The following is a 53,204-nucleotide window of genomic DNA, read 5'->3' as shown; positions in this document are numbered from 1 at the left end:
CGGACCGGTTGGATTATTCGAGTAGGAAGCTACAGAAAAGTGCTTACCAAAAAGTGGGTGAGCAGGGTCTGTAATTTGAATCCACATATTTGGTATTTCATCGACGGGGGGATTAAGATGATCATTCGTTGTAATCCACACGCCACTCCTCGATGATGTTCCGAGCATCCCTGAGCGATGAGAACCAGTACATATTCAGGCATTCGTCTCGCAGTCGACCGTTAAAGCTCTCTATGAAAGCATTTTCATTTTTGTCTCCGGGGCTTGCGTAATGCAGCCGGACCCCATTATCAGCAGCCCATTTCGTCAAAGCCTTGCTCGTAAATTCCGGCCCCTGATCCACACCAATCTCGTCAGGCAAGCCTCTTTCAGCTTTAACCTATCGAGACACGGGCGACAGGCAAAGCTAGCCAGATTACTGAAGCAGCGGAAAAAATTGGGCTAAATGAAAAGGGACAGATTGATGAAATTGCGGAGACTGTGAAGAACGGTAACCCATGTAAGATCGCAGCAAGCTTTCCAAGGAAGTCGATTGATCTGCTCTTCTCATTGATCGAAGATATAGCATACGCGGCCCCCTGTTCTCCCGGATCAGAAGACAAAATGCTCCTGGATATACTTGACACAGCAGCCCAGGAAGGCATTTCGGGAAAAACTCTGGGCCGAGTTCAAACCCGTGTTAACATTCGGAATGGTTCTGCGAGCAATGTGGGCAGTGGCCTTGAATATGCTCTGAAGAATCATGGTGGCACCGGGCCGGCTTCCAAATCGCAGTTCACGGTAAGTAGAGAAAAGGTCACAGAAATTCTTGGCAGAAAAGATATGGTTGCAACACCCGTGAAAAAGTCATCAGACTCCGGTAACTATATTCGCCAGTTTGATGCCGGTGAGACCATAGGTAAGTTGCCCGTTAACAAGGGTGGGACTGAGACCTCGGTAATAACCGTTATTACAGACGAAGCAGGAAACCTTGTAAACACTTTCCCAGGTACTCTTGGACGCGGAGCACAACTTCAATGATCACAGTCGTATTGGAAGAAGGCAATTCACAGGTTCTAAGAACGACGTCTTTGGAGGGCAATGAAAGAGTCCTCTTGGGTGCTGACTTGGGAATTTTAAGCCGCCTGGATGAATTCTCATACGACGTATTTTGTGAAGGCGACATGGGCGCAGTGATTGAAGGGGTCCAGAAGGCAAAGCTGTTGACCTCTGATGCGAAGATGCTAAGTCACTTGGAAGAAATAATCAGGCTGGCTATTCACTGCAAAAATGTAAAAGGCGCTACACTTACTTTCACCCCTTTTTAAGTTGTTTAGCAGGCCTGGGTACCAATGATTTCGGGAGGAATCACTGGTACCTTTATTCTTGCAACAATCCTAGCCAAGCGGAAGCCCAAAATCCTGTTATCATGAATTCCCATCTAAAATTTGAGGAGTACTCGATGAAAACATCTCTTGTTATACTTGTGACTATTTTTTTTGTCTCAAATTGCTCTAGCGAAAAGTCGTCAAAGCCTGCTCCATCCGACCAACCCGAACCTAATATAGCAGAAGTCGGGACCCCTGTTCCAAGCGCTTCTCCGACACCTTTGCCTACTCCGACTCCCAAGGCTTCGCCTGTGCCCAACGATTCAGGTAATGTGACGCCTGCAAAGACAAAGTCTACTTTCTCCCTCTTCACGCTGACTGCTCAAGAATCCAACCGTGTTAGAAGTGCAGGAAAGATCGTTTCTGTATCAATAAATCCCGTAAAGGTGACAAGTCTAACTGCGTTGATCCCGTCGCTGATGACTGTTTACTGCAGTAATGAAGTTATCGCCCAGACGAAGGTTGAACTACAGGAAAAAGATCGTGAGAACGAGCCCGCATATCGACCAAGCGTTCTAATACCGGCTGATGCAGCCTGTAATACTGAAATGCAGGTTAAGTTGGATGTTTTCGGATTTGAAGTTGAGCTTGGCGATGTAATTGTTGCGGATGCCGTATTCGTTGGAAAAGCGTCTCTAGTTCAGTGACGAATTCCACTGTCCTACTGCGCTTTCTGAAATAGATATGCAGGATGCTCCTGCCTTCAGAATAAAACACTCGAAATCCTGGAAAGGGTGGGACCCCACTTTCACAGGCAGGAACGCGGCGGCAATATCCCCCTAGTAGTGACCCTGTCGAGACCATGCAGCGGGTAGTCGCACGGCGCTGGATGGGTTGTGAAGGCAGGGGGCATGTAGCCGAGCCGATCGCTAGTCTATGATGTTAGGAATCTTGAGCCAGAAATTCAAACGCGAATTTAGCGCTCTCCTGATCGTAGCTGAAGGTACAGAGTTTTTCAGATGAGCCTGTACAGAGTTCAGTGAGAATATATCGAGAGCCAGCACTCCAATATCCTAATCTGCCTATCTTTCGACCCGTTTCATATTCGACGAGATCATAGGGACCGTAGGAACTTGCGTCAACTTTAACAAGCTTGAAGGCTTTGAAATCTGATCTTGAGATATGCTCATAGGCGTCTTTCTGAGCAAGCTTCCCTTTAACCGCAAGTCCGACCATGTCCAGAGTTGATGCGCCCTCAAGATTATAAAGTTCAATGCTGCCTTTCGGCATGATGAGACTGAGCCTTCGCCAAAGACTGTCGTCGAACGTATATTTACCGGTCACCACGAAGGTCTCAGATTGAGGTGCTATGTCCGATTGTTGGCTTCTGGCTCCTTCACCGCAGCAGATTGTGAGACAACCTATAAAGGGGATCGCCGATAACTTCATGGAGACTCCTCAAGTTACTAGTGTATACGGGATAGAATAAACGTTTTCATGTCATCTGAAAAAACAGTTCGTAATGCAACAGGTTCAGGACAAATTTTCAAAATAAAATGACTTTTTGATTAAAAGTACGAGGCAAGATGCCGTCGATTGGACTTCTGAAGTTATGAGGCTTGGAATGCAGATTTTCGTCTCGACGCAAACCAACCAGTGAGCGAACGTCTTCAACATGCGAGTCCCGCCGCTTCCAAAAGCTTTTGGGAGTGGAGAGTCGCCCTGGCCGGCAAAGAATTCTTAACCACCAGAGTGCGAGCTGACACTGTTCCCCAAGATCGGGCATTAAACCCGCAGCCGGTCCTTCGGATTTGATGCAGGCGCCCCGTTACTGCAATGCGGACAAGGTGCCCCGACGCTACGTGCACGCAAGCGGTGGAATGCACGCAATTTGGCTTCAGACTCCAGCGTTGACATAGCTCGAGTGGTGTACTAAGACACGCTTCACACTTAGTATAGCGGAAACCACTCAATGAAAGCCTGGACTATGAAAATCAATACGTTCCTGCTCCCAGTTTTCCTCATCCTCGCCGCTTGTGGCCGTGGGGAAAATCAAGACCAGACAACTGAACAGTCAACCCTTCTGGGCACAGACGACAGCTGTAGCAACTTTACCCGCCCCGCCGATGGACACTACTATCATTGCGCCTCATACCCTATGCACGACACCAAGGGTCAATCCACTGGCTTTCGCTCCACCCTTTTCCAAATTTCAAGCGCCTTCACGCCGGAGCAGCAAAAGAAAATTGCCCGGGCCTTGGACATCGCCATGTGGCATGTGGGAGAGCACTTTATTCACCGCTATGTGGAAAAACAAGCGAGTTCTGACTTCATGAACTGCGTTGCCCGCAAGAACCCTGGTGAACTTATACCCGTCGATGCACCAGCGGCCATTCGTGGTAAGAATGCCACTTTTTATGCTGAGTATGCGATGGGTGGCATTACCATACTGCAAAACTTTCATGATTTCAGGAAGGTCCCTGCGAAGATTAGTGTCCTCAATGTTCCTCTTCCTACTTTGGCTCAAACTCCCGTAGGAAAAGATTATTCAGCCGCAGGCGCAAGTCAGAATATGGATATCCAGATCAATATCCAGGCCTTCATTCAGGGAGTGAATGGTCAGACATGGAGTGACCGCGGCGTGGCTGGGGCTATTTTCCATGAATGGCTGCACCGTATTGGCTTCCAGCATCTGGCTGGCCAGGGCGCGAATGTGTTTATTAATGTAGCCGGTGCATGCGTAGAGTTCGAAAACCGCTAAGAATGCCAAGGGGCTGAAGTCTTCTTCAGCCTTTTTCCTCCTGATGGGAGCCTTAAAGACTGAAGGCCAGGTCAAAGGTTTCCTTGATTTGCTGCCAATCGACTATGGTCACAAAATCGCCTTTGCAGTTACCTCTTGATCTGGGAACGATGTGCACAAATTTTTCGCCCTCAGGCCCTCCCCTTACACGAACACCGACGTAATTATAATCCGAAGCGCAGTCCTCTCTGGTCTCAACAGTGATTCTTTTGATCTCCAGCAGCGCGGCCTTGGCAAGCGACAGGCCATGTTCCGTGATAACTTTACGTGTCTTCTGGATGGTGGCCGGACAGCCTACATTTTCTTCCTTCTCCAGGAATCCATCCTGCACCCGGTAAACGACGTCTGAGACGGGGTAATCCTTGAACAGCTCCCCCTGCCCGTTCCTGCATGAACTGCCGCCAATATTAAAACCGCTGACCAATTCCAGCGTCACACCGCTTCGAATTTCCAGATTAGGTACCTCGAGGATCGCTTCCGTCTGAGTCTGAATACCGGCTTCGGCCGTGGGAGATTGCAATTCGCGACCATCCTGTTTGGACGAACATCCGGCCGCCAGTTGCAGGATGAGGTAAACCAGAGCTGAAGTCGGGATGAGCCGTCGCATAAAGGATCCTCCAGCGGTGAAACTTTATCCAATGCAAAACTCAAACCAGCAGGATCTGTTGAGATATTGCTGACTTGAACCAGATCTCATCAGCAAATTAGCGACACTGTCATGGTTAATGACAGGTCTGCTTCATGCCAAATCCGGGAAATTCCAGTCAAGAATTTGATCATGCATTTCAACGCCGAACAACTGAATCATAAGTAAGTAGGTAGCGACTGCGTATCGCAATGCGGACGGGGTCCCGAGCACCCCCACACAGCCATCGATAATTTTCCGCACTCGGGACACGCAGCGGCAATCTTCATTTGTTCCAGGATAGCAAAAACCTGTGCTTCAAATTCGGGTTCATGTGATTTCCTTTTGACGAAGGTTATAGTTGACCGTCCCAATCAATCATCTTTAGGCGTATTGAGCCGGGGGCGTGGAATCCACAGAGAATGTCAGTTTGTGGCAAGGATAGCATGAAGTGGAAAAGGTGGCAGCTGACGGCCACCTCGCTATATCCTCCCCGTCTGGGGGAGCAGAACGCTGAGCCAAATTGCAAAGCGCGATGTCGCTGAGTTCCAAGGGAAGCTGGTTGCCGAGTCAAGATTGTCCCCAAAGACGATCAACCTGATATTGGGTCTTGCCCGAAAGATATTCAAATGTGCAGTGCTCTGGGAGTATCTCAGAATCAGCCCCGCGGATGGAATATCTGATATAAAAATCCGGGAACAGGACTATGACTTCTGGCTTTTCGAGGAAAGAGACAAGTTTCTTGACGAGGTCAGAGTAAAAGATCCCGACCTTTTCGAGATCATCGCTTTTGCGGTATTCACTGGTTTCAGGCGCGGTGAAGTTCAAGCACTCCAAAGAGACTGCTTGGACTTTGACAGGAAATTTATCGTAGCAAAGCGGAGCTATTGTTCGATAACCAGGAAAGTCAACGAGTACACCAAGGGGAAGAAGATACGACGCGTGCCTATGAATGATGTCGTCTTCAACATTCTAGAGAAGAGAATGGATCTTCCCGGGTGGCATCAAGTATTCCCAGGCGACTATGACCACATCGTAGAGCGTTGGTTCAAACCAGCCCAAAAAGCGGCCTTCATAGAACCGATATCATTCCATGATCTGAGACACACTTTCGGATCCCATCTCGCTATGTTGGGAGTCAGTGTGTTTGATATTCAAAAGTTAATGGGACACTCGGACATCCGTACAACTATGCGTTACATGCACCTTGCACCAGATCATTTGACAGGAGTTACACAGGTTCTAATACCGGAGACTGGCGGATTCAAAAAAATTCAATATGCTGAGGAAGCCGTAGAAACCGCGAGGAAAAGGGAGTTGTTCACTCAAAGTTCACTGCAAAAACTAGCCATCAGAAAATGGCACTGATTTTCAGAGATTAGATGGTCGGGGCGACTGGATTCGAACCAGCGACCACACGCCCCCCAGACGTGTGCGCTACCAGACTGCGCTACGCCCCGATACCTTGGGAGACTCAGTTTTTACTGTAGTTTCACGAGGCGATCAACGGGGAATTGCAAGGGTTGTAAGAAAATCGGGATCGCGTGGCGCAGTTTGTCTGTCAAAAGTATATCTCACGCCTCGGAATCATAATCTTAACCGACTCCTTTGTTAGCCGTGGCAGCATGGTAGCGAGCTGCCAGCCGGGGACAGAAGTGACATATTGACAGAGACGAGAGGGGACGGCCAGGCGTCATCGACTATGACGCGGCAAGCATGAATTGGCTACTGGGCACGGTCATGCCCTCGCGATGACCTGGACCTATGAGCGATTGCCCTCCGGCCGAAAATCTAAAATGAATTCCTCGCTTTGACCGATGATTTGCGTATGTTGATCTGGTCCCTGAGGAAACCCAATATTAATAGAACAATGATCCTGCCTCCGAGGCTCATCATCGTAAGGGCTTGGGCCTGCAATAAAGGTAAAGATATCTCCTTCTGAACTCGGCTTTTCATTTTTCAAAAAGGTTCCAAAGCACGAAATGCTTGGTAAAGCACCTAATCCAAGATTTTTGATCTCAGCTCGAACAATATAAGTTTGATCACTCATTTCTGAATAATCGAGAACTTTCAGAATTATTTCCTGATTGGCCTCCAAGGCTGTTGGCTCAACCGGGTAAGTAACTTCACTCCTTGTGTTTCTCCCGATGAGGAGCCGCGAATCCTGAATCTCCCAATCGAACGGGTTTTCATTAAGATGATCTACGCTGAACTTTCTCTGTTTGTAGACCCAATAGCGGCTCCATCCCTGAATCGTATTTGCTTCGCAGTCTGGAGATGCGTACTGAATCCCAATTCTACTGATGACTTTATCCTCGACCAGGAATCCCCATCTTGTTGCGGAGTCATATTTCACATCCGGATTTTCTGCGAGGGGATTGCAGTCGTCTTCAAGATAAAACTGACCCCTGCTTGCTTCCCTGTCAACACCCTGGTTTGGTTCCCTGGAGCGTCTCTTGCTATCGCCGCAAGCGGTAAGGAGTGTTGATGAGACTGCAGTGGAGACAAGGATGTGAAAGACCTTGGACATGATTCAACTCGAAAATATAGATTTGAAACAAGGAGGCACAACGTAGGATTCATACACAGGAACATTAGCGGCGTATAATAAGCGGCAAGCTTTTCAGTCCATCACAAAAAGAGCCCTAGCCTTAATGCATTCATAAGTATCGCCACCAACCCCATAGGGTGCAGCCACTGGGCCAGGGCTAGCGCTACCTGCAGAGAAAACCTTAACGATGGAAAATGCTTTAAACCATTTGGCTCTCGAGACCATCTGTCGAAGGGATATCAACCATAGCCAACTATCTGGAACCTTTGACTCAAGCTGAGTTAGTCGAGGCTCTGATTTCATCATTCGTCCTCCAGGGTGTGACTCACATTCACACCAAAAGACACAAAATCAAGTGGGATATTGCGTGTAAAAAAAAACGCAAGGGCTACTAAAACCCTTATCTTTTCACGCTGGAGGTTAAGAGGTCAGACCTTCAACTACAGCTTCAGGCTGCGTATGAGCAAGGGAAACCTTGCTCCTCTCCGAACATCACTCCGGCTGATGACACACAGCTTCCACATTATAACCATCCGGATCCAACACAAAAGCCCCATAATAATTCGGATGATACTGCGGCCGCAAACCGGGCCCCCCATTATCCCGCCCACCGGCAGCCATGGCAGCTTGATAGAAAGCATCCACCTGCTGGCGTGACTTCGCTCGAATGGCCACATGCACACGCGCCTGCACGGGACCCACGCTCAACCAAAAATCCGGATGTGGCTTTTCACCGAAGCCGGCGATATCGGGACTGCCACTTCCCTTGCTGGGAAACTCCATCATCAGTTCATAATTCAAAGCCGCCAAAGCTTTGACATAGAAATCCCGGCTTTTGGCGAAATTGCTTACGGTCACACCAATATGATCGATCATCACAAGCTCCTTTGGTCACAGTCAGCATGAAGTTCAACTTTACCCATTATGATCAAGCGTTCCGCTCCATCCCCTTCAATCTATCCATCACTCCAGGCCCTGTAAACCCTTTGGTCAGAAATTTGGCGGCCTGCCCAGCGCCGGGAAGCCTTATTAAGATGGACATAGGAGAATCACGCCAATCAGGAAGGTTGTGCCATGCGCTTCGCAACCGTAGCTTTACTCTTGAGCCTGACGGCTTGGACCGGATCTGGTTTCAGTCAGACTGAGACCGGCACCCACACCATTGATTCTGATTCCATTTTCCCTGCAACACCTTTGGTGAAAGCGCAGTCGGAGTTCTGGATCAAGATCTTTCGCCGTTATAAAAGCTCCTCAATCGTCATCCACGATCCCGAATATGTGGACGTCATCATTGATGTGGTCGATTACGACAATTTTAAAAAGACCCACAATAACGGTCGTGCGTTCAGTCGCAATGAGAAACGTGAAATTCTCAACCGCTATGTCGAGCGTTATCAGATCGCCATCAACAGGCTGCAAAAAATCGGTAAAAAAGCCCTCGAATATGGCCCCATGGAGCAGCGCGTTCTGCAGGTCTATAGCAAACGCAAGGAAACCCTATCTCGACTCTTCACCGAGGAAATCTATCTGCGCACCCAGCAGGGTCTTGCTGATGAATTCTCCCGGGCGGCCGAGCGGGCCAATTCCTATCTTCCTTATATGGAGCGGATCTTCCGCAATCGCGGCCTGCCGCATGAGCTGACCCGCATCGCTTTCGTCGAATCGATGTTTAACCGGGAAGCCCTCTCCAAAGTTGGAGCCTCAGGCGTCTGGCAGTTTATGCCCGACACGGCCCGGATTTATATGACGGTCAACAGCTATATCGATGAGCGGCGCTCACCTCTGAAAGCATCCTATGGTGCTGCCATGCTCCTCGAGCAAAACAACAAACTCTTGAAAGCCTGGCCGCTGGCCATCACGGCCTATAATCACGGCGCCGGCGGCATGCAAAAAGCCGTTCGAACCGTGGGATCACGCGACCTTGATGATATCATACGCCGCTATGAGGCCGGCAGCTTCGGTTTTGCCAGCCGCAATTTCTATAGCGAGTTCCTGGCCGCAAGGCAGGTTTATAAGGACCTCTATCAGAAGCAGGCGGTCACTCATAAAAATCCCATGAAGATTGATCACATTCGCCTGGATAAGCCAGTCTCGGTGCATCAGCTCGTGACGCATACGCCGCTGAAGCAGGAACAGCTGAAAGAATATAATCAATGCATTTTGCCCAAGGCTTTCGCCAACAAGCATCAACCGCTGCCGGCTGGCTTTGAAATCATTGTCCCACAGGAACTCTCGGATCAGGTTCGCCGTTCCCTCAAACAAATTCGCAACCCCACTGTGGCCCGGGGAGGGAAATAATATGAAACATATATCCCTCGTACTCATCCTTGGTTTTCTTGGGTTGGGAGCCTCCAGTCCAGGTCCCAAACGCGGTGATACCTCGGAAAACGTCCTGGACAGGCTTGAACGCAAGCTCATGGAGCAGGAAGCGGCGACGCTTCGCATTACAGCCCCACCGGTCTCGAGCAGCAAAAGCCGCAAGGGACCCGTTCAGCGTTTTGATATGCCAGCCAGTGTCATGGCTGCCCCATTGCCTCACGAAGCCGGCTTTGATTCCATTGCCAAGGATCTGCGCGAGCTGGAGCAGGATGCTGATGAACTTTCGGGCCAGGTGGAAAAGCTCAAGGCTGATTTCCTGACCATGGCCGACAAGGGTAATTTTGTTGAAATCAAACTCGTGATTGAAGACCCCAACGCCATGGTCGTGCGTTCCATGGGTCTGACGATCAATAAGCATCCTGTCTATGAAACCCAGGATCGTGAAGGCCAGTGGCTGCCCGCGCCTGAAGTCCTCCTTTATGCGGGACCTTTGGAACCAGGAACTCACGAGCTGAACCTGAAAGGTCGTATTGTGCGGCGTTATGAAAATAACGTTCCGCTCGATCAAAACCTCTATCACGCTTATGACCAGAATATTCAAGTGATCGTCCCAGCGGGAGCCTTCCGTCAGGGATATCGATTGAAACTCGCGAAACCTGAAAAGCAGAATATCCATGCCCAGGCTGTTTTGGAAAACTATCAGATCCCATAAGGAGCGCACCTTGCCGCTTCTGGATTTTAGACTCGGTCTGACGGGTCTATTGGCATTTTCATCGATGCTGACAGCTGCCGAAATACGCGACGATCTCCCCCAGTCCATCAAGCAGCTGCAGGAACGGATGGAAGCCTTGCGGACTTCCGACGACAAGGAAACGATCGGTGTGGTGCTTCATGCAGTGGATCAGGCCTTCGCTCTGGCCGAACAAAACCTCAAGGATCGTGAATACATTGCTGTTATACGCAACCTTAATTATGTCCTGAATCAGGCCCCTCAATTACCCCAGGAACGCTATCTGCGAGCTCATTATATGCTGGGCTCCGCTTATGAAGAATTGCAACAAATCAGTCGGGCCGGCAAGGCCTGGCTTCGCTATTTGAGCAGCTATACCACGCAAAAGGGTGATGATACGCTGCGGCTTCTGGAAGTCATCCGTCGGGTGCTTCTCGTTCAGGAAAAGCTGGCTGAGAGTCAGCGCGCCCAACTCCAAAGATTGCTGGCGGATATTACAGCTCTACAAATGGCACCTGAAGTGCGGGCGGAAATACATCTGCTCGCCGCCATCTCCGCCATTCATAATCGCAATTATCGTCTGGCAGATAGCTGGCTGGAAAAAGTGCGCGCCACCAAATCCTCGGAGCGGCTCTGGGCGGAAGCCTCCTTTTACGCGGGACTGAGCGCCATGCAGCAGGGCAAGGAACAGGACGCGGAAAAAATCTGGCTCGACGTGGCCGGCATCGGCGATGATTCCCTCATTATGATTCGTGATCTGGCGTCGCTCAATCTCGGGCGTCTGTATGCGGCGCGAAAAATGCCGAAAAATGCCATTCAATGGTATTCCAAGGTAAAATTTCCAGGCTTGACCACACGCCTCGCTGCTTTTGAGGTCACGCTGCTACTGGCTCAAAACGGTCAATTCACGGAAGCGACCCAGTTCGCCCAAAGCTATATCAGCAACTATCCCAATACCAAGGAAGCCTTCGAATTAAAGGAAAAGCTCCCCCTCTTTCTCTATCAGGCCGGACATCTCGATCTCGCTGAAGGCAAAATGAGAGACCGCGATAGGGCACTGACAGAGCTCAAGGACTGGCTCGAGGCCACCACCCGCGGGCGTTTGTCCATGACTGGACCCGATTTGCAGGATGTGGACGAGCATATCGAAGTTTTTGCCATGAGCTCGCCAACCGTTGATCGCAGTCGCAGTCTCTTTCAAAAACTCGAAAGTCAGGCAAGGCTTTTGCAGGAACATCGCAATGAATTGCGCAGCATGATGCTGACGTTGGGTCGCGTTTTGGATCCTGACCTGCGCCCACGTGTGGTCAATCAAAATCGACAATTGAATCAGCTGATCGATGAGTGGTCTCGATTGGGTGAGCGTCTCGTGGCAGGTGAACGTGATCTTTATGGCAACCAGCTGACCGCCTCCGAACAGGTCACACTCGACCGGTCTCAGGCTCGTCGGCTCAAGTTGCAGGACATTACCAAGGAATGGCGGCGCAAGCCCACCAGCATTTGGCAGGAAATCAGCAGCACCTCCTTACGCCTGGGTGAACTGGCCCGTCGACTCGAGAGACATCAGGCCTCACTGAGTCCGATCCTGCTCAAGGGTCACACCAGCAATCATGCGAAGCTGCAGGAATACGGAATCACAGCCCGGGATCTCACCAACCAGATCGGTTCCCTGCAGGCGCGGACCCACGCCGCGGTGGAGATACACCGCAAGAATATGCTGTCCCAACAGCTGCAGGATTCACCCTATCAACTCACCCGTAAGCGTCTCTTGCTGAATGCTCAGGAGTTTTTGGATGCCGAGGCCATCTTCTCTCGCCGTCGGGATCAGTTCAACCATCCGATGAAAAAGCATGCGCAGGAAGACTATCAGCAAATCTGGAATGGATTCCGGGCCGTCGCCGGTCAAGTCCTGACTTATATTCATCAGCAGGAAAAATTGGAAAAAGCCTGGCTGGATTCCCAGATCAGAACGTTTGATCGACTCAATCAAAAACTTTCAGAACTGCGCGGTCGCGAGCTGGAATTGGAACGGCGCCTGGGTGGGTTGACCGGACAGGCCTGGCCCACCGTGATGGATCATCTGAGCTTTCATATCAATGAACAGCAGGCTCGGGCCAAAAAATGGATGGCCGATCTGCAGTGGCAGCGTTCCATGAATCAGGCCCAGAAGCGGGCTGAACAAACCAAAGAGCAGGAACGCAAGGAAACAGATCTCCAGGAAAGCCTGAAAGATCTGGAACTGGAGGGTGCATTGCATGAATAAGACTCGGTTTCTGACCCTGTGCACGGGTCTTTTGTTATCCCAGGTGCTGCACGCCGGCAATCTCCGTCCTGAAGTTCCTGATCCTGAATCAGTGCAGGCCTATAGCCAGTTTTGGCGCTCATTTGACGACTATGAAAACCATCGCCGCAACAGCGAGCAGAGCCAGAAGATGGGAGCCTGGGATCAAATCCGCCAGGAGTTTTCCTATCAGGACAGCACGGCCCGCGATCGCGAGATCGATCTCCTGCAGGAAGCGGCAGCCCGTTATAAGCAGCATCTCGAGAATCATGCACAGGCCAGCAACGTCCCTTACGTAAAGCTGAATCTGGCCCAGATTCATGCAAATATCGCCAGTCTTCGGGACGAGCAAAGCCCCAGGTCAGGTCATGAAAATCGCAAAATTGCTTTGACCATCCTGGCAGAAGTGAACAAGGACTATCCTGCCTTCGCTCTGCAGGAAGAATCGCAGTACCTGCGTGCCACTCTTCTCGAAGGCCTCGGACAGAATGAAACCGCCTTTGGTATCTGGCAGTCCCTGGCAGCCAAAGCCCGCAACTCCCTGTTCGGTGTGCATGCCTCTCTTGCTGTGGGTGATCACCACTTTGCCAAAGAAAAGCCCCTTGAGGCTCTCAAGGCTTATCGCAAGGGCCAGGCCGTGCTGCAAAGTCTGGACGTGAAAGACAAGGATATCGAACTGCTGCGCTTTCAGTATCGCATTGCCTGGGCAGCCTATCGCTCCGCGGAATTGGAGCAATGTATTGCCACGGCTGTGGAGCTTCTGGAGCCTGGTCATGAGTTTCGTAACCTGCGTGTGAAGCAGAAAGTCGAAAGCGATGCCGTTGAACTGGCTGGTGACGCTCTTTTTGAAAAGGACGACATGCCAGCGATCCGTTCCACACTGCAGAACAAGCTGATTCGCGGTCACGCGGCGGCCATTGGCCTGCGTATTATGAACCGGCAGATGGGTCTGGAAAACAAGGAAAAACTGCTCGAAATCGGCCCTTTCCTGGTCGATAATTATCCCAAGGCCAAGGAAATGCCCGAGATCCTGATGCTGCTCGCCAACGTATATAAGGAGCAGAAGCAAACGGATAAGCATCTCGCCACTCTCGAACGCCTGTCTCTCCTTTTGCCAGGCAACAGTCTTTGGCGCAATCATCAGCAGTCGGAACCTCAGGTGATCCAGGGCATGGAAGAAAAATCCCTGGCTGCCACCCAGTTGCTGGCGGCTCAGTCCTATGAACAGGGCATGGTCCAGGGCTCACCAGCCAGCTTTAAGACCGCTCTGACCTATTACGACAACCTCATTCGCAGCAAACCCCAGCATGCGGAAGCCGAAACGTGGAAACTGCGACGGGCCCACTGTCTTTATTTCTCAGACCAATGGGTCGAGGCTGATCAAGCCTATCAGACCTTTAAAAACGACCGTCAGGTGACGCCCGCGAATCTGGAAGTTGCCTCCTATCAGCAGATTCTGGCTCGCGAAAAAATCTGGCGTCAATCGCTGCAAAAAACTGCCAGCAACCGCGGCACACCGGGCAAGGATCCACTGGTGATCGAAAAGCTGCGCAAGCTGGAGCAGGGCATCGATGACTTTGCGGATCGATTTCCTGGTCGTCCTTTGACTGTAGACCTCCTCCTCCTGGCTGCTTCAGCCAATCGTGATTTGAACAATTATGGCGAAGCCGAAAAATACTGGAGCCGTTCCCTTCTTTCCGAGCCCTCACCAGGGCAGCGAACGCTGGCCATTCGTGGACTGGTTCAGGGCCGCATTAAAAACGGCACCCCCCAGGATATCGTGGCCATCACCCGCAATTATTTGAAACTGGAAAACTGGGGCGAACTCGGACAAGGTTTTGGTGGGGAATTAAAAGGCGTTTTGTCCGCAGCCGCCAAGGACGCGGGCGATAGTCTGAACAAAAAAGGTGAAGTCAACGAAGCCGGGCGCCTGCTCCTGAGCCTTGCTGAGGAATTCCCTGACCTTCCGGATTATGACAGCATCTATCGCGATGGCGCCTACTATTTAGCGATCGGCGGCGCCTGGGGTGAAGCGCAGAAGGCCAGTGAACAGTATCTGGCTAAAAATGATCGGCCCCGCACCGCTGATATGCTTTATCTGAAAGCCCGTTCCCAGGAATATCAGATGCGCTTTCGTGAGGCCGCGAATTCTCACCTCGCCCTGGTCGAACGCTATCCCCGCTATGCACGCAGCTCCCATAGCATTCAACGGGCCGAAGGTCTGGCCGTGGCCGAGGATGAATATAAAACAGCGGGTCGTGCCGCGATGCTGGCTGTTCAGTATCAAAAAAACCTGGACTCACGCTATGCCGCTTACGTTCGGGCATCGGGCCATTATAAGCAAACACAAGCCTGGGATCAGGCTCTGTATGCTTTGCACGAAGCCCAGAAGATCTCCAGGCAGCCCGGCACTAAAATGAAAACCAAAATGGAAATAGCCCGTCTGATGCTCGCTAAAGGCGACCGCGACCAGGCTACGAATCTTTATCGGCAGCTGGCCCAGGAAACGGCCCGGCGTCAGGAAAACATCGATAAGTCCCTCTTTCAATCCATAGCCGGTGAGGCCAACTTTCAGCTGGCGGAATTCGAGCGGCAAAACTTTGAAGCCATGGCTGCGGGCAATGACACGGGCATCAACGAAGACAAGCTCGTGGAAAAAGGACTCCGTTTGGAACGCAGCCTTGATTATTATGCCAAAGCCATCGCCACACAGGATCCAGAATGGGCCACGCGCGCCCGCTACGGAGCCGGACAAACGGCTGAAAAAATGAGTCATAGCATTCGCAATGCCCTGGCGCTTCGGGATCGACCGAACGACGGAGATTCGCGTTCCCTACAGGATCAAGCGCAGCGTTGGCAAAGCCTGGCTCAGGAATTTTTCAGTCAAAATCTTTTGGCTCGCAACAAGGAGCCGCATCGTTACAAGGATAGCGTCTGGATTGAAAAATCGGCCATGAAACTCTCGGGCATGGCTCCGGGCGGTCCTAAAACAGAACCAAAAACTGAGGTTCCTGCTTCGGTGGGAACATCCACGCCCTATATGTGGAGTCACTGATGCGCGTTATACCTGGACTTGTGCTGACCCTGACTGTGATCAGCTGCACGACAGAAGGCGACAACAATACTCTGGACGTGAATCTGCCGCCTTCGTCGGCCACAACCCTGGCCATGAAGCAAAAGCCCGATAATCTGGACCCTCAGCAGATTTTCGATTGGCAGCGATTCTATAAGCCAGCTCCCAGTGCTCAGGACCAAAAGGCTATCGCCACAGCTATTCAGGCCGCGCCGCAGGGCACTGTGGAAGAGAGGCTTCGGCAGGCCCGCAATGTCATGGCCCTGGGTCGTCGACAGGAAGCACGCCGCCTCTATGAGAATATTTTGCGTGATGATGCGGATCAAATTGATGCCCAGTTGGAATTGGCTCATCTTTATCTGGCCGAAAATAATGTTGAACGGGCCTTCGATTATCTGACGTCCATTCGCAAGATCCTCAGCAAAATGGAAAAGCCCCCCCTGGATCAAACCTTTCGCTATCGATATGCCTTGGCCCTGACCTATATCCAAAGCCAGAATCGAAAGAAGGGTCATGAAATCCTGACGGAACTCATGGAACGCGACCCTACTTTTTTGCCAGCTTATGGGGCTCTGGCCCAGTCCTATCTTGAGCAGGAAAAGCTCGATGTTGCGGAATTTATTGCCAAGCGTGGCCTTGATAAGGGTCCGGACGAGCCGCGATTGACCAATATCCTGGCCGTCATTGCCTTGCGCCGCAATCGTTTGGATGATTGTAAATCATGGCTGCACAAAGCCCTGAGCCAGAATCCCGATTACGTTCCAGCTTTGATCAATCGAGCCAACCTCTCGATCCAACGGCGTGAGTATGTGATTGCGGAGAATGATCTGCAGCGGGCTGCCGACCTGGAACCCATGAACAGTGAAGTGCAAATTGCCCTCGGTCTTCTCATGAAGCGCACGGGTCGTATCAGTCATGCAAAGGTGGCCTTGGAAAAGGCGGTCGAGCTGGATCCCCAGAATGCCTTTGCCCGTTATCATCTGGGCGTTGTGCTGAGCGACGACTATAAGGACCGAACCGGAGCGCTCCAACTCTTCTATGACGTTCTGCAGGCTGATGAAAAATATTCGGGCCTTAAGAATATGGCAAAAATCCAGATTGAAGCCATTCGTGATAGCCGCTTGTACGAGCGCTGAAAGCTGGGTTCCTTTAAAATACGCAGAGGGATTCTTAACTTCCAACCCCTTCTGCCGATAGATAAGACGATCCTCTCGTCATTCTTAGGTAGGAGCCTCTATGACTATTCAGGATCGTGTCTACAATCGTTCTTCCTATATTCTCGTGGTTGACGACGATGACACGTTGCTCAAATTCTTCAAGATTCACCTGAATAAGTTCTTCTCGCGCGTGATTGTCGTGAAGAATGCGCAAGAGGCCATCGACACCTTGAAAGACAAGGAGATCGATCTGGTCATCAGCGACATCAAGATGCCTCGCATGGACGGCATTCAGTTGATGAAAAAGGTGAAGAACCATGATCCGTCCATCCCGGTGTTCCTCATCAGCGGGGCGCTTCTGGATGAAGATCAACTGTCTGCGGTCGACACCAAAGCCGACGGTTATCTGAAGAAACCATTCTCGATTGACGAGCTGCATGACTTTATCGATCGCGGCATGCAAGTCCGCGACAAGTATAAAGAGCTGCTGACCATCGTCGGGGATAAAAAGAAATTCCTGGAATTGATTCAGGGCAAGCGCCAGTTCCGCTTCATCAAGAATGAAGACGATCGCGTCAAAGCTCAGCAGATCATGGATTCTTTGAAAGCAGCGGGCTGAAGTCCTTAAGCCAGTCCGCTTCCTTCATCCTGATCTGCTCCAGAGCCTCACACGTTCGCGTTCCAAACCAGGATAGCAACTGACCATCCACACGAGCAAGGCGCGGGGCCAAAGGCCACTGGGCCTTGAGCCGTTCCGCATCCCGTTTCCGAAAGGGATAGGGTTCGCTGCTCAGAAGAATGATATCCGGACGGCAGGCATCCAGATCCGGTATGTCGAGAGCTGGATACCGATCAGGGCCTTCATAGGCATTGATCCAGCCGATGCTTTCGAGTGTCCGGGAAATATAAGTGTCGCGACCGGCGAGCATGTAGGGATTTTGCCAGATCAGATATAAAAACCGCTTCGCCTCGCCCGGATAGGGCGCCTGCAAAAGTTCCTCGATGCGATCAGCCCATCTCCCCGCTTCCCGTTCACAGTCCAGAAAATGCCCGATATCCCGTAGCATGCCCGGCACATCCACCGGCCCTTTAGGGAAGGTCACCAGGGTGGGAATATCCCGCGCCAGTTCCAGCACAGGATCGCGTGGATTTTCCTCCTGATTGGCCAGGATATGCGTGGGCTGAAGCGCGCGGATGTGTTCGAGATCGGGATCCTTCGTGCCACCAATGCGCGCCGTCGTGCGATGAAGATCCTTGGGTTCCACACAAAAATGGGTGCAGCCAACCAAATGTTCGCGCCGACCCAACGTGCAGACAGTTTCACTCAGACTGGGGACAAGACTGACAATGCGCATGGGCCGATTCATAGACTCTGCCGTCGCAGGAGCTTATAAAAAAGAGCGGCGGTATGGGTACCCAGGCTGACCAGAGCCATCGTCAGGCCAACACCGATACTGAGACCCAGCGCATCAAACGATTCACTGGGCCCAGACATCGCCCGTAGCACCATGCCAGGGCCCATGGCCAGGACGCCACCGAACATGCAGGCTGTTTGGATCGCCTTCCACCTGAGGGTCAGCGGGGAGTAAGGCAAGGTCAAACCCAGGGCAATATGCAGAATGCCGAAGAGATTGCTGTGCCCATGCGAGCTCTTGAGCAGGGTCATTTCCCAGGTTTCCAGCTGTGTGATGTCATGCAGGAAGGCCTGGGTCATGTCAAAAGACACAAAAGCACCGGCGCAGGCTGCAAAAAACAGCACCAGAAAACCCATGGCCATATTCAAGATGGAAAGACGTGACATCACAGGGCTCCTGATTTATGACAGTAAACCTAAAGCCTGCAGACCCGAACGATAGGCGGCCTGTTTCCAGGGAACGATACCGCTCAAAACAGCATCCGGCTTCATCCATTTCAGATCCCGAAATTCACCGTCCGAGATTTCCAGATTCGGTATGCCGTCCGGCAGAAGTTCCACCAGATACCAGGTTTGCTGCTGACCTCGATACTTAAGAGCGGGGCCGGAATCCATGCCAGCAGGAAATTCATAACAGATGAGTTCCGGCAGTTTTCGCAGAACCTGCAGTCGATCCGTGCCGATCTCTTCCCGCAGTTCGCGGAATAATGCTTGATCAGGTGTCTCGCCCGCATCAACGCCTCCTTGAGGCAACTGCCAGGCGCCTCTTGCATCCGTCCGTTCTCCAGCCAGGACGAGGCCCTGCCCATTCCTTATTACCGCCACCACACAGTCTCTGTAGGGCTTCATCATCTGTCTCTCCCTTGAGTGCCAATTCGTTGGCGACCCTTACGGACTCTATGGCCCGTGTTACACTGTTTAGTGGGCGAGCTTATCAGAAATTCGCGACCTGGAAAACAGGAGACAACATGAGCGGTCTATCCAAACTCACAGGCCTCATCGCATCAGCCTTGCTTGCACTGCTGACAGCCACGCATGCCCAGGCAGCCATAAGCATCAGTTTATCGGGTTCCTCCGAATTATCCAATGCGGCGCTTGAACGCTATCGCAGCAATTCCATCAGTGCCAACGTTTCGCTGGGCCTCGGCCAGCATTTTCTTATAGGCCTGACCCATCGTCGATCTTTCGATAATAAGGTCGGGCTTAAAAAACAGGAGAATGTGGAAGCCAAGGTCTATGAATACCTGCCCTTCGAGGATAACGGCATCAGCACGACCAACTCGATGGACCTGACCATCATTCCTTATAACGGCATGATCTCGCCCATGGTCTTCGGCGGCCTGGCCCGACGGGACTACTTCAACGAAATCAGTTTCATGGGCAGCCGGATCGTGAGCCGCCAGACCATGTTCCCCATCCCCAACTATGGCTTCGGGACAATAATACATTTAGGGGCGGGAATGCAGCTCAAGATCACGCAGACGTATTCCCCTGGAATCCAGACAACCCTTGAAGATGGCCAGGAAATCAGCCGAATTGTCAAAGATTCCTACACCCAGATCTGGCTGGGCTACCGTATCTGAATCGCCCCGGATTCTGCCGAATTGTCTTAAATTCCTCTGCATTTGTCCGATACGGATATAAGCGCGGAGGATCATTTATTCATGCGGGCGACCACCCTAATAGCCGCCTTGATTATTTTACTGGGTATTCTGTACCTGGCCTGGCAGCTTATCAATTCGAATCTCGCTGGTCGCGCGCGTCGTGATCAGAAGAAGCGAAAGTCCGACCGCCGTCGCCTCTCCCGTGCTGAAAAACGCGCCTATCGTTATGCCCAAAAACTCTATCAGGAAGGCAACTTCCGCGGCTGCGCCAAGATCCTGGAACAGCTGGGTATGCTGCGTGAATCCATCAACATCCTGGAAAAAGCTGGCCTGATCAAGGATGCCGCCGACGTTTTAATCCGCATCCAAAGACCCAATCGCGCCGGTTATATGCTGGCCCGCTACGGCATGTGGAAAGAGGCCATGGAATGCTACAAAAAAGCCAACATGCCCATGGAAGTCGGCAAATGTGCCCGTGAACTCGGTGACCTACCCACAGCCATTCCTTATTTCATGGAAGCCGGCGCCACTCTGGAAGCCGCCGAATGCTATCTGGAACTCGGCAAACATCACGACTCGGCCCGCCTGTTTTTACGCAACAAGGAATTCGATCGCGCTCTGGATCAGTATATCCACCTTGTGGATAGCCATCCCGATATCGATAAAATCGATTTTGCTGAAGAAGAACTGAACTTCATCATGCGCAAACTGATCGAGGAAAAGGTCGACACTCGTTTGACCGACATCCTCGTGGCCAGAAAGCGCATGGTCAAGCTCATGGTTGAACTCATTCGCAACAATAACCTGGCGTCCGCCAGCGCCGCTTATCTGCGCAATACCTCAGACATTGGACCCGAGCTGATTTCCTATAAGGATTTTTCCAGAGACGAAAATATTCTGCTGGGTGCCTTGTTTAATAACGTCGGCGCCTATGAATACAGCGGTATGGTTTACGAGCGCATGGCGGAATTTGACAAAGCCGGTGAATCCTTTGAAAAGGGTGAACTCTTCGAACGCGCGGCTTACTGCTACGAGCGAGCCATGAATAAAGCCAAGGCCACGGAAATGCAGATCATGTCCACACAGCGCGGGACACGGAACATCACCAATAGCAAGGCTGCCAGTCCAAACCGGGCGCCCGAGCCGTCCAAGCCCAAGGCCCCACAGAAATCTCCCAATCCTTTTTCCATTCAGGATACGACCACGGATGCCATGGTTCATGCGGAACCACAGGCCCGTATGGAAATTAAAGGCCTTGCGGCCCAACCCGCTGTGCCGTCTCCCACGGATGCCTATTTGAAGAAGACCGCACCGGTGGACGCAGGGGCAAGGCCTCAGCAAGCCAACCCCGGCCCTGATCGCAGCTTTAATTGGGACGCCTTTCTGCAGGCGGAATTTTTGGTGGACCTCAGCACACCCGAGCAGGAACTGCTCCAGGATATATGCAAAGCTCGTGAATATCCCAAAGGCGCGGTTATCCTTGAATTCAATCACGAGCCCATTGGGATTTATTTCCTTTTACGCGGCACGATCAGCATCTGGAAACGCGATGCCAGTGGCACGGAATTCGAGGCTGATAAGCTGGAAGAGACGGATACCTTTGGTGAACTCTGGCTTCTGATGGACCAGCCTACGCGCGTTAAATTCGTGGCCCAGAGCACCGTCCAGGTGGGCTGGATCAAACGTGCTGATTTTGAAATGCTGATGGATAAAAACGGGGCGATCGCCAGAAAACTATACAAGCGCTATGCCCTGCGCCTCGTCAACAAACTCGTAAATGACCAGAATCAAAAGACCAATCGCGTCGCCTCCTGATTCCTCTTCCCTGGCATAATCCCTGCTAAACATAGAGTGTAAGAAACTCCTGCTGATCTGATGCTGTTGAAATGGAAGGGATTCGCTATGGAAAAGATCGTTTGTATGGGACACCCCAAGTATGATGGCAAGGACAATCCTGATCTTCGTTGCAAGGCTTGCTGTACGATTTTTGTTAATCGTATCAAAGAGTTAAATGCAAAGCGCGCGATGGATGTAGCCACCTGGCTCGAGAGCAAGAGCACCACTCGGAGAAAGACGGGTTCTCAGTAAACCCGCCTTGGATGAGTCCAGTCGATAAGGGGCTGATTACATCAGCTCCACAATCACCCCACTCGCTTCACCACCACCGATACACAGCGTTGCCAATCCGCGTTGACCTCCGCGTTGCTTCAGGCCATTCAGCAAAGTGACCAGAATGCGTGCACCCGAGGCGCCGATGGGATGTCCCAGCGAAACCGCACCGCCATGGGGATTGACGTTGGCAGGATCGAGATCCAGATCACGGATGGCCGCCATGCCCACGACCGCGAAGGCTTCGTTAATCTCGAAAATATCGATATCCTTGGCCTTCAAACCGGTCTTTTCGAAGAGGCGCTTCATGCAACCAATCGGAGCGGTGGTAAAGCGCGCCGGATCCTGAGCATAGGACGCCTGCGCAACGATGCGAGCCAAAGGTTTCAGATCATGCTTCTGCGCCGCTTCTTCCGAAGTCAAAACCAACAAGGCTGCCCCATCATTGATGGATGACGCGTTGGCTGCGGTAATGGTTCCATCCTTTTCGAAGGCTGGACGCAGCGACCCAATACGATCCAGATCCGCCGCAAAAGGCTCCTCGTCCAATTCAAACGATTTGGTACCTTTTTTATCGGCGACCTGAACGGGGACAATCTCTTCAGCAAACACACCGGATTCCACCGCCTTGCGGGCCCGTGTGTAGCTCTGCAGAGCGAAAGCGTCCTGCATTTCGCGGGTAAAGCCATATTCTTTGGCGCAGATTTCGCCACAGTTGCCCATGGCTGTATTATTATAGGGGTCCCAGAGACCATCGAACTGCATCGAATCCTTGGCTTCGATGGAACCATAGCGATAGCCTGTGCGCGAGTTCATCAGAAGATGCGGCGCGAGACTCATATTTTCCTGGCCACCGGCAAAGATGATCTGAGCATCGCCCAGACGAATGGCTTGATCAGCCAGCATGACCGCTTTAATCCCGCTGCCGCACACGCGACCCACAGTGGTGGCGCAAACGGAATGCGGGAGCCCACCATAGAGTGCTGCCTGTCGCGCCGGTGCTTGACCCACACCAGCTGTTAAGACATTTCCCATGATAATTTCATCGACTTCCGCGCCGGTGAACTTCAATTTCTTCATGGCATCAGCGACCAGCGTAGCGCCCAGACGTGGGGCAGGCGTCATGGACAGCGAGCCACCCAATTTGCCGATTGCGGTGCGGCTGGCGTAGGCTATGACAGTTTGTCTTTGTTTCATCAGCGTGAACTCCTCGTCAAATCTGGAACGATTCTCAATTGTCGAAACTCGTCCGTGAAAGCGGACTAAATCATAGCCAATTCACTGCGAATCGGCTATGTTCGAGCGCAATTTTTTAACCTGTGTGTCGAGGTCAACCAAACCATGCGCCAGAAATGTAAACTCGTCCTCTCCGATGGCAGCAGCTTTCAGGGGGATCTGATTGGTGCCCCGCTCCGGGCTAGTGGTGAACTTGTTTTTACAACTGGAATGGTCGGTTATTCGGAAGCGATAACCGACCCTTCTTATTTTGGACAGATTCTCTGCTTCACGTATCCATTGATCGGCAACTACGGGATTCCGGACCTTCCCAAAGGTCTTGGTCTGCAGCTGCCTTTTCCACGCGGCTTTGAAAGCGCTCGCGCCAACGCCGCTGCGGTTATTCTGACAATTGATAGTCCGGAAGTGTTTCACTGGAATAGTTTCCAATCGCTTGATGAATGGCTAAAAAATCAAGGCGTGCCCTGCGTGGTCGGACTCGACACCAGACATCTGGTGCATCTGATTCGCTCTCAGCCCAATCTTTTGGGTCGCATTGAACCTGAACACTCTGAAGGTTATCGCGACATGGGCGCGCTCACACCCAAAACCCCGAATGCCTTCTTTGATCCGGGCATGAACAATATCATGACAGAAGTTTCGGTCAAGGAACGGATGCTGCTCGGCAAGGGTAGCACCCGTGTCGGCCTCATCGACTGCGGCGTTAAGTGGAACATCATTCGCCAGTTCATCAACTTCGACTGTGAAGTGGAACTGCTACCCTGGGATACAGATCTCAGCACGGTGGACTGCGATATGTGGCTCCTTTCCAACGGCCCTGGCGATCCGACTCGTACGGGTGACCTTACGCAGCAGGTGGAAAAACTTCTGCACCAGGACCGGCCCATTCTGGGCATCTGTCTGGGTCATCAGATTCTGTCACTGGCTGCAGGCGCCATCACAAGGCGCATGCCTTATGGTCACCGCAGTCATAACCAGCCGGTTTATGAAGTGGGCACCAGGCGTGGTTATATCACGAGCCAAAACCACGGTTACGTGGTCGAAGATGTGTCGCTGCCCACCGAATGGGAAGCGTGGTTCCGCAACGTCAACGATCAAACGATCGAGGGCATTCGGCACAAATCCAAGCCTTTCCGTTCTGTGCAGTTCCACCCCGAAGCTTCGGGCGGTCCGCGTGATACATCCTGGATCTTTGAACAAATCCTGGCGGAGGTGAAAAAATAATATGCCCTTGCTCAAACAACTGGCCGATCTGGGACGTGCTCCCAAGGTTCTTTTGCTCGGATCTGGCGGTCTTTCCATCGGCCAGGCAGGTGAGTTCGATTATTCGGGAACCCAGGCGATCAAGGCTTTGATTGAAGAAAAAATCGAAGTCATCGTCGTCAACCCTAACATTGCCACCGTTCAAACCAACCCGGTTGCTGGCGTGAAGGTTTACCTTTACCCAGTGGAAACCGAGTGGGTTGAAAAGATCATTCAGAAAGAAAAGCCGGACGCGATCATCGCCGGTTTCGGCGGTCAGACGGCCCTGAACTGTTTGATGTCTCTGCATGAAAGCGGCATTCTGAAAAAATATAACGTCCTGAACCTGGGCACCCCTGCCTCGGTTCTGCGGCTCACGGAAGACCGGGATGATTTCGCGCAAAAGATGCGTTCGATCGATATGCCGGTTCCTGCCAGCTTTGCCTGTGAAACTTTGGAATCGGCATTAACAGCGGCCAACAGCATCGGCTACCCCGTGATCGTACGGGCGGCCTTTGCCCTGGGTGGTCTCGGCTCCGGCTTCGCCAGCAATGATGAGCAGCTCAAAAACCTTGTGCAGCCCGCCCTGGCGTCCTCGCCTCAGGTGCTGGTCGAAAAATCGCTCAAGGGTTGGAAGGAAGTGGAATACGAAGTGATGCGTGATTCCGAGGGCAACACCATCACCATCTGCAACATGGAAAACTTCGATCCCCTGGGCATTCACACCGGTGACTCGATTGTGGTGTGTCCCAGCCAGTCGCTCTCGGATGACGAGTATCAAATCCTGCGAAACGCGGCGATCACGATTGTGAATTCGCTCGGCATCGTGGGTGAATGCAACGTTCAATATGCACTCGATCCGAAATCCTTGAGTTTTTTCATCATTGAAGTGAATGCCCGACTGTCGCGTTCCTCGGCTTTGGCGTCCAAGGCCTCGGGTTATCCGATTGCCTATATCGCCGCGAAAGTGGTCCTGGGTTATGACCTTCTGGAACTCAAAAATCCGGTCACTGGCATCACCTACTCCTTCTTCGAGCCGGCGCTGGATTATGTCACGATTAAAATGCCCCGCTGGGATCTTTTGAAGTTCCACGGTGTGAATCGCAACCTCGGCTCGACCATGAAATCGGTCGGTGAAGTCATGGCGATCGGCCGCAGTTTCCCTGAAGCCATTCAAAAGGCGACGCGGATGGTCACGGAAAACCCCGAAGGCCTCAGCATGGTTCGGGCAGCGATTTCCGAAGATGAATTGGTCGAGGAGCTCACGTCCCCCACTGACAAGCGTCTTTATGCTGTGGTCGAAGCGTTCCGCCGCGGCTGGTCGATTGAAAAAGTTGCCGAACTTTCCGCGATCGATAAATGGTTTCTCTATAACCTCTTCCACCTGATCAGGATGGAAGAGGAAATTCGCGATCATGGGACCAAAGGCGATGCCTCCCTTGAGGTCGAAACCTTTATGGTCAAGTCTCTGCAAAAAGTGAGCGGTGAAGACTGGCGTCGGTGGAAAATCCAAGGCTTTGGTGACGAGCAGATTGCAGCCGTCATGCTGCGCGCCGCCAAACGCCCTTCGGGAGCCACCGAGGTGCGAAAAGCCTCCATGATCGTGCGCAAACTGCGCCTTGAGTTCGGTGTGAAACCCGTCATCAAGAAGATCGATACCACAGCCGGTGAATACCCTTCACCGTCGAACTACCTTTACATGTCCTATGGCGGCCTTTTTTCCGATCCGCTGCCGGATGATCAAAAGGTTTTCTCGGCGGTAGTCTTGGGCGGCGGTTCGTACCGTATTGGAACCTCGGTGGAATTCGATTGGTGCGCCGTCAGTTGCTCGCGCAAACTGCAGGAATCCGGCTGGCGCTCCATCATCGTGAACTGCAACCCGGAAACTGTGTCGACGGATTACAACAGTTCCGATCGTCTTTATTTTGAAGAACTCTCCCTGGAACGCATCCTCGATATCGCCGATGTCGAACGTCCTGTGGGAGTTGTCTGTTCCATGGGCGGTCAGCTGCCGAATCGCCTGGCCAAACCCCTGGCCGACGCTGGTCTGAAAATCCTCGGCCATAAACACGACAGCATCGACCGGGCCGAAGATCGAAGCCGATTCTCGAGCCTATTGGATGATCTGGGCATTGGCCAGCCGCGTTGGACGGCAGCCAAGGGCAAAGAGGATATTCAGAAGTTCATCGATGAGGTGGGCTTCCCGGTGCTGATTCGTCCCAGTTATGTGCTGTCGGGTGCGGCCATGAGTGTGGCCTATGATGATGAATCGTTGTCGCTTTGTTTGATCAATGCCAACGATGTCTCACCTGAACATCCCGTGGTCATTTCTGAGTTCATCGAAGGTGCTCGTGAAATCGAGCTCGACGGTGTGGCCAAGAATGGGGAAATCCTGACCGCGATAGTCAGCGAGCATATTGAAAATGCGGGTGTGCATTCCGGCGACGCCACGCTGGTGGTGCCGGCCCAGAAACTTTATGTGGAGACCGTCCGCCGGGTGCGGAAGGCGGGTCGCGCTATCGCTCAGGGTCTGAATTTGAACGGTCCTTTCAACATGCAGTTTTTGGCCAAGGAAGGTGACATCAAGGTGATCGAATGTAACGCGCGTGCGGCACGTTCGTTTCCTTTTGTTTCCAAAACGGTCGGCCTGAATCTTGCGGACGTCGCCACCGATGTCATGATCGGCGGCAAACCCAACCTTGCGCGCTTCAATGAAGATGATCTGCCTTACGTCGGTGTGAAAGCTGCGATGTTCAGCTTCAAACGACTCGGTGGTGCGGATCCTATCTTGGGCGTGGAGATGGCCTCGACGGGTGAAGTGGGCTGCATTGGTGAGAACGTGGATCACGCTCTCCTTTTAGCCATGGAAGCCTCGGGTGTTTACCGTCCCGAAAAAGGTGTGCTTGTCAGTTCGGGGAGTGAAAAGGAAAAACTGCGCTTCCTGCCAGCAGCCAAAGCGTTGGTGGGACTCGGGATTCCTCTGTTCGCGACCAAGGGCACAGCGAAGTATCTGCAGGATCATGGCTTTCCCGTTACGCCTTTGGATTGGCCTGGTGAAGGTCCCAATGATGTGATCCAGGCCATCAAAGATGGTAAGGTCGACTTTGTGATCAACATCCCCAAGAACAGCCAGCGTGGTGAGCTGACCCGCGGTTCGCTGACCCGCCAGGCGGCGGTGAAGTTTGGTTGTTCCCTGCTGACCAATATGGAAATCGTTACCGCCTATGTACAGGCTCTGGACCGCTGTCCAGACTTCCTGACCAGTCATGAAGTTCTTCCGCTGCCGAGTTATCGCAGCTAAGTCGTCCCGGGCCCTGATGAAAGTCAGGGCCCTACCCCTCGCCTTAGAATTCTTACCTTTTATGTCCTTTCTGAAAGGTCCTTAAAAGTCATCTCAACTGGTCTGCCGGCCAGGAAATAATCATGTCGTTTAACCCAGCATTGTTCAGGCTTTGCAAAGGTTACTGGAGTTGATCAGGGCAACCCCGATAACTTGATATGTATGGAGCATGGCATCAATGAGGAAGGGCAAAGGCCCTGAATTCAGGAGGAAATATGACTTTGCAAACTATCCGTAAGATACTTTTTACTATGTTGGCTCTGTTCGCTTTTGAGGTTTACGCCGAGGAACAAGCCGTCAACACTAATTGCTCAGGTAAACAAACAGCTCAGCTGCCCTTGGATCGAAGCGGTGATCTTGGTAAGCAGGCTTCGATGAGTTCGGCCGCCACAGGCATGTCGCAGGTGATTTTCCAGAATGCGGGTCTGAATCGCATCGCCGGTGAAACCAATGCTTCGTGCTGCAAGATCTGCCGCAACAGCCAGGCCTGTGGAGACGACTGTATCAACTGGTCCAAGATTTGTCATATTGGAGCCGGCTGCGCCTGTCAGCAGTAAGTGGTCCCATCCCTTTCTCTTGCCAGCCCGGATCACCGCATAGGGATCCGGGCTTTCTCTTTTGATCCTACCGCCCGTGACACATCACGCAGCCAAAGTTCTGGTTGGCATAAACCTTATCAAAGGCGCTGTCCGCTGGCCCAAAGGCATTCCAATAGGCCATGTAAGTATCCATATCTGCCAGGGGCTTTTCCACGAGGTGCTTATACTGCCAGGCGTCATACGCTGGTGCTTGTTTCGCCTTTTCCAGATACTCGATCGTTTTAGCCCGATCCCCCATGCGCGCATAGGCTTCAGCAAAGTGAAAACTGAGGCCGGGGCGGGCAAAGGGTGCGTGCTGGGTGTTGTCGTAACAGAAATCCGCGATATCATCCGGGCAGGTCCACGTGCTCAAAAACTCGATGGTTTTCTGGGGTAGGCCGGAGTTCATGGGAAAGCCAATGGTGGTGCCGGATAACGCCAGAATATTGGTCGGATGATCCTTTAGAATTTCAAAGGCTGGCAGGGCAAGTGCTGTGGCTTTCTTCCAATCACCGAATGCGGCGGATTTCGCCATGATGATGGTATCCAGGAAGGTGTCGTAGGTTTTGTTTTCGGTATCGAGTTTTTTGGCTGCTTTGAAATCGTTTTCCATACCGCCGAGGAGTAAGTATTCAAGCTTGGCGTTTTCCAGGGCCATCGATAGACGGAGATAGCCACGCAGGGCGAGCAGTCGTCCGCGTTTGGCTCCCTCGGTGCTCTTCTGGGTCAGCTTCATGATATCAGCAAGAATGGTTTCTGCTTCTTTGCGTGGTTTGAGACGTCCATCGGAAAACGCATGCCAGAACTCATGTTCGGCGCATGTGAAGAGAAGGTCTTCACTCACATTTTTCAAAGGCTGCTGACACCTTTCATAAGGGCTGGGGATTTTGGGTTCCGTTTCCTCGCGGGCCTTGGGAAACGAAGGCAGTGCGGACAAAGATTCTGTGAGAAATAGACTCATGACGACGCCAAGCGCCGGGAAAAGACGCATTGTTTGCTCCCATCTGTATTGAAGTTTGTATACAGGTAGCAGCCTTTCTGTCTTTATGAAAAGCCTTTATTTTCCACTTAAAAATATTTCATGGGACTTTATTGCTCTGACTAACAAACTATAATTGTTTTCTCCAGCTGTCTCGCGGGCGATTCACCTTCGGTTTTGACTAACACTGCCGCACTCAAGTTACCTTCGCATTGATCAACAGTTCCTTAAACTTCTTGATCACCCAACTGGAAATGGAACGCGAAATCGTGCGCCCTTCGCCATCAAGATTCGCGGCACGGGCAGGGCTATTCCATTGCTTTTTAGACAAACAGGCGGCACAACTGCTACGTATTCGCTAATCGTGTTCCATCAACGCCCGGACAATCAGGACAATACGCTGTGCCCGATACGATTTCTGCCAGGACGGCCCTGGATCTCCTTCCTACAAACACCTACGGCATGTTGGATGTTCGTTCCGAGGGTGAATTTGCCACCGCCGCCATCCCTGGCTTTTATAACGCGCCCATTCTACGCGATCAGGAGCGTCATGAGGTTGGCCTTTGCTATCGACTGCAGGGTCAGGCAGCAGCTATCGAACTGGGCGAGCGACTTGTTGGTCCGGTTCGCGAGTCACGCGTGGATGAGTGGCTCAGGAATACCGCACCAGGGTCTCCTATGATCGTCTGCTGCTGGCGCGGGGGTATGCGCTCGGCGTTGGCTTCGGAATGGATTGAGGAGCGAGGCCACGAAGTTTTGCGCGTGGAGGGCGGTTATAAGGCCTTGCGGCATGATCTCCTGGACGTGCTGGCCGGGCCACCTGCGTTTCGAGTCCTATCCGGTTTAACGGGGGCTGGTAAAACGCGTTTGCTGGAGGCGTTGCCTATTAGCGATAAGCTCGATATCGAGGCCTGCGCGGCGCATCGTGGCAGCAGCTTTGGTCGCTTGCTGCATCGGCCGCAACCGACGCAGACTAATTTTGAGAACAGTCTGGCGCTTGGACTGCGAATTACCCAGCAGCCGGTGTTGGTCGAAGATGAAAGTAAGGTGGTGGGGAGTCTGCATATTCCTGAGGCTGTGATCGACGCGATGACCAACAGTCCTGTGATTATGCTGGAAGCGACTCTTGAGGAGCGTTGTTCGAATATCTATGAAGAGTATATCGAGCAGGAGCTCAATTCCGGGCTGGAAAAGCAAAAGCTCGAAGAGGTGGCCCTGGCCAGCACCTTTAGACTTCGGCGGCGTCTGGGGGGACTTCTGACCTCCAAGGTTGTGGAACAAATTCATCAGGCCTTTGCCAGCTCGGATCGCGAGGCGCATATGCGGTGGATTGCGACGCTTCTGACCGAATACTACGACGGCCGCTATGCGCACTCGCAGCTTCATTCCACCCGGTCTGTGACCTTCCGCGGGACTTTTGAGGAATGCCGGCAGTGGATCCTCGAGCAGTATGCGCGCTAGTCTTCCAGCTCCATCGCCACATTGTCATATCAGAGTCATAAACCTGGAAGTGAAAGGGACGGCAGACCCCGCCCTTGTTTCCAATATGACGCTTTACACATCTAGGTCGACACCTTATACCTCCCCCAATCCCAAAATAAAGCGGCAAAACCAATGCTTCCCCGTTGACAACCTCAACCAAAGCCTCTAAAAATGGTGGCCTTGGCTTATGGCGAGGTAGCTCAGATGGTTAGAGCGCGCGATTCATAATCGCGAGGTCGGCGGTTCAATCCCGCCTCTCGCTACCACTTATCCCCTGTTAGTCCTTAACAGCGGAAACAAATCCATGAAAAGAATCAATTGGTACCGTGAACCCGATTTGCGAGTTCGCAATATGGAAAAGGGCTTAGGCCGACCTGCCGGCTTCAGCCCAAAGGCCAAAGAAACCTCGACCGTGCTCCAGGAAGATGGCGAGTACGTTGTTATCAGGGTACAAAAAAAGCAGCTGATGAAGCTGCTCTTAAAAGATCTTATCTAAACACGAGCTCAAGGATGAGCTTTCATGTGCTCTAATAAAAACCCCAACACACGGGGCATCACTTGTGCCGCAACTTCCTGTACACAGTAATTGTGGCCAAAACAAACACATACACCCCAAGGCCCATGAAAACCAATTGAAGTATGTCAGACTCCGGAAAAAATTTCCGTGAAATGGGACGTATTAAAATGCCGGCGACCATAGTTGACGCAACAAGTATCCACTTATCGTTCTTTTCCACTGACTTTACCTACAGATTGGATTGACGTTTACACATATATGCGGTTCTCGACGTAGAAAATTAGCGAGCTCGATCAAAAGCCAGTACTTCAGCTGCACCCAAATCGGAATGAAAAGTAACCGTAGTGGTATCCGCTGGCTGGGCTTACATCCCTTATAACAAATGGCAGCTACTTTAGGTCTGTTTCCGAAACGTCTGGTCCATGACGTCACGATCATAGTCGAGAAGGAAATCCTGAAATTTATTGTAGAGGCTCTTCAGGTACGTGTGATTGGGACCAACGATGTCCATACCCCTGTCGTCATACGGTAAGATTGCTATGCCCAGGTCGAGATTCAACAGGTAGCAGCTAAACCCGGGACGTGGTCTAATTGCAAAGTCTGACGAACACGCACACCATAGGACGTTCGAGATAAAGTCCTTCGGTAGAGAAAAGACCAGCATTCTTCTGATTAACTCTTCGTCGTCAGGCTCGGGAGACAACCAATGCTCCCTGTCAGAAGGCATAACAATGCCTGCTTCCCTGAGCTGCCGCATGCTGCGCAGTAGATCAGCAAGGTTGGTCGCATGACTCTGCAGGCAAATCGTTATATCGCTCTCATTTTGGAATACATAATCACATACTACTTTTGCTCTCGCGACCGCAGTTAGAAATTGGTTCAAATGCGTTCCCCCTTGCGAGAGCTCCAAGCGAAGCCCACCTTGGTATCGATAAAACAAGGGATGATCAAAAACATTCAATCCAAAGATTGATTCAACTTGATTTTTTATGCTCATGGCGGCCGTCATGGTGGGGGTAATCGCGATGGTAGGGACGAAAAGGAGGTTAAACAGAAGGCCCGGCTTTGCAAAACAAAGCCGGGCCCGAGATGATTACTTAGCTTGGTAGTAAATGTCTGCGATATCACTGAACTTTTCGTCGAAAATAAAGTCTTCCATGCCCCAGACGAAGTCTGGTCTCTCTGTACTTATCCACGAACCGCCAATGATTTTTCCATCGATGTCGAGTTCCAGGCGATACTCATAGCGTTTAACATTTTGGTTGCCCGAGCGGTAGTTGTCGCCGGCTTCGACATGATAGTCACGAAGATCCTTGTTATTCCCACCGCGGTCCCACTGCATCGCTGCTTCAGTGGTATAGAGAAATTGAGTCCTCACCCGGACTTCTCTGACTGTGCCAGGAGCTGCATCGGCAGAGATATTGTCACCCGTGTAAGTTTCCATAACTCGGCTGCTATACAGGGCTGCGGCCTGGTTCCAAACTTCATCATCACGGGTCACGTCGACCACAAAACTGGTTTTTTGCAGGCCGAGCTTGTTAGCGAGGACCAAGTGAAATGCGCCGGCGTTGGTGTCTGTACACGTAGGCGATGCAATCCTGATCGCGTCAGTAAGAGTCGACTCGAGCACGTCCCAATTTGTGCTGGCGGTTGAGCCTGCATCCACAAAGTTTGTGAGCGAGCGCTTGTAGACTTTGGCCAGATTACGCTTGGTTTTGCCATTCTTCGATGCGATAAGACCGTCATACAAAGCCTTGAACGCGCTGTCCGCCTCAGCCTGACTTGGCGCGAAATTGTAGAAGAAAGACGCTGCTGCCAGCGAAGCCTCGTAACTCAGGCTTGTCTTCTGCATGAACTCTTTCACCTTGGCATTAACAGCCGTCATATCGCCTTTTGTCAGAAGTTTAAGATCTTCCAAAATTGGGTCCACTGTAGCGGCATCAAAGTCGTCGTTACAACGCTGGCCCATAAAAGGAGTCTTTCCTCCTTGATCGTTATGAACAGCATAGGTCAGCAGGGCTTTGACATCGGACGATGCCATGGGCACCTCGAAACCATCCTTGCTTGTCACCGTAACTTTATTGGGTTCTTGGAAAAAAGCCGTCGCAGGAGCCCAGGCGTGGCAAAGACCAAACCAGGTCGGAATTTTACTCTTGGCGACGTAATTCGGGTTAACGACAAGCGGACCGCCTGCACTCGGTAGTTTGCGCAGAGTGCGTTCGATTCCCGTACGCGCGCGCTCAGCAGCCACGGTAGGGTAGTCGAAAGCGCCACGGTAGATATCAAGTTTTTCTGCCGGCGAGAGAGTGCTGATCAGTTTCTTGCGTGCCTCAGGGCTCATGGCCGACAGCTGTTCCTTTGTATAAGGAACGTAACCCAGGACTTCACTCCGTAGATTCTGAAGGGACAGATCATCATCAAGTTGACCTGCAAAGGTACGATCGCTACTGCGTCTCACAGTGTTCTCAAGTAAGGCAGACTTTGCATCACCCCAACGGTACGTAATACCGCCGTGATATGTCGGCCAGTAGTGATCGCTCCAAGGCATTTTTTCGGGTCTGCCATTCAGAGGAAGCACATCAAAATCGGTTTCGAATGCACTTTCCGTAGCAAACATGACGACTGGATTATTCGGGGTGTTCCAGCGGTCTTTCACCTCACTTGACTGCTGTGGGGTACAGGCAGCGAGTAGGGATGCGGCTGAAAGGGCGAATGCCGATGTCTTATAGAGTATATTGGTATGTTTCATTTGCAAATATCCTTAATTTTCTGATTGGTGATCTCAGCACTACAAGCGATGACTGCATTGGCCGGAAGTTTCAATGTCTTCAGATTGGTGTGTTGGAAAAGAGGACTGAAGTCCTGGACTGCCGTACGCGCCAATTTCAAGTCGGTCAGAGCTTTCAAGTTTTTCAGAGCGCTAATGTTGACCAGTTCAGTATTATTGGTCAGGTCAAGCATATCGACACCAACGAACCGTGCCAATGGGCTCAGATCTGTGAGACCCTTGTCAGCGAGGGCGAGTCTATGGCTTGGGCGAGTCTTCGTAAGTCTTTCTTCTGGAGTAAGACTTTCATACGAAGCCATGGACTCAATCGTGGTCAAATTTTCTACGCGCAAGGCGCGGCTGAAATTTTTACAAGCTTTGTCCTGATTACGGTCCGGCAGGTTAAGCACGAAACCGCTGCGTTTTGCGATCCAATCCACTGTCGCTTTCTGATCGGCAGTAGGAGCGCTGCATATTTCACTGAACGATTTCTCGCTCGAAACAACAACGAGGTCACTCCAGTCACCCTTCCAGTCTGGATAATTCGTATCAAGAAGTTCCATTTCAAATTTACCAACGCATCCCTGTGAGGCAGCGTTTTTCGAAACCACGAGGTAACCGGAGGCTTCCGGGATGACTTCGAACTGACAGTCGATGTCACCGTACACTTCTTTGCGCAGTACGTTTACGGTCGCGGTGGGGGCTGTAATGTTGCTGGACAACTTGTATTCCACGCGTGCCAGCTCAAGGCCGTTTGGTCCCTGAACCTGTGGCAGTTCAGTCATCGAAATGCGGCTATAGTCCACCGGAATTTTGAATTTTTCATTCAGCTTTTGACCTGCCTTCGATGTCAACTGCACTTCAACTTCACAGTTGGCTGGCAGGACTTCCTGATCTTCGACCAGTTCAACCTGGAGATCCCAGTTTTTTTGAGCAGCCAGCAGGCTGAACTTACAACCTTCTGTCGGCGTGGCGAGGATCGGTTCTTTTTCCTGAGCCGGTCCAGCTACGGTTGTTCGATAGGCGATGAATTTTGGCATATCGGCTGTGATGAGCTTGACTGAAATACTGCCATCACGAGCGATCTGATCGTCCGCATAATAGACCGCTTCTGAAGTGATCTTCAAAGCAGCTTCCACGCTGACTTCCACTGTAATCGTCTGCTTATCAAGCTTGGCCGTAATCGTCGCGACACCATCAGGCTTCAAAGCCTTGATCTTGCCCAACTCAACTGATACGAGCTCCGGGTTGCTCGATTCCCAGTTCATTTCTTTGGCTTCAACCGCTTGGTCTGCTTTCACAGTCAGGGTCAGCTCGTCCCCTTCCTTCATCAGCACGTCTTTCTGCTCGAAGCCCTCTAACTTGGCTTGCGGGCCGACTGTGATTGGGGTTGTGAAACCGTGGGCGGCAGCCGTGATCTCGAACTTTTCCACGATGCGTTCAAGAGCGGTAATTGTGCCATTGGCAAGAGTTACCTTGGCGCCTGCTGGAACTGTCCAGGTGGCCTGGTCAGCCGGTACAGCAATCTTGGTGCCAATGGTATCAACGACGAAGAGATTGATCTGTCTGGCTTCGCTCGCGAAGAGCGACAGTGAAGCTGGCTCAGCGGTCAATCCTTTCAAAGTCGCCTTGGTACAGGTTTCTGATTGATCCTGAGGAATCAAAAAGGTGCCGTTTTCACACTTCACCTGAACTTTGGAAGCTTCGCAAGTTGCGTTGAAAGCGATCGTGGCTTTGGGATAGAGAGTGAATTCGCGAGTCGCACCGTTGAGAGTTTGGTCACAACTCTTGCCGATGATATTCAGTTTGTACTGGGCTGTCAGTTCACCGACTTTGGCCGTGATCGTGACGTCGTTAGCTATCGCGGTGCTGGAGATGACACCGGACTCACTGATCGTCACTATAGAGTTGGAACTGGTCCAGGTCGCCTTGGTCCCGTCGATGACAATCTTTTCGTTGAGCTGATTGACACCTTCGAGCTTGAGCGAAAAGGTTTGGCCGACTTCCACTTCCTTGATATCCGAGCTCAGGGTGATGGAGCTCAGGACAGTTTCTTCACAACTTTCCGAACCTGCTTCGGAAAAGTTCGTGACCCCTGCTTTACATGTCGCAGTGGCAGCAAACGACTGCTCATTGCAGGTGGTGCCGAAGGGTGCAAGATCCTTGCGATACAGGGTCAGGCTTTGACTTTGGCCATCGGCAAGGCCTTCACTGCAGGCTGCTGCCGGCGGCGGATTATTGCTCCGCTTGTCTTTCTTATCATTGTCACAGCCTTCGGTAACGGCCGCGACCAGCGCCAATGCCAATAACCTTTTACACGTGGAATCCAGATAACCTAAATTCATAAAACCCCTTACACAAAAGAAATGAATGATGCTTTAAGATCGAATTTATGTGTCCAGTCTCGATGGAGACTTACAGCCTGTCTTTTTGAATGGAACAACGCCCATAAAATTTTATTTGATCCAAAGTGCGCCTTTGCGAGAACGCTCGAGCCGGATGCAAACAGCTTCAGGAAGATGATATCTATGGCCCACCAAATACGTCACTTTGAAGATGGCTGCGTGCATGGAATTGCGAGTCTTGAAATAAATTAGTCTTTAATTTCAAATGGTTACCAAATAGCGGGAGGGTTTCATTGTTAGAAACAAAATTCAAAATGTTCGAAGCTTTTTGTTCCAGCGATTAGGACGGAAAGGTCTGCTAAATATTGCACTCATTTTTTTATTCGCAATTTGCCTGACCAGTCATCCAACCAACCTTGAAGCCTGCTTTGCATAGCAGAAAGGTCTGAAATGCTAACTACTGGAGTCGCAGAAAAATAGCGAGAGGCTTATTAACAAAATTGATGAGCTACGGAAGCAAGTAACCAGGGCCGGAGGTGTCGTCAATAACCTTCATTGACACTTTCTGGAAAGACCAACAGGAAATCATTTGCTAACGTGTCCGGCAAAGGAGGGTCCCCATGCGATTTCCATCTCGACCCCTCGTCCTCTGGGCCGCAGTCTTTCATCTCACTTTACCTACTGTTTTCGCCGCCAATGAACCAGCGCCTAGCCCGACTCCTGCAAGTTTTCCCCCGGCACTTGCTGCCACAGACGCCTGTTTTGTTCTTTATGATCTTAAAGAAAATAGAGTCAAAGAAACGATCAACCCCGAGCGCTGCAAGCAACGCCACGCGGCCTGTTCCACCTTCAAGGTTCCCTTGGCCGTCATGTCCTTTGATGCCGGCATTTTGAAGGACAAATCCTCGTCGCTGAAATGGGACGGAAAGAAACGCATGGTTCCAGAGTGGAACAAGGATCAGACCGCGCAAAGTTGGATGACTGAGTCAGTGGTATGGTTTTCGCAACATCTAACCCGGCAGTTGGGGCGCCCGCGTATTCAAAGTTATTTGAGCAAGTTCGGCTATGGGAGTGCCGACTACAGTGGAGGCCTCGAAGACGCCTGGTTGACCCCGGCGCCTTTTCTTACGACAGACCCGAAGACGAGCCTGACGATTTCTGGACTCGAGCAGATTGAATTCCTTAAGGCCCTCTATAAAAATGAATTGCCGGCCTCAAAGGATGCCATGCACAAGGCCAGGAAATTGCTGCCATCAGAAACCTCTCCGGGAGGAACGGTGCTCTCGGGTAAAACGGGATCGGGATTTATAGGCGAGGATTTTCGACTTCGTCTGGGTTGGTTCGTGGCTCACATCAAACGCCCCGATGGACATGAGTTCCTCGCCGTCCTTACCTACAATGATCGCACGCCTATCGTCGACGCTTCATTTGGTGGTGGATTGGCCAAGGATTCCATGAAAGGCATGCTAGCTGAACGAGGCCTTTGGTAACAGGCGCGCAAGGAGGAGAAGACATGATTTATTCCATTGGTCATTCCGATCGAACCCTGGAAGACCTCGTTGAGCTTCTTCAGACGCGCGCCATCACGCTGGTCGCAGATGTTCGCAAAATGCCGCGTTCCCGCACCAATCCCCAATTCAATCTGGAAATGCTGCAGAAGGATTTGCCTTCTGTCGGCATAAGTTATGTTCACCTTCCACGATTGACAGGTTTGCGCAAAGCAGGGAAAAGCATCAGCAGCAGCAACGGCTGGCGTAATAAATCCTTTAAAGCCTATGCTGATTACATGGAAAGTAGCGAATTCTCGGCAGGTCTGGACGAACTGCTGACCATAGCGCAGCAGAGCACTGTAGCCGTCATGTGCTCCGAGGCGGTATGGTGGCGTTGTCATCGACGTTTAATTGCGGATGCTCTGGTCGTGCGAGGCGTTGACGTTCGGCACATTCTTTCGAAAGCACCAGCAAAGTCCCATCAGCTGACCGAGATCGCGCATGTAGAAGCGGGCCAACTGAGTTATCCTGAACAGCCAGGAGTCAGTGACGTACAAGCCCACGGCGTCCGACACCCGGTGCTCCCAGGAAAAAACGCACACGCACGTTAAAGGCTGATTCTGAAAGTTCAAAGGGTCAGGAGTAACATCAGACTCATGGCGGAATCGGCCGGGATGCGGCCGCTCACCTGGCCCTGAAAATCGATTGATCCACGCAGCCGATGCTGGTTTGAACGCCGCCAGCCTTCTCACAAACCTTCCGATCATGATAGCTCACCACGCCTTCGAAAATGGCGAGAACGGCAATCATGGCGCCAAGTAAAGCCAGAAGCTTCAGACCAGAAGACCGATTGAACATATGATCAAACATGCGACCTTGCCCCTCCCGAGGCGCCGCCCAAATGGGCTGCAGTAATTTATTAGTATGCGCCTATTTTTCCAGATCAGAGGGGTAGGGAGCAAGCTTAAAATCCAGAACCCGCTCTCCACCCTATGGGGAGCCTCGCAGGACAAGGATAACGCCCATGCAAGGCGCGGATGACCGCAAAGGGCTGGGCTGCATGCATCCTCATCCCAGGTGCGCGTGGACGAACCAACGGCCGGCTGATCCGTTCGAGCTCTTATCGTTTTCCGGATTTGCCGGCTGGTTCAGGTGCCTTGGGAGGAAATTTGAAAGACACATTGAAGTCTTCGGCCAGCAAACTGAAAATGGTTAAGCTCTTCCATTCCCCGTTCATATAGACAAAGCCTCGCCTGATGCCCTCGCGGATCATACCAACCGATTTCGCCAGGTTGATCGATCGCCGGTTTTTTCCTTCAATCGCGGCTTCGATTCGATGCAGTTTTAGAGTCTTGAAGGCGACCTCCAGCATGGCTTCAACCAACTCACGGCCGTAACCTTGTCCCCAGGAATGATTGTAAATGCCATAGCCCAGGCCACCAGATTGAAAAATCTTCCGGCGGATATCGAACAGAACCGCATGGCCGATGGGCTGTCCTGACGAACGATCCAGCGCGATAAAGTAATAGCGCTCGGCATCGCGGTTTCTTTGTTCCTGCTGCAGCATTTTTTTAAAGGCCTGCCGCGTCCACTTGAAATTGGGATCAGGCTTGATGTCCCATTTGTTTCGAGCTTTGGGAAGTTGCTTGTGGGTTTTTTTCCAAAGCTCGAAGTCATCCGCATTGTAGAAACGGATGATCAGGCGGTCTGTCTTTTTCTCAAAGTTTGAAGGGATCAAAAGGTCGACCTCATTGAGGAGCATGGCGTTTCAAAAAATGCGGGATTTCAAGTCCGCAATTTCCTCATGACAATCCATGGGAGCAAAAGACTCCAATTCACATAAAACCTGCTGAATGTGCTTTTGGTAAGACGGCGCTTCCATGCGTTGGGGGCGATGCCTGACCGCTTGCAGCACATTCTGCCACCGGCGCAGGAAGGCCTTGGCTTCATCCGTTGCATAGCACCCGATAAATTTCTCCCAGATATAATCAATCGCCTGAGCCGAGGGATGAATCATATCCGCTTCATAAAAGCGATAGTCGCGCAGATCATCCAGCATAATTTCATAAGCCGGAAAATAGCGCACACGATGGACGTGCCGGGCTACACATTCATGAATTTGAACCAGCAGCAGGCTCTTGCTTAAACTATTTAAAACCATCGTGTCGCGCGTGTGCCGCACAGGGCTAAGGCTGACAATCAGGGGCGAAGACGTTGGCAGAAAATGCAGTATTTCTTCCAAGGCCGTCTGAATTTCCTGGCCCGTCAGCAGTCTTTTTTCAAACTGATCGGCGGGTTTTTTGTGGCAGTTTGCCACCAGGTGACCATCCGCTTTCCTTGCATAAACCCAGGCCGTCCCCAGAGTGAGGAGGACACATGGAATCGTCTGCAAAACATCGCGAACCTTCGCCGCGAGTGCCTGCCACCGCAGCTGGAGCGTGGCACGATCCGCTGCATAAAATCGACTGTGCAGATCGTGATGAAAAAAGGCCCCGTCGTGCTCGGTAAATAGCTCCTCATCCAGATCAGTCTGCTCGACCGCCATACGGAGAAGCCTGGCGAGCGCCAGGGGATGAAAGAGAGTACCAAAAGGCGCGTTTAATCCCTGCCACTTGAAATCCAAAAGTTTTTGACCCATATGCTCCGCAAAGCAGGATCCCAGGGTCAATATCGGTTGCTTCAGGTCCAGGAATGGATCCGGTAGACACGCAAAATCTGTCCTAAATGACTTCATGAAAACTCCCAGAATCGGCGGCATATTATGGCGGACCCAAGTTCACATTGCAAGTGGCCACACACAGCCGCTAGATTGCTGCAGACCCATTTCTCAGGAGTTTTCTTTATGCAAAGTCTTAAGTCCATCTCTTTTCTGGCCCTGGTCGCGCTTTGTGCGCCGACCATGCAGGCAGCCAGCACCAAGGAAGTGAGTCGGCGCGAGGTCGGCAATCTGGTGATGGAAAATATTCCCGAGATTCCTGCCAGTCTGAAAGAACGTCTGAACCAGTATGAAAATATCCGTTCCGCCTCTGTTTTAGGCTGGCTCCCTGGTGATCAGGGCCTTTTGATCAGCACACGGTTTGCCGAAGCCGCTCAGCTGCACTCGGTCAAGGGACCCCTGCAGTATCGCAAGCAATTGACCTTCTTTGATGAGCCCGTAGGTGTCGCGAATGTGAATCCTGTCACGCCTCACCTGCTCTTTCTCAAGGATAAAGGCGGCAATGAGAACTCCCAGATTTATCTGATGGATCTAGGCACAGGCCGTTCCAAAATGTTGACGGATGGAGAATCGCGCAATGAGTCCGCGATGTGGGATCATCAGGGTCGCTTGATGGCTTTTGCCAGCACCAAACGCAACGGTCGCGACACTGATATTTATGTCCAGGATTTGAGTCAACCGGAAGCCAAGGCTGAACTTGTCGTGCAGGAAGGCGGCACCTGGGAGCCCATGGAATTCAACTGGGATGCTACGCAGTTGCTGGTGGCCAAGTCGGTTTCGGCCAATGAAAATTACTTGTATCTCTATGATATCAAGGCAAAGAAACTGGAGCAGCTGTTCCCCGGCCTTAAAACTGCCTTTGGTGCGGCGACCTTTTCCAAGGATGGTCGGCAAATCTTTCTTTCGAATGATGGCCAGGGCGAATTCAAGACGCTTTATAGCTATACCATTGCCAACAAAAACGCCAAGCCTATCACTGCCGATATCAATTGGGATGTGGATGCTGCACGGCTGTCACCGGATGGTCGCAGTCTGGCTTTTGAAACCAATGAAGGCGGCATCAGCAAAATTTATCTGATGGATACGAAGAACCTTGCTTATAAGGAACTGAAAGGCCTTCCCATTGGGCAGATCGGCAGCTTCTTCTTTCATCCGCAGAAACCCAATCTGCTGGCCATGACCCTCTCTTCAGCCAAATCATCGGGTGATGTGTTCGTCTACGACCTCAAGAGCAATAAAATGCAGGCTTGGACCGAGAGCGAAACCGGTGGTCTGAATAATCAGAATTTCGTGGACCCGGAACTGATCAGTTATCCCACGTTCGACCAGCTGAACAATCAGCCTCGCCTGATTCCAGCCTTTGTGTATAAATCCAAAAATCATAAGGGCAAGCTGCCAGTCGTCATCAGTATTCATGGAGGGCCTGAGGCTCAGTTCCGTCCCGGTTTTTCGGCTAATTTTCAATACTACGCCACGGAACTCGGCGTGGCCGTGATCGCGCCCAATGTCCGTGGCTCGGCGGGTTATGGCAAAACTTATCTGACCCTGGATAATGGTTTTAAGCGTGAGGATTCGGTTAAGGATATTGGAGCGTTGCTGGATTGGATTGCAACGCAGCCCGATCTGGATGCCAGTAAGGTTGTTGTCATGGGTGGATCCTATGGTGGGTATATGACTCTCGCATCGATGACCTATTACAGCGACCGTCTGGCCGGTGGTATCGATACGGTTGGGATTAGTCACTTCATCAGTTTCCTGACCAACACGAAATCGTATCGTCAGGACTTACGTCGGGTGGAGTATGGTGATGAACGTGTGGCGGAGATGAAGACATTCCTTGATAAAATTTCGCCTTTGACCAACGTGAATAAGATCAAAAAGCCTCTGTTCGTTGTGCAAGGTCTCAATGATCCCCGCGTGCCGGCTTCGGAAGCGGAGCAGATTGTGAAAGCGGTCAGGGCCAATGGGAATGATGGCTGGTATCTCTTGGCCAAGGATGAAGGTCATGGGTTTAGGAAGAAGGCGAACCAGTCGGTTTACCTCCAGACGACTGTGATGTTCCTGGAGAAGGTGTTGTTCTCGCCTAAGACGACTTCGAATCCCTGATGATAAGGCCGGCCTTTCATGGCTGGCCTCCTCCTCACGGAAGAGGCCTGCACGACCGTTCAAGCCGCCTTCGCCAGGAACCGAATGCTTTCCGGGTCGTCCAGAAAGCATTTCCCCAGCCTCTGCTTTTTATCCAACTCGTCTTTCACCACAGAAATCGGAATATGATAGAGCTGGATCTGATGCAGGATCTCGTGGGTGTCATAGTAATAGGTTTTGAGCAGGTTATAAACATAACCCATCTCCTGATCGCTGCCGTAGCTCTCCTCGATCAGCCTTTTGTGAAGGTCCACCGCCAGCTTCATCTTATCGCGCAGTTCCTGCAAAGAGACAGGCTTGGCGACGATGTTAGCGGCTCCGAGTTGGAAGGCGCGCTTGACGGTGTCGGGATTCACGGCGCCTGAGACAAAGATCACGGGGATGGTGATCATTTTCTTCTTGAGCTCTTCCATCAGGTCAAAGCCATCCATATGGGGCATGCGGATGTCGCACAGAATGATATCGAATTGGCGAGTCAGGAGCAGCTGATGCGCGGTGAACGCGTCGGGTGCATATTCGCACTCGTAGATATCGCCCACAGCGGCCTCCAGCAACACGAAAATCTCGTAGTTGTCATCAACAACAAGGCAGGCTAGTTTGTCAGCATTATCCATACGCATCAGCGCCTCAGTGGTGGTTTACAGACCCGCTTGGGAAATTCTTGTTCTGCCCTCTTATCCGTCTTCGCCCTGCGGAGATGTAGGGACAGGCCCATCCCACGGAAAATATGGGATAATGTGCCCTGGATTTAACGACCGGCGTCAAACGGTGGGGCGATTTTTGGCGGGTTGGGCTGGGACATTCTTACGGCATGGACGAATGAGCAACAACCCGATATATAAGTGGATTCGTGCGGGTCGTACCAGTTGGCTATTTTTTAGGGTTTTTTATGCGCAATGACCAAATCCAAATGCACCCCAGTTGGAAGGCGGTGCTGCAGCCTGAGTTTCAACAGGACTATATGATTAAGCTGAAGAGCTTTTTGAAAGATGAAATTGCCCGAGGCAAAATCATCTACCCAAAAGGGTCGGACTATTTCCATGCCTTGAACGCCACGCCGTTTGACAAGGTGCGCGTGGTGATTTTGGGCCAGGACCCTTACCATGGACCTGATCAGGCGCATGGCCTGAGTTTTTCGGTGAAGCCGGGGGTGCCGGTCCCACCTTCTCTTGTGAATATTTTCAAGGAATTGAAAGCGGATCTTGGTGTTCCACCCTCGCATCACGGTTACCTGGAGTCATGGGCGGAGCAGGGCGTTTTGCTGCTCAATACAGTCCTGACGGTGGAGCAGGGCCAGGCCGCGTCGCATCAAAAGCGCGGCTGGGAGCACTTCACCGACCGCATCATTCAGGAACTGAATGAAAAACGCGAAGGGCTGGTCTTCGTACTCTGGGGCTCGCACGCCCAGAAGAAAGGCCGTGATCTCGATCGCAGCAAACACCAGGTGATCGAAACCGCGCATCCTTCGCCGCTGTCGGCCCATCGCGGTTTCTTTGGCAGTAAACCATTCTCGAAGATCAACGAGTATTTCAAATCGCGCGGGGAACCGCCGATCCACTGGCAGCTGCCGCAAAATTTGAACGCATAGAGGATAGTAATGGACAAGAAGAATGCTCAGGAAAACCCCTTTATCAGCCTCCTCTTCAATATCGCGATTCCCTCGCTGATTTTGAATAAGCTCAGCACCGCGGAACGACTGGGACCTGTCAAGGGAATGATCCTGGCCTTGTCCTTTCCCATCGTCTACGGCATCTGGGATTTTGCCAAGCGGCGTCATATTAGCTTTATTTCCGGTCTGGGATTTATCAGCATCCTGCTGACAGGAGTTTTTACCCTGACCGAACTGCCCGTGGAGTGGATCGCCGTCAAGGAAGCCGCCATACCCAGTCTGATCGGGATCGCCATCATCGTGTCGATGCGCACACAAAGTCCACTTGTCAAAAAACTTCTCTACAACGACACGATTATCAATGTCGATCTGGTCGAATCACGATTGGAATCGACGCATCATAAACAATCCTTTGAACGCCTTCTGGCCCAGTCCTCGTATCTTCTGGCTGGTTCCTTTTTAATTTCCGCCATACTCAACTTTGTCCTGGCCCAAGTGATCCTGAAGAGCCCGACGGGTACACCCGAATTCAACGAACAGCTCGGCCGTATGCATGCACTGAGTTGGCCCGTCATCGTCATCCCATCCATGGCTATCATGATGTTCGCGCTCTTTCGTCTGATGAAAGGCATTAAGAATTTAACGGGTCTTGAGACGGAAGAAGTGTTGAAAACCCAGGAAAAGGCGACACCGCGCAAGTGAAATACGCAGTTTTTCTAGCTCGCGCGCGACTCATCGGTGAACCCGGGAGTCGCGACTGTCATAAAACCTGGCGAGGGGCAAGGAGAAATTCTTCAAGTCGCGCGATGAGAAAAACTGAAAATTGAGTTGACTTGCCAATCCGTCCTGCATGTTATGCAAAAGTTCAAACCACCGCTGTTTCTTCCTCAAAAAAAGTCCGCTGAGCCAGCTATACCAAAGAATACGGGCCTGCATCATGGCTTGTTGATAAGTTTTTTTTTCAATCGAGGATAGTTCCCACAAGTGCGCAACCTGCTTTCATTTTCCTCGGCTTTTCGGCAACTTATTCACAGGACATGCACAAGATAGCGCTACATTTAGGGGTTGACTCAGGTTGCTCACACTAGATATGCTAAATTTCGTCGGCAACAAACAGACTCCGAATTCACAAATGGACTTGGCTTTCACAAGCTACCGACACATGATACGCGCTCAAGTTGTTGAGATATAAGTTGAACAGATGGTGAGTAAATAGTGGAACACGTACATGCGATGTTAAGCCAAGGAATCGAGGGCCGCATTCAATAAACTCAAGCGGCCGGGTGCGGCGTGCAGCCTGGGGGAGCCCATGCTCTCTTCTGCCAGCAGCCGAATACCCCAGCGGGAACCAGGTTCCCGCACATGAGACACAACAATCCAGATATATATGATATTGAAAGCGATGCACCGGATCGCAGGGAATTTTTTTTTCTTGAAACCCTGTCCTGGCGCTGCTCAAGGCGTGGCTTTTGCATTAAAAGCCTTTGCCACTCAGAAAAGGCTTTAGGCCGTCAGGTCAATCTTCATAGCTCTAGTCGAGAGGAACTGCCATGAGTCTTCACACGCCCAGCAGCACAACCACTGTCGAAGCAGATGCCAACCTTGGACTGCGCCGTGAACGTTCCATTTTTATTCGAAAAAGGAACGGCGATAGGGAGCCGCTGAATAGCGCCAAACTCAGCGAATCGATTGCCTCGCTCTGTCATGGTCTCCATGAAGTGGATGTGCAGCGGATCCTGGACAAGGTGGTGAATGGACTCTACGACGGCGCCACCAGCGAAGAAATTGACAAGCTCGTGATGCACACCACGGCGATGCTGATTGCTGATGAACCTGAATACTCCAAACTCGCAGCCCGTCAGTTGCATCAGTTTGTTCTGGATGAAGTGGCCAAGCTTAAGGTCCGCAGTTTTTCTGAATCCATTCAGCATGGCTATGAAGTGGGACTGCTTGCCGAAAATACCTACAATTTCGTCATGGAACACCGCGAGCAACTCGACCAGTCGATCGATCACCGCCGCTCGGAACTGTTCGAATACTTCGGCATTCGGACCATTTATGATCGCTATCTGCTGAAAGATCCAGAAAAACGCTGGGTTTTCGAAACTCCTCAGTATTTCTTCCTGCGTGTGGCTTGCGGGCTTTCCTTGACCGTCAAGGAAGCGATTGAATTCTATGACCTGATTTCCTCGTTCGCCTATATGCCCAGCACACCCACGCTGTTCAATTCCGGCACCCGTCGTCCGCAGATGAGCTCATGCTATCTGCTGGATTCGCCTCAGGATAGTCTGGAATCGATCTATGATCGCTACAAAGATGTGGCGATGCTCTCGAAATTCGCCGGTGGCATCGGCCTCGCGTATCACCGTATTCGCGCGCAGGGATCGCTGATCCGCGGCACCAACGGCAAAAGCAATGGCATCATCCCTTTCCTGAAAACTCTCGACTCCTCCGTCTCGGCTGTGAATCAGGGTGGCAAGCGCAAAGGTGCGGCCTGTATTTATTTGGAAACATGGCATGCAGATATTTTGGACTTTCTGCAGCTGCGGGAAAACACGGGTGACGATCAACGCCGCGCGCACAACCTGAATCTGGCCAACTGGATTCCCGATCTTTTCATGAAGCGCGTGGAAAGCGATGGCCAATGGTCGCTGTTTGATCCAGCAGAAGCGCCCCATTTTACCGATCTTTTCGGTGACGCGTTCGAAGAAGCTTATCTGTCGGCCGAACGCGAAGGTCTGGCCAAGGCTCGGATCCCCGCGCGTGAACTCTATGCCGTCATGATGAAATCACTGGCTCAAACGGGTAACGGCTGGATGACCTTCAAGGATGCCAGCAATCAAAAATGCAACCAGACTGGAAAAAGTCCGGCCAACGTTGTGCATCTGTCGAACCTGTGCACCGAAATCATCGAAGTCACGTCGCAGGATGAAACCGCGGTGTGTAACCTCGGTTCGATCAACCTGGCCAATTATGTTGAAAACAAAGAGATCAATTATCCCAAGCTGCGTGAAAATGTCCGCACAGCCGTCAAGTATCTGGATCGCGTGATCGATATCAATTTCTATCCGATCGCTCCGGCCGCTTCGTCAAATCACCGCTGGCGCCCAGTTGGCCTGGGTCTGATGGGTCTGCAGGATGCTTTCTTTAAGCTCCAGCTGCCGTTTGACAGTGAAGGCGCCCGTGAAATTTCCCGCCGCGTGCAGGAGGAAATTTACTACGCAGCATTGGAAGAATCCTGCGCTCTGGCCAAGGAATTCGGACCACATCCCTCTTACGAAGAGACCCGGGCTGCGGACGGTGTGCTCCAGTTTGATCTGTGGAAGGTGACGCCTTCGGATCCTGCCCGCTGGCAGGTTCTGCGTGAGAAAATCAAAGCTCACGGTTTGCGCAACTCGCTCTTGATCGCCATCGCCCCAACAGCTACCATCGCTTCGATTTGCGGCGCCTATGAGTGTATTGAACCCCAGGTTTCGAACCTCTTCAAGCGCGAGACGCTGTCGGGCGAATTCATTCAGATCAACACCTATTTGGTGAAGACCTTGAAAGATTTGAATCTTTGGAATGAATCGGTCCGTCATCAGATCAAGATGGCCGAGGGTTCCATCCAGGGTATCGATGAGATCCCTGAAAGTGTCCGGGCCATCTATCGGACAGCCTGGGAAATTCCTCAAAAATCGCTCGTGGACATGGCAGCGGATCGCGGCGCCTATATCGACCAGAGTCAATCGCTGAATCTTTTCAGCGAAAGCCCGACCATCGGAAAACTTTCGTCGATGTATAATTATGCCTGGAAAAAGGGTCTGAAAACGACGTATTATCTGCGTTCAAGACCAGCAACAAAAATCAATAAGACCTCAGCGCAAGCGCCAACCCCGACCACGGCTGTTGCCGCGATTGCCTGTTCCCTTGAAAACCCGGATGCCTGCGAAGCGTGTCAGTGAGGAGTGAAAGAATGCTGTTAAGTCCTGGGATGGATTTGACCCTAAGACCGATGAAGTATCCTATGTTCTATGACATGTACAAGGATGCCATCAAGAACACATGGACCGTCGAGGAAGTTGATTTCACGACCGATGTGGGTGATCTGCGGGACAAGCTGTCCGATGCCGAGAAACATTTGATCAAGCGTCTGGTGGCCTTTTTCGCCACCGGCGATTCCATCGTATCAAACAATCTCGTGCTCAATCTTTACAAGCATATCAACTCCCCGGAAGCCCGGATGTATCTGTCGCGTCAGCTCTATGAAGAGGCGCTGCACGTCCAGTTTTATCTGACGCTTCTGGACACTTATCTGCCCAATGACGAGGAACGTGTCGCTGCCTTTTCCGCGATCGAAAATATTCCTTCGATCCGCCGCAAGGGCGAATTCTGTTTCCGCTGGATCGATTCGATCAATGAGATGCATAGCCTGCAAACCAAGGCCGATCGGCAGAAATTTCTGCTGAACCTGATCTGCTTTGCGGCTTGCATCGAAGGTCTGTTTTTCTTTGCCGCCTTTGCCTATGTCTACTTCCTAAGGTCCAAGGGACTTTTGCATGGCCTCGCGTCGGGAACCAACTGGGTTTTCCGCGATGAGAGCTGTCATATGAACTTTGCGTTCTCGGTCATCGAGCAGGTCCGCGACGAAGAGCCCGAACTCTTTGATGACGGTCTGCGCCGCGACATTACCCGCATGATCGATGAAGCTGTGGAATGCGAGATGGCCTTTGCTCAGGACGTCCTTGGCTTTGGTATCGCCGGTCTTTCGGAAAAGGATATGCGGTCCTATCTGGAATACGTGGCTGACCAGCGCCTTGTGACCCTTGGCATCACGCCGGTTTATATGTCCAAGAATCCCTTTGGTTTCATGGAACTTCAGGACGTGCAGGAACTGACCAACTTCTTCGAACGACGTGTCGCCGCCTATCAAAAGGGCGTCACCGGTGAAGTCAGCTTTAACGAGGACTTTTAAGTCCCCTTCCCACGCCTATTTTTCCGCTTCATGACCCAACCCTGCCGTCTGGATTTTTGATCCAGACGCGCCCCTGGAACCACCTCCCCTTTACGGTTTCCCGAGCCTCGCCGCCTGCCTATTCTTATTTTTTGGAAAGGACAGTCCAGTTGTTTTCAGACTGCCGATAAGAAACCGTGAGAATCCATCAAGGAGCACACGTGCCGGCCATCTGGATACTGCTGACCCTTCTTTTTCTGCCCGGAGCGGTAGGGGCCCAATCCATCGATCCGCGCACGCCGATTGTGGACGACTTCGTCGAGCAGCGGGCGAAAAACCCCGGCCTTTATCAGTCGCCGCCGATCACTCATATCGTCCCCGCGCATAATACCATCACCTACGCCGGTCAATTTGAAGAAGTGAACCTCAAGCTCATGGAAAAGCCTGAGGGTCTGGCCAAAGTCAATGAAGACAATGCCGTAACAGTCACGGGCTATAAACTGGAACCGCATCTTGCACTTTCCCTCAAAACCATCGCGATCGGATTTTCCATTGAACGATCGAAGCTGGCCGAAGAGTGGGTTTATACCGACTCTTACAACACCTACCAGCGCCGGCAGAAGTCGACGCTGGAGACCAGTGGGCTCGGCTTGAACCTGGCCTTTTTACCCTTTCCCAAATTGCACAAAAAATTGCGTCTGGCCATGATCCTGGGGGGCAAGAGCCTCAATGTGAAGCACGGGGTAAGCTCGATTCAATCACAAACTGGGCCCGTGTCGATCGAAGACGCGGATATACAAAGCTTTCGCTATACGGTCAATCACTACGAGGCGGGGCTGAACCTCAGCTGGTTTGTGCTCAAACGATTTGCAATCGTGCCCTGGCTCGATTACGCCACCTATGATATCGCAGGCGCTCAGGCCATCTTCAACGCCGACAAGTATTCCAGCGGGGAATTGAAGTCGGTCATGGAGAATGATCTGAATCTCTTTTTTCTGAGCTATCCGAAGTTTCGCTATGGTTTGGATTTTTCTGTGCAGGTGATCGGCTTGGACGTGAGAATCGGCGGATTGCTCGGGACCCTGGCGAATTTGAACAAATCCGTCGACTATATCGAAGAAAATTCGATCACGATCAGTGTATCGATCGAACAAAAAGGCAATTAGGAATCGAGCCCCACACCCTTGTTCTCCTGAACACGACGCACGATATCACTGGTTGAAAGACCTTCCACAAAAGGGATGCGTTCCACCGTTCCGCCGTTGGCCTGCACCACATCCGCGCCGACGATCTGATGGATTTCGTAGTCGGCACCTTTCACCAGAACATCCGGCATGATCTCAGCTATCAGGCGGCCCGGGGTTTCCTCATCGAAGGGCACCACGAAGTCCACGCACTGCAAAGCTGCGAGCAGACGCATGCGCTGATCACAGGAAATAATCGGCCGACTGGCGCCTTTCAGCTGGCGAACGGATCGATCGGTATTCACGCCAATGACCAGGAGGTGACCCCGGGAACGGGCTTCCTCAAGATAGGATATATGTCCGGCATGCAGGATATCAAAGCAGCCGTTGGTGAAGACGACCTTCTGTGAGCGCTTGCCGATGGGGCCGATAGCTGCTCTCACGTCCCGGCTTTCCATGATCTTGGTCGAGGTCTGGGTAAAACCAAAGTGATGGTGGTCCTCTTCATGCTCCAAAGCTTCGATCAGTTCATGGCGCAGAATGGGTTGCGTTCCCCATTTTTCCACCACCCGACCGGCCGCGGTATTGGCCAGGCGCATCGATTCAAACAGGGAAATTTTAGCCCCAAGACCCAGAGCCATGATGGAAACCACCGTATCACCAGCACCGGACACATCGAAGACCTCGCGGGTCACAGCGCGCAGCTGCTCTTTCTCGCCGGTTTTGCCTTCAAGGCCCAGCATGCCTTCGGCACCCAGAGTCACCAGAATATTTTCGATCGCATAGTTCTTATGGAGTTTTTCGGCCAGCTCAAGGGCGGGAAGCGAGGGTTGATTGTCAAGACCCAGGGCATCACAGGCTTCCTTGCGATTGGGCGTCACAAGAGTGGCGCCGGCATACTGTGAATAGTCCTTGCCCTTGGGATCGACCACGACGGGAACTTGACGCTGACGGGCAAGCTGAATCAATCGCTGCAGAAACTCGCGAGGCAGGCCGCCTTTACCATAATCACTGAGCAGCATCACATCCCAGTTTTGCTTTTCCACATATTGATAAAGTTCGTCCTGCATCCATTGCGGGATGGACCTTACCTCTTCCCAATCCACGCGCACCAGCTGCTGATGATTGGCGGTGATGCGGGTTTTACGAACGGTGGGACGCTCGGGATCGGTAAAGACGCCCTTGATGTCGACAGCATCCACCTTCAAAAGCTGCTTCAATTGATCGGCGGCTCCATCATTCCCGCAGACCCCTATCATCAAGGCTTCGCCGCCGACCAGCTGGATATTGCGGGCAACGTTGGCCGCACCGCCGGCCGTGATGGAAGTCGTGCGCACGAGATGAACCGGGACAGGGGCTTCAGGGGATATCCGATTGACGACTCCATCCAAATATTCGTCCAGAATGAGGTCGCCGATCACGGCCACGCGTACTGTTTTTTGATCCCAGGGAAGCTTTGGTTTTGTCCACATTGATCTGTCCTCATCAGCGGGAAAGGTCCATTCACTAGAACATTTATCCATACTACCAAAGCCAGGGCAAGTCAAAGACATGACACAAAGGCATGTGATCGTCAGGCCTTTGACTCCGGCAAAGCTCGCCCAATGACGGGTTCTTGGCGCCGTCAAGTTTTAGATAATGATTTGCCACCCTTAAATTATGGCACGGCGGTTGCAATCCAAGCCTTGCTAACAATACCATCAAGAGGCTTCTCCACTATGCGCACGCTGTTTGCTGCATCACGATTGCTTTTGCTTATGGCTCTCAGCTTGCTGAGCAGCAGCGGGCAGCAGTTGTATGGGAAGCAGCGTTACAGTCAAATCGTGGTGCCTTTTCCTGATGAACGCGTCTTTACCTATCGCTATGAACCGAGCGAGCGGGCTTTGGTTCTGGAAATTCAAGGCACCCATACCAGCGAACTGGAACCGGTCTTTCATTATGATGAAACTGTCGTTCGTCGGGTTTTCTTCAAGGACCAGGGCGGCCAGGGCACCGAAGTTAAACTGATCCTGCGCGATGATTCGGTCCGCGTGATGGTCAATAGTTTCCATGAACCCTTCCGCATCACCGTCGACTTCTTTGATGCGGACTATAAGGAAACCCACGATCCCACCACTGGACTTCCTTTGGTGCCGGTGGCTCAGGGCTCCGCGGATGATGATCGTCCGACTTTGGCTGAAACAGCCCCAGGGTCTGTGCCCGCTGCTGAAACCGGCAGCGCTCTGGCCGAACCAGCTGGTAAAAGACGTCTCCTTCAGCCGCAACCTGAGGCCATTCGCACACCTCAGGAACTGGTGGTCAAACTGAATGATACGGCAGGTGGCCTGGGCCAGTCCTGGAAAACCTATCCGCCTTATATCTATCGCATCCAGATTGCGACCTTCAAAACCGGCAAAAGCTATGAGGGCTGGATCAAGCAGAACGCCGGCAAGGCCATGACCTCGACTGACGCGATGGCTCAGTATGCGGGTCAGCTCTTTGACTTCGGCCACGAAAATCGCGCGCTGATCGCTTATCAAAAAGTCCTGCATCAGGATCCCACGGTGTTCGATCGCGGTGCGGAACACATCTGGAAACTGGCCGAAATTCATCTGGGCCAAGGTAACCTGACGCTGGCTGATGGCTACTATGAAAGTCTGCAGCAGAAGCATCCCGATAGCCCTCTGTCGTC

The 53,204-nt window shown here is 51.8% G+C and carries 44 protein-coding genes, 2 tRNA genes and 1 pseudogene (1 of these 47 only partly in view); 28 read left to right on the top strand and 19 right to left on the bottom strand.

The annotated features are described in order from the left end of the window. Positions 1-124: 124 nt before the first annotated feature. Positions 125-367 (bottom strand): annotated as a pseudogene (locus VE954_RS11265) (integrase core domain-containing protein); the annotation flags it as partial. Between the two features lie 113 nt (positions 368-480). Here VE954_RS11265 and VE954_RS11260 point away from each other — a divergent pair. From VE954_RS11260 to VE954_RS11250, 3 genes are all read left to right on the top strand, one after another. After that, positions 481-1,020, top strand: a complete 540-nt coding sequence (locus VE954_RS11260) for a hypothetical protein (protein WP_324952712.1) — start codon at positions 481-483, stop codon at positions 1,018-1,020. Continuing rightward, entirely contained in the window at positions 1,017-1,307 is a 291-nt protein-coding gene (locus VE954_RS11255) for a hypothetical protein (RefSeq protein WP_324952710.1), read from the top strand. The genes VE954_RS11260 and VE954_RS11255 overlap by 4 nt, the downstream gene beginning before the upstream one ends. 134 nt (positions 1,308-1,441) lie before the next feature. Further along, positions 1,442-2,014, top strand: coding sequence for a hypothetical protein (locus VE954_RS11250; RefSeq protein WP_324952708.1), 573 nt, complete (start codon positions 1,442-1,444; stop codon positions 2,012-2,014). A 235-nt stretch (positions 2,015-2,249) separates the two neighbouring features. Here VE954_RS11250 and VE954_RS11245 read toward each other — a convergent pair whose 3' ends face one another. Continuing rightward, a complete protein-coding gene (locus tag VE954_RS11245; RefSeq protein ID WP_324952706.1) occupies positions 2,250-2,756 on the bottom strand; it encodes a hypothetical protein in 507 nt (168 codons plus the stop codon). A gap of 538 nt (positions 2,757-3,294) precedes the next feature. Between VE954_RS11245 and VE954_RS11240 the strand changes: the two genes are divergently transcribed. After that, the gene (locus tag VE954_RS11240) at positions 3,295-4,068 is read left to right on the top strand and encodes a hypothetical protein (RefSeq protein ID WP_324952704.1); all 774 of its coding nucleotides are present in this window, start codon (positions 3,295-3,297) and stop codon (positions 4,066-4,068) included. Between the two features lie 52 nt (positions 4,069-4,120). Here VE954_RS11240 and VE954_RS11235 read toward each other — a convergent pair whose 3' ends face one another. Beyond that, positions 4,121-4,714 carry a hypothetical protein gene (locus VE954_RS11235; protein WP_324952702.1) on the bottom strand — a complete coding sequence of 198 codons (594 nt, stop codon included), beginning with the start codon at positions 4,712-4,714 and terminating at the stop codon, positions 4,121-4,123. Positions 4,715-5,308: 594 nt separating this feature from the next. Here VE954_RS11235 and VE954_RS11230 point away from each other — a divergent pair. Further along, positions 5,309-6,100 carry a site-specific integrase gene (locus tag VE954_RS11230; protein ID WP_324952700.1) on the top strand — a complete coding sequence of 264 codons (792 nt, stop codon included), beginning with the start codon at positions 5,309-5,311 and terminating at the stop codon, positions 6,098-6,100. 15 nt (positions 6,101-6,115) lie between these two features. Here VE954_RS11230 and VE954_RS11225 read toward each other — a convergent pair. From VE954_RS11225 to VE954_RS11215, 3 genes are all read right to left on the bottom strand, one after another. After that, positions 6,116-6,192: transfer RNA gene (locus VE954_RS11225), tRNA-Pro, on the bottom strand. Between the two features lie 302 nt (positions 6,193-6,494). After that, positions 6,495-7,262, bottom strand: coding sequence for a hypothetical protein (locus VE954_RS11220; protein WP_324952698.1), 768 nt, complete (start codon positions 7,260-7,262; stop codon positions 6,495-6,497). A gap of 513 nt (positions 7,263-7,775) precedes the next feature. Then, entirely contained in the window at positions 7,776-8,159 is a 384-nt protein-coding gene (locus VE954_RS11215; protein ID WP_324952696.1) for a VOC family protein, read from the bottom strand. Between the two features lie 198 nt (positions 8,160-8,357). Between VE954_RS11215 and VE954_RS11210 the strand changes: the two genes are divergently transcribed. From VE954_RS11210 to VE954_RS11185, 6 genes are all read left to right on the top strand, one after another. Continuing rightward, positions 8,358-9,581 (top strand): lytic transglycosylase domain-containing protein, encoded by a 1,224-nt coding sequence (locus tag VE954_RS11210; protein ID WP_324952694.1) that lies wholly within the window; start codon positions 8,358-8,360, stop codon positions 9,579-9,581. 1 nt (position 9,582) lies between these two features. After that, positions 9,583-10,314 carry a hypothetical protein gene (locus tag VE954_RS11205; RefSeq protein WP_324952692.1) on the top strand — a complete coding sequence of 244 codons (732 nt, stop codon included), beginning with the start codon at positions 9,583-9,585 and terminating at the stop codon, positions 10,312-10,314. Between the two features lie 10 nt (positions 10,315-10,324). Then, complete coding sequence (locus VE954_RS11200) at positions 10,325-12,595, top strand: hypothetical protein (RefSeq protein WP_324952690.1); 2,271 nt, start codon at positions 10,325-10,327, stop codon at positions 12,593-12,595. Next, positions 12,588-15,668 (top strand): hypothetical protein, encoded by a 3,081-nt coding sequence (locus VE954_RS11195; RefSeq protein ID WP_324952688.1) that lies wholly within the window; start codon positions 12,588-12,590, stop codon positions 15,666-15,668. The genes VE954_RS11200 and VE954_RS11195 overlap by 8 nt, the downstream gene beginning before the upstream one ends. Continuing rightward, positions 15,668-16,822 carry a tetratricopeptide repeat protein gene (locus tag VE954_RS11190; RefSeq protein ID WP_324952686.1) on the top strand — a complete coding sequence of 385 codons (1,155 nt, stop codon included), beginning with the start codon at positions 15,668-15,670 and terminating at the stop codon, positions 16,820-16,822. The genes VE954_RS11195 and VE954_RS11190 overlap by 1 nt, the downstream gene beginning before the upstream one ends. A 100-nt stretch (positions 16,823-16,922) precedes the next feature. Next, positions 16,923-17,462, top strand: a complete 540-nt coding sequence (locus VE954_RS11185) for a response regulator (protein ID WP_324952684.1) — start codon at positions 16,923-16,925, stop codon at positions 17,460-17,462. Here the strand turns inward: VE954_RS11185 and VE954_RS11180 are convergent. The 3 genes from VE954_RS11180 to VE954_RS11170 are packed head-to-tail and all read right to left on the bottom strand — an operon-like array spanning position 17,434 to position 19,109. Then, positions 17,434-18,210, bottom strand: a complete 777-nt coding sequence (locus VE954_RS11180) for a helical backbone metal receptor (RefSeq protein ID WP_324952682.1) — start codon at positions 18,208-18,210, stop codon at positions 17,434-17,436. The two genes, VE954_RS11185 and VE954_RS11180, sit on opposite strands and share 29 nt — an antisense overlap. Further along, on the bottom strand, positions 18,207-18,644 hold the full coding sequence (locus tag VE954_RS11175; protein WP_324952680.1) for a hypothetical protein: 438 nt from the start codon (positions 18,642-18,644) through the stop codon (positions 18,207-18,209). Before VE954_RS11175 ends, VE954_RS11180 begins: the two co-directional genes overlap by 4 nt. 15 nt (positions 18,645-18,659) lie before the next feature. Then, a complete protein-coding gene (locus VE954_RS11170) occupies positions 18,660-19,109 on the bottom strand; it encodes an RNA pyrophosphohydrolase (RefSeq protein WP_324952678.1) in 450 nt (149 codons plus the stop codon). A 116-nt stretch (positions 19,110-19,225) separates the two neighbouring features. Between VE954_RS11170 and VE954_RS11165 the strand changes: the two genes are divergently transcribed. Then, positions 19,226-19,840 (top strand): hypothetical protein, encoded by a 615-nt coding sequence (locus VE954_RS11165; RefSeq protein WP_324952676.1) that lies wholly within the window; start codon positions 19,226-19,228, stop codon positions 19,838-19,840. 81 nt (positions 19,841-19,921) lie between these two features. Then, entirely contained in the window at positions 19,922-21,676 is a 1,755-nt protein-coding gene (locus VE954_RS11160; protein ID WP_324952674.1) for a cyclic nucleotide-binding domain-containing protein, read from the top strand. Positions 21,677-21,985: 309 nt separating this feature from the next. Here the strand turns inward: VE954_RS11160 and VE954_RS11155 are convergent, their stop codons facing one another. Continuing rightward, positions 21,986-23,167 carry a thiolase family protein gene (locus VE954_RS11155; RefSeq protein ID WP_324952672.1) on the bottom strand — a complete coding sequence of 394 codons (1,182 nt, stop codon included), beginning with the start codon at positions 23,165-23,167 and terminating at the stop codon, positions 21,986-21,988. 144 nt (positions 23,168-23,311) lie between these two features. Here VE954_RS11155 and carA point away from each other — a divergent pair, with 144 nt between their 5' ends. The 3 genes from carA to VE954_RS11140 all read left to right on the top strand — a co-directional run bounded on the left by carA (position 23,312) and on the right by VE954_RS11140 (position 28,345). Beyond that, positions 23,312-24,430, top strand: coding sequence for a glutamine-hydrolyzing carbamoyl-phosphate synthase small subunit (carA, locus tag VE954_RS11150; protein WP_324952670.1), 1,119 nt, complete (start codon positions 23,312-23,314; stop codon positions 24,428-24,430). A gap of 1 nt (position 24,431) precedes the next feature. Beyond that, entirely contained in the window at positions 24,432-27,749 is a 3,318-nt protein-coding gene (gene carB, locus VE954_RS11145; protein ID WP_324952668.1) for a carbamoyl-phosphate synthase (glutamine-hydrolyzing) large subunit, read from the top strand. Positions 27,750-28,003: 254 nt separating this feature from the next. Then, complete coding sequence (locus VE954_RS11140; RefSeq protein ID WP_324952666.1) at positions 28,004-28,345, top strand: hypothetical protein; 342 nt, start codon at positions 28,004-28,006, stop codon at positions 28,343-28,345. Between the two features lie 67 nt (positions 28,346-28,412). On the opposite strand, the gene VE954_RS11135 is transcribed toward VE954_RS11140, so the two are convergent. Continuing rightward, complete coding sequence (locus VE954_RS11135) at positions 28,413-29,357, bottom strand: hypothetical protein (RefSeq protein ID WP_324952664.1); 945 nt, start codon at positions 29,355-29,357, stop codon at positions 28,413-28,415. Positions 29,358-29,747: 390 nt separating this feature from the next. Here VE954_RS11135 and mnmH point away from each other — a divergent pair, with 390 nt between their 5' ends. The 3 genes from mnmH (at position 29,748) to VE954_RS11120 (ending at position 31,323) form a co-directional block, all read left to right on the top strand. Then, positions 29,748-30,806 carry a tRNA 2-selenouridine(34) synthase MnmH gene (gene mnmH / locus VE954_RS11130; RefSeq protein WP_324952662.1) on the top strand — a complete coding sequence of 353 codons (1,059 nt, stop codon included), beginning with the start codon at positions 29,748-29,750 and terminating at the stop codon, positions 30,804-30,806. 210 nt (positions 30,807-31,016) lie between these two features. Next, a tRNA-Met gene (locus VE954_RS11125) sits at positions 31,017-31,093 on the top strand. 38 nt (positions 31,094-31,131) lie between these two features. After that, positions 31,132-31,323, top strand: coding sequence for a hypothetical protein (locus VE954_RS11120; RefSeq protein ID WP_324952660.1), 192 nt, complete (start codon positions 31,132-31,134; stop codon positions 31,321-31,323). 415 nt (positions 31,324-31,738) lie between these two features. Here the strand turns inward: VE954_RS11120 and VE954_RS11115 are convergent, their stop codons facing one another. From VE954_RS11115 to VE954_RS11105, 3 genes are all read right to left on the bottom strand, one after another. Beyond that, on the bottom strand, positions 31,739-32,341 hold the full coding sequence (locus tag VE954_RS11115) for a DUF3885 domain-containing protein (protein WP_324952658.1): 603 nt from the start codon (positions 32,339-32,341) through the stop codon (positions 31,739-31,741). Positions 32,342-32,437: 96 nt separating this feature from the next. Continuing rightward, on the bottom strand, positions 32,438-34,093 hold the full coding sequence (locus VE954_RS11110) for a hypothetical protein (protein ID WP_324952656.1): 1,656 nt from the start codon (positions 34,091-34,093) through the stop codon (positions 32,438-32,440). Further along, positions 34,090-36,456 carry a hypothetical protein gene (locus tag VE954_RS11105; RefSeq protein ID WP_324952654.1) on the bottom strand — a complete coding sequence of 789 codons (2,367 nt, stop codon included), beginning with the start codon at positions 36,454-36,456 and terminating at the stop codon, positions 34,090-34,092. The genes VE954_RS11110 and VE954_RS11105 overlap by 4 nt, the downstream gene beginning before the upstream one ends. 620 nt (positions 36,457-37,076) lie before the next feature. Here VE954_RS11105 and VE954_RS11100 point away from each other — a divergent pair. Both VE954_RS11100 and VE954_RS11095 read left to right on the top strand, forming a co-directional pair. After that, positions 37,077-37,946 carry a penicillin-binding transpeptidase domain-containing protein gene (locus VE954_RS11100; RefSeq protein WP_324952652.1) on the top strand — a complete coding sequence of 290 codons (870 nt, stop codon included), beginning with the start codon at positions 37,077-37,079 and terminating at the stop codon, positions 37,944-37,946. Positions 37,947-37,969: 23 nt separating this feature from the next. Then, positions 37,970-38,557 carry a DUF488 domain-containing protein gene (locus VE954_RS11095; protein ID WP_324952650.1) on the top strand — a complete coding sequence of 196 codons (588 nt, stop codon included), beginning with the start codon at positions 37,970-37,972 and terminating at the stop codon, positions 38,555-38,557. 73 nt (positions 38,558-38,630) lie between these two features. Here the strand turns inward: VE954_RS11095 and VE954_RS11090 are convergent, their stop codons facing one another. From VE954_RS11090 to VE954_RS11080, 3 genes are all read right to left on the bottom strand, one after another. Further along, positions 38,631-38,816 carry a hypothetical protein gene (locus VE954_RS11090; protein ID WP_324952648.1) on the bottom strand — a complete coding sequence of 62 codons (186 nt, stop codon included), beginning with the start codon at positions 38,814-38,816 and terminating at the stop codon, positions 38,631-38,633. 250 nt (positions 38,817-39,066) lie between these two features. Next, entirely contained in the window at positions 39,067-39,708 is a 642-nt protein-coding gene (locus tag VE954_RS11085) for a GNAT family protein (RefSeq protein WP_324952646.1), read from the bottom strand. 6 nt (positions 39,709-39,714) lie between these two features. After that, positions 39,715-40,680 carry a GSCFA domain-containing protein gene (locus VE954_RS11080; protein ID WP_324952644.1) on the bottom strand — a complete coding sequence of 322 codons (966 nt, stop codon included), beginning with the start codon at positions 40,678-40,680 and terminating at the stop codon, positions 39,715-39,717. Between the two features lie 108 nt (positions 40,681-40,788). Here VE954_RS11080 and VE954_RS11075 point away from each other — a divergent pair, with 108 nt between their 5' ends. After that, positions 40,789-42,768 (top strand): S9 family peptidase, encoded by a 1,980-nt coding sequence (locus tag VE954_RS11075; RefSeq protein ID WP_324952642.1) that lies wholly within the window; start codon positions 40,789-40,791, stop codon positions 42,766-42,768. Positions 42,769-42,827: 59 nt separating this feature from the next. Here VE954_RS11075 and VE954_RS11070 read toward each other — a convergent pair whose 3' ends face one another. Continuing rightward, the gene (locus VE954_RS11070) at positions 42,828-43,427 is read right to left on the bottom strand and encodes a response regulator (RefSeq protein WP_324952640.1); all 600 of its coding nucleotides are present in this window, start codon (positions 43,425-43,427) and stop codon (positions 42,828-42,830) included. A gap of 269 nt (positions 43,428-43,696) precedes the next feature. Here VE954_RS11070 and ung point away from each other — a divergent pair, with 269 nt between their 5' ends. From ung to VE954_RS11045, 5 genes are all read left to right on the top strand, one after another. Continuing rightward, a complete protein-coding gene (ung, locus tag VE954_RS11065) occupies positions 43,697-44,395 on the top strand; it encodes a uracil-DNA glycosylase (protein WP_324952638.1) in 699 nt (232 codons plus the stop codon). A gap of 9 nt (positions 44,396-44,404) precedes the next feature. Further along, complete coding sequence (locus tag VE954_RS11060; protein ID WP_324952636.1) at positions 44,405-45,118, top strand: VC0807 family protein; 714 nt, start codon at positions 44,405-44,407, stop codon at positions 45,116-45,118. Between the two features lie 848 nt (positions 45,119-45,966). Further along, on the top strand, positions 45,967-48,360 hold the full coding sequence (locus VE954_RS11055; RefSeq protein ID WP_324952634.1) for a ribonucleoside-diphosphate reductase subunit alpha: 2,394 nt from the start codon (positions 45,967-45,969) through the stop codon (positions 48,358-48,360). A gap of 11 nt (positions 48,361-48,371) precedes the next feature. After that, positions 48,372-49,370: a ribonucleotide-diphosphate reductase subunit beta gene (locus tag VE954_RS11050; protein ID WP_324952632.1), complete on the top strand. Its 999-nt coding sequence runs from the start codon at positions 48,372-48,374 to the stop codon at positions 49,368-49,370. 200 nt (positions 49,371-49,570) lie between these two features. Then, positions 49,571-50,515 carry a hypothetical protein gene (locus VE954_RS11045; RefSeq protein ID WP_324952630.1) on the top strand — a complete coding sequence of 315 codons (945 nt, stop codon included), beginning with the start codon at positions 49,571-49,573 and terminating at the stop codon, positions 50,513-50,515. Here the strand turns inward: VE954_RS11045 and rfaE2 are convergent. Further along, positions 50,512-52,005 carry a D-glycero-beta-D-manno-heptose 1-phosphate adenylyltransferase gene (rfaE2, locus tag VE954_RS11040; RefSeq protein WP_324952628.1) on the bottom strand — a complete coding sequence of 498 codons (1,494 nt, stop codon included), beginning with the start codon at positions 52,003-52,005 and terminating at the stop codon, positions 50,512-50,514. The genes VE954_RS11045 and rfaE2 overlap by 4 nt on opposite strands. A gap of 246 nt (positions 52,006-52,251) precedes the next feature. Here rfaE2 and VE954_RS11035 point away from each other — a divergent pair, with 246 nt between their 5' ends. Further along, positions 52,252-53,204, top strand: partial view of a tetratricopeptide repeat protein gene (locus VE954_RS11035; protein WP_324952625.1) — the 5' portion only. 1,384 nt of this gene lie beyond the right edge of the window; only the first 953 of its 2,337 coding nucleotides appear in the window; it begins with the start codon at positions 52,252-52,254; the stop codon falls past the right edge of the window.

It is taken from the genome of Oligoflexus sp. (assembly GCF_035638955.1).
Classification (GTDB): Bacteria; Bdellovibrionota_B; Oligoflexia; order Oligoflexales; family Oligoflexaceae; genus Oligoflexus.
Note: the sequence above shows the minus strand (reverse complement) of the source record. Positions and strands in the feature narration are given on the sequence as shown.

Coding starts and splice junctions, on each gene's coding strand:
- VE954_RS11135 (WP_324952664.1), bottom strand. CDS start 29,357: ATGCGTCTTTTCCCGGCGCTTGGCGTCGTCATGAGTCTATTTCTCACA.
- carB (WP_324952668.1), top strand. CDS start 24,432: ATGCCCTTGCTCAAACAACTGGCCGATCTGGGACGTGCTCCCAAGGTT.
- VE954_RS11170 (WP_324952678.1), bottom strand. CDS start 19,109: ATGATGAAGCCCTACAGAGACTGTGTGGTGGCGGTAATAAGGAATGGG.
- VE954_RS11220 (WP_324952698.1), bottom strand. CDS start 7,262: ATGTCCAAGGTCTTTCACATCCTTGTCTCCACTGCAGTCTCATCAACA.
- VE954_RS11185 (WP_324952684.1), top strand. CDS start 16,923: ATGACTATTCAGGATCGTGTCTACAATCGTTCTTCCTATATTCTCGTG.
- VE954_RS11195 (WP_324952688.1), top strand. CDS start 12,588: ATGAATAAGACTCGGTTTCTGACCCTGTGCACGGGTCTTTTGTTATCC.
- VE954_RS11240 (WP_324952704.1), top strand. CDS start 3,295: ATGAAAATCAATACGTTCCTGCTCCCAGTTTTCCTCATCCTCGCCGCT.
- VE954_RS11175 (WP_324952680.1), bottom strand. CDS start 18,644: ATGTCACGTCTTTCCATCTTGAATATGGCCATGGGTTTTCTGGTGCTG.
- VE954_RS11235 (WP_324952702.1), bottom strand. CDS start 4,714: ATGCGACGGCTCATCCCGACTTCAGCTCTGGTTTACCTCATCCTGCAA.
- rfaE2 (WP_324952628.1), bottom strand. CDS start 52,005: ATGTGGACAAAACCAAAGCTTCCCTGGGATCAAAAAACAGTACGCGTG.
- VE954_RS11250 (WP_324952708.1), top strand. CDS start 1,442: ATGAAAACATCTCTTGTTATACTTGTGACTATTTTTTTTGTCTCAAAT.
- VE954_RS11055 (WP_324952634.1), top strand. CDS start 45,967: ATGAGTCTTCACACGCCCAGCAGCACAACCACTGTCGAAGCAGATGCC.
- VE954_RS11245 (WP_324952706.1), bottom strand. CDS start 2,756: ATGAAGTTATCGGCGATCCCCTTTATAGGTTGTCTCACAATCTGCTGC.
- VE954_RS11160 (WP_324952674.1), top strand. CDS start 19,922: ATGCGGGCGACCACCCTAATAGCCGCCTTGATTATTTTACTGGGTATT.
- VE954_RS11085 (WP_324952646.1), bottom strand. CDS start 39,708: ATGCTCCTCAATGAGGTCGACCTTTTGATCCCTTCAAACTTTGAGAAA.
- VE954_RS11165 (WP_324952676.1), top strand. CDS start 19,226: ATGAGCGGTCTATCCAAACTCACAGGCCTCATCGCATCAGCCTTGCTT.
- VE954_RS11215 (WP_324952696.1), bottom strand. CDS start 8,159: ATGATCGATCATATTGGTGTGACCGTAAGCAATTTCGCCAAAAGCCGG.
- carA (WP_324952670.1), top strand. CDS start 23,312: ATGCGCCAGAAATGTAAACTCGTCCTCTCCGATGGCAGCAGCTTTCAG.
- VE954_RS11115 (WP_324952658.1), bottom strand. CDS start 32,341: ATGAGCATAAAAAATCAAGTTGAATCAATCTTTGGATTGAATGTTTTT.
- VE954_RS11210 (WP_324952694.1), top strand. CDS start 8,358: ATGCGCTTCGCAACCGTAGCTTTACTCTTGAGCCTGACGGCTTGGACC.
- VE954_RS11190 (WP_324952686.1), top strand. CDS start 15,668: ATGCGCGTTATACCTGGACTTGTGCTGACCCTGACTGTGATCAGCTGC.
- VE954_RS11090 (WP_324952648.1), bottom strand. CDS start 38,816: ATGTTTGATCATATGTTCAATCGGTCTTCTGGTCTGAAGCTTCTGGCT.
- VE954_RS11205 (WP_324952692.1), top strand. CDS start 9,583: ATGAAACATATATCCCTCGTACTCATCCTTGGTTTTCTTGGGTTGGGA.
- VE954_RS11080 (WP_324952644.1), bottom strand. CDS start 40,680: ATGAAGTCATTTAGGACAGATTTTGCGTGTCTACCGGATCCATTCCTG.
- VE954_RS11050 (WP_324952632.1), top strand. CDS start 48,372: ATGCTGTTAAGTCCTGGGATGGATTTGACCCTAAGACCGATGAAGTAT.
- VE954_RS11180 (WP_324952682.1), bottom strand. CDS start 18,210: ATGAATCGGCCCATGCGCATTGTCAGTCTTGTCCCCAGTCTGAGTGAA.
- VE954_RS11105 (WP_324952654.1), bottom strand. CDS start 36,456: ATGAATTTAGGTTATCTGGATTCCACGTGTAAAAGGTTATTGGCATTG.
- VE954_RS11070 (WP_324952640.1), bottom strand. CDS start 43,427: ATGCGTATGGATAATGCTGACAAACTAGCCTGCCTTGTTGTTGATGAC.
- VE954_RS11100 (WP_324952652.1), top strand. CDS start 37,077: ATGCGATTTCCATCTCGACCCCTCGTCCTCTGGGCCGCAGTCTTTCAT.
- VE954_RS11120 (WP_324952660.1), top strand. CDS start 31,132: ATGAAAAGAATCAATTGGTACCGTGAACCCGATTTGCGAGTTCGCAAT.
- VE954_RS11075 (WP_324952642.1), top strand. CDS start 40,789: ATGCAAAGTCTTAAGTCCATCTCTTTTCTGGCCCTGGTCGCGCTTTGT.
- VE954_RS11155 (WP_324952672.1), bottom strand. CDS start 23,167: ATGAAACAAAGACAAACTGTCATAGCCTACGCCAGCCGCACCGCAATC.
- VE954_RS11060 (WP_324952636.1), top strand. CDS start 44,405: ATGGACAAGAAGAATGCTCAGGAAAACCCCTTTATCAGCCTCCTCTTC.
- VE954_RS11255 (WP_324952710.1), top strand. CDS start 1,017: ATGATCACAGTCGTATTGGAAGAAGGCAATTCACAGGTTCTAAGAACG.
- ung (WP_324952638.1), top strand. CDS start 43,697: ATGCGCAATGACCAAATCCAAATGCACCCCAGTTGGAAGGCGGTGCTG.
- VE954_RS11110 (WP_324952656.1), bottom strand. CDS start 34,093: ATGAAACATACCAATATACTCTATAAGACATCGGCATTCGCCCTTTCA.
- VE954_RS11140 (WP_324952666.1), top strand. CDS start 28,004: ATGACTTTGCAAACTATCCGTAAGATACTTTTTACTATGTTGGCTCTG.
- VE954_RS11095 (WP_324952650.1), top strand. CDS start 37,970: ATGATTTATTCCATTGGTCATTCCGATCGAACCCTGGAAGACCTCGTT.